51 protein-coding genes (1 of these 51 running past the window's edge) are annotated in these 57,256 nt (G+C 63.3%); 31 read left to right on the top strand and 20 right to left on the bottom strand.

All coding sequences use genetic code 11. From position 1 onward, the window contains the following. Positions 1-58 carry the final stretch of a hypothetical protein gene (locus EKO19_RS07805; RefSeq protein ID WP_129775766.1) on the top strand. The gene continues 536 nt to the left of window position 1, outside the view, so 58 of the gene's 594 nt are visible here — the last part of the coding sequence; its start codon lies off the left edge, out of view; its stop codon occupies positions 56-58. A gap of 8 nt (positions 59-66) precedes the next feature. Continuing rightward, positions 67-651 (top strand): HEAT repeat domain-containing protein, encoded by a 585-nt coding sequence (locus EKO19_RS07810; RefSeq protein WP_129775767.1) that lies wholly within the window; start codon positions 67-69, stop codon positions 649-651. Positions 652-751: 100 nt separating this feature from the next. Here EKO19_RS07810 and EKO19_RS07815 read toward each other — a convergent pair whose 3' ends face one another. The 4 genes from EKO19_RS07815 to EKO19_RS07830 all read right to left on the bottom strand — a co-directional run bounded on the left by EKO19_RS07815 (position 752) and on the right by EKO19_RS07830 (position 7,094). Beyond that, positions 752-2,806, bottom strand: coding sequence for a TonB-dependent receptor (locus EKO19_RS07815; RefSeq protein WP_217705172.1), 2,055 nt, complete (start codon positions 2,804-2,806; stop codon positions 752-754). Positions 2,807-2,834: 28 nt separating this feature from the next. Continuing rightward, on the bottom strand, positions 2,835-3,785 hold the full coding sequence (locus EKO19_RS07820) for a HupE/UreJ family protein (RefSeq protein WP_129776042.1): 951 nt from the start codon (positions 3,783-3,785) through the stop codon (positions 2,835-2,837). Beyond that, positions 3,785-4,651 (bottom strand): peptidyl-prolyl cis-trans isomerase, encoded by an 867-nt coding sequence (locus tag EKO19_RS07825; RefSeq protein WP_129775768.1) that lies wholly within the window; start codon positions 4,649-4,651, stop codon positions 3,785-3,787. Before EKO19_RS07825 ends, EKO19_RS07820 begins: the two co-directional genes overlap by 1 nt. A 190-nt stretch (positions 4,652-4,841) precedes the next feature. Next, positions 4,842-7,094 carry a hypothetical protein gene (locus EKO19_RS07830; RefSeq protein WP_129775769.1) on the bottom strand — a complete coding sequence of 751 codons (2,253 nt, stop codon included), beginning with the start codon at positions 7,092-7,094 and terminating at the stop codon, positions 4,842-4,844. Between the two features lie 208 nt (positions 7,095-7,302). On the opposite strand from EKO19_RS07830, the gene EKO19_RS07835 reads away from it, so the two are divergent. The 4 genes from EKO19_RS07835 to EKO19_RS07850 all read left to right on the top strand — a co-directional run bounded on the left by EKO19_RS07835 (position 7,303) and on the right by EKO19_RS07850 (position 12,515). Then, positions 7,303-7,935 carry a putative 2OG-Fe(II) oxygenase gene (locus EKO19_RS07835; protein WP_129775770.1) on the top strand — a complete coding sequence of 211 codons (633 nt, stop codon included), beginning with the start codon at positions 7,303-7,305 and terminating at the stop codon, positions 7,933-7,935. A 123-nt stretch (positions 7,936-8,058) separates the two neighbouring features. Continuing rightward, the gene (locus EKO19_RS07840; RefSeq protein WP_217705173.1) at positions 8,059-10,770 is read left to right on the top strand and encodes a fused MFS/spermidine synthase; all 2,712 of its coding nucleotides are present in this window, start codon (positions 8,059-8,061) and stop codon (positions 10,768-10,770) included. A 109-nt stretch (positions 10,771-10,879) separates the two neighbouring features. After that, positions 10,880-11,410, top strand: a complete 531-nt coding sequence (locus EKO19_RS07845) for a DUF4166 domain-containing protein (protein WP_129775771.1) — start codon at positions 10,880-10,882, stop codon at positions 11,408-11,410. Then, complete coding sequence (locus EKO19_RS07850) at positions 11,403-12,515, top strand: saccharopine dehydrogenase family protein (RefSeq protein ID WP_129775772.1); 1,113 nt, start codon at positions 11,403-11,405, stop codon at positions 12,513-12,515. The genes EKO19_RS07845 and EKO19_RS07850 overlap by 8 nt, the downstream gene beginning before the upstream one ends. A 4-nt stretch (positions 12,516-12,519) precedes the next feature. Here EKO19_RS07850 and EKO19_RS07855 read toward each other — a convergent pair whose 3' ends face one another. After that, a complete protein-coding gene (locus EKO19_RS07855) occupies positions 12,520-13,509 on the bottom strand; it encodes a S41 family peptidase (RefSeq protein ID WP_129775773.1) in 990 nt (329 codons plus the stop codon). A gap of 52 nt (positions 13,510-13,561) precedes the next feature. Between EKO19_RS07855 and EKO19_RS07860 the strand changes: the two genes are divergently transcribed. Then, positions 13,562-13,963 carry a VOC family protein gene (locus EKO19_RS07860; protein ID WP_129775774.1) on the top strand — a complete coding sequence of 134 codons (402 nt, stop codon included), beginning with the start codon at positions 13,562-13,564 and terminating at the stop codon, positions 13,961-13,963. A gap of 67 nt (positions 13,964-14,030) precedes the next feature. Here the strand turns inward: EKO19_RS07860 and EKO19_RS07865 are convergent, their stop codons facing one another. From EKO19_RS07865 to EKO19_RS07875, 3 genes are all read right to left on the bottom strand, one after another. Then, positions 14,031-14,597, bottom strand: coding sequence for a VPLPA-CTERM sorting domain-containing protein (locus EKO19_RS07865; RefSeq protein ID WP_129775775.1), 567 nt, complete (start codon positions 14,595-14,597; stop codon positions 14,031-14,033). 11 nt (positions 14,598-14,608) lie between these two features. Further along, positions 14,609-16,003 carry an alkaline phosphatase PhoX gene (locus EKO19_RS07870; RefSeq protein WP_217705174.1) on the bottom strand — a complete coding sequence of 465 codons (1,395 nt, stop codon included), beginning with the start codon at positions 16,001-16,003 and terminating at the stop codon, positions 14,609-14,611. A gap of 310 nt (positions 16,004-16,313) precedes the next feature. Then, positions 16,314-16,922: a rhomboid family intramembrane serine protease gene (locus EKO19_RS07875; RefSeq protein WP_129775777.1), complete on the bottom strand. Its 609-nt coding sequence runs from the start codon at positions 16,920-16,922 to the stop codon at positions 16,314-16,316. 158 nt (positions 16,923-17,080) lie between these two features. Between EKO19_RS07875 and EKO19_RS07880 the strand changes: the two genes are divergently transcribed. Next, a complete protein-coding gene (locus EKO19_RS07880) occupies positions 17,081-18,955 on the top strand; it encodes an MFS transporter (protein WP_129775778.1) in 1,875 nt (624 codons plus the stop codon). 111 nt (positions 18,956-19,066) lie between these two features. Here the strand turns inward: EKO19_RS07880 and ald are convergent, their stop codons facing one another. Continuing rightward, a complete protein-coding gene (ald, locus tag EKO19_RS07885) occupies positions 19,067-20,179 on the bottom strand; it encodes an alanine dehydrogenase (RefSeq protein ID WP_129775779.1) in 1,113 nt (370 codons plus the stop codon). A gap of 135 nt (positions 20,180-20,314) precedes the next feature. On the opposite strand from ald, the gene EKO19_RS07890 reads away from it, so the two are divergent. From EKO19_RS07890 to EKO19_RS07900, 3 genes are all read left to right on the top strand, one after another. After that, positions 20,315-20,776: an Lrp/AsnC family transcriptional regulator gene (locus tag EKO19_RS07890; RefSeq protein WP_129775780.1), complete on the top strand. Its 462-nt coding sequence runs from the start codon at positions 20,315-20,317 to the stop codon at positions 20,774-20,776. Positions 20,777-20,913: 137 nt separating this feature from the next. After that, positions 20,914-21,984, top strand: coding sequence for a phytase (locus tag EKO19_RS07895; RefSeq protein WP_129775781.1), 1,071 nt, complete (start codon positions 20,914-20,916; stop codon positions 21,982-21,984). A gap of 171 nt (positions 21,985-22,155) precedes the next feature. Beyond that, positions 22,156-24,201 (top strand): TonB-dependent receptor plug domain-containing protein, encoded by a 2,046-nt coding sequence (locus tag EKO19_RS07900; protein WP_129775782.1) that lies wholly within the window; start codon positions 22,156-22,158, stop codon positions 24,199-24,201. 18 nt (positions 24,202-24,219) lie between these two features. Here the strand turns inward: EKO19_RS07900 and EKO19_RS07905 are convergent, their stop codons facing one another. Continuing rightward, the gene (locus EKO19_RS07905) at positions 24,220-24,645 is read right to left on the bottom strand and encodes a winged helix-turn-helix domain-containing protein (RefSeq protein WP_129775783.1); all 426 of its coding nucleotides are present in this window, start codon (positions 24,643-24,645) and stop codon (positions 24,220-24,222) included. A gap of 80 nt (positions 24,646-24,725) precedes the next feature. Between EKO19_RS07905 and modA the strand changes: the two genes are divergently transcribed. After that, positions 24,726-25,982: a molybdate ABC transporter substrate-binding protein gene (gene modA, locus EKO19_RS07910; protein ID WP_129775784.1), complete on the top strand. Its 1,257-nt coding sequence runs from the start codon at positions 24,726-24,728 to the stop codon at positions 25,980-25,982. On the opposite strand, the gene modC is transcribed toward modA, so the two are convergent. Further along, positions 25,969-27,114: a molybdenum ABC transporter ATP-binding protein gene (gene modC / locus EKO19_RS07915; RefSeq protein ID WP_129775785.1), complete on the bottom strand. Its 1,146-nt coding sequence runs from the start codon at positions 27,112-27,114 to the stop codon at positions 25,969-25,971. The genes modA and modC overlap by 14 nt on opposite strands. A gap of 8 nt (positions 27,115-27,122) precedes the next feature. After that, the gene (modB, locus tag EKO19_RS07920) at positions 27,123-27,812 is read right to left on the bottom strand and encodes a molybdate ABC transporter permease subunit (protein ID WP_129775786.1); all 690 of its coding nucleotides are present in this window, start codon (positions 27,810-27,812) and stop codon (positions 27,123-27,125) included. A 102-nt stretch (positions 27,813-27,914) separates the two neighbouring features. Between modB and EKO19_RS07925 the strand changes: the two genes are divergently transcribed. From EKO19_RS07925 to EKO19_RS07955, 7 genes are all read left to right on the top strand, one after another. Further along, positions 27,915-28,286, top strand: a complete 372-nt coding sequence (locus EKO19_RS07925; protein ID WP_129775787.1) for a hypothetical protein — start codon at positions 27,915-27,917, stop codon at positions 28,284-28,286. A 261-nt stretch (positions 28,287-28,547) separates the two neighbouring features. Beyond that, the gene (locus EKO19_RS07930; RefSeq protein ID WP_129775788.1) at positions 28,548-28,898 is read left to right on the top strand and encodes a hypothetical protein; all 351 of its coding nucleotides are present in this window, start codon (positions 28,548-28,550) and stop codon (positions 28,896-28,898) included. Between the two features lie 534 nt (positions 28,899-29,432). Continuing rightward, positions 29,433-30,644, top strand: a complete 1,212-nt coding sequence (locus EKO19_RS07935; RefSeq protein ID WP_129775789.1) for a molybdopterin molybdotransferase MoeA — start codon at positions 29,433-29,435, stop codon at positions 30,642-30,644. Positions 30,645-30,648: 4 nt separating this feature from the next. Then, positions 30,649-31,698: a GTP 3',8-cyclase MoaA gene (moaA, locus tag EKO19_RS07940; RefSeq protein ID WP_129775790.1), complete on the top strand. Its 1,050-nt coding sequence runs from the start codon at positions 30,649-30,651 to the stop codon at positions 31,696-31,698. A gap of 4 nt (positions 31,699-31,702) precedes the next feature. After that, positions 31,703-32,170: a cyclic pyranopterin monophosphate synthase MoaC gene (gene moaC, locus EKO19_RS07945; RefSeq protein ID WP_129775791.1), complete on the top strand. Its 468-nt coding sequence runs from the start codon at positions 31,703-31,705 to the stop codon at positions 32,168-32,170. Then, on the top strand, positions 32,160-33,347 hold the full coding sequence (locus EKO19_RS38825; RefSeq protein WP_157995163.1) for an NTP transferase domain-containing protein: 1,188 nt from the start codon (positions 32,160-32,162) through the stop codon (positions 33,345-33,347). The genes moaC and EKO19_RS38825 overlap by 11 nt, the downstream gene beginning before the upstream one ends. Then, positions 33,344-33,823, top strand: coding sequence for a molybdenum cofactor biosynthesis protein MoaE (locus EKO19_RS07955; RefSeq protein WP_129775792.1), 480 nt, complete (start codon positions 33,344-33,346; stop codon positions 33,821-33,823). The genes EKO19_RS38825 and EKO19_RS07955 overlap by 4 nt, the downstream gene beginning before the upstream one ends. Positions 33,824-34,004: 181 nt before the next feature. Here EKO19_RS07955 and EKO19_RS07960 read toward each other — a convergent pair whose 3' ends face one another. Together EKO19_RS07960 and EKO19_RS07965 are read right to left on the bottom strand one after the other, a co-directional pair. Continuing rightward, on the bottom strand, positions 34,005-35,462 hold the full coding sequence (locus tag EKO19_RS07960; RefSeq protein ID WP_129775793.1) for an OmpA family protein: 1,458 nt from the start codon (positions 35,460-35,462) through the stop codon (positions 34,005-34,007). 44 nt (positions 35,463-35,506) lie between these two features. Then, positions 35,507-36,796 (bottom strand): glutamate-5-semialdehyde dehydrogenase, encoded by a 1,290-nt coding sequence (locus EKO19_RS07965; protein ID WP_129775794.1) that lies wholly within the window; start codon positions 36,794-36,796, stop codon positions 35,507-35,509. A gap of 179 nt (positions 36,797-36,975) precedes the next feature. Between EKO19_RS07965 and EKO19_RS07970 the strand changes: the two genes are divergently transcribed. Further along, on the top strand, positions 36,976-38,358 hold the full coding sequence (locus EKO19_RS07970) for a spinster family MFS transporter (protein WP_157995164.1): 1,383 nt from the start codon (positions 36,976-36,978) through the stop codon (positions 38,356-38,358). Here the strand turns inward: EKO19_RS07970 and EKO19_RS07975 are convergent. After that, entirely contained in the window at positions 38,355-38,918 is a 564-nt protein-coding gene (locus tag EKO19_RS07975) for a DUF924 family protein (RefSeq protein ID WP_129775796.1), read from the bottom strand. The two genes, EKO19_RS07970 and EKO19_RS07975, sit on opposite strands and share 4 nt — an antisense overlap. Before the next feature lie 145 nt (positions 38,919-39,063). Between EKO19_RS07975 and EKO19_RS07980 the strand changes: the two genes are divergently transcribed. Next, positions 39,064-40,647 (top strand): alpha/beta hydrolase family protein, encoded by a 1,584-nt coding sequence (locus EKO19_RS07980; RefSeq protein WP_129775797.1) that lies wholly within the window; start codon positions 39,064-39,066, stop codon positions 40,645-40,647. Here the strand turns inward: EKO19_RS07980 and EKO19_RS07985 are convergent. Continuing rightward, the gene (locus tag EKO19_RS07985; protein ID WP_129775798.1) at positions 40,644-42,197 is read right to left on the bottom strand and encodes a class I adenylate-forming enzyme family protein; all 1,554 of its coding nucleotides are present in this window, start codon (positions 42,195-42,197) and stop codon (positions 40,644-40,646) included. The two genes, EKO19_RS07980 and EKO19_RS07985, sit on opposite strands and share 4 nt — an antisense overlap. Before the next feature lie 184 nt (positions 42,198-42,381). On the opposite strand from EKO19_RS07985, the gene EKO19_RS07990 reads away from it, so the two are divergent. Both EKO19_RS07990 and EKO19_RS07995 read left to right on the top strand, forming a co-directional pair. Then, positions 42,382-43,194, top strand: a complete 813-nt coding sequence (locus tag EKO19_RS07990) for an SDR family NAD(P)-dependent oxidoreductase (protein ID WP_129775799.1) — start codon at positions 42,382-42,384, stop codon at positions 43,192-43,194. Positions 43,195-43,248: 54 nt separating this feature from the next. Further along, positions 43,249-43,563 carry a hypothetical protein gene (locus tag EKO19_RS07995; RefSeq protein ID WP_129775800.1) on the top strand — a complete coding sequence of 105 codons (315 nt, stop codon included), beginning with the start codon at positions 43,249-43,251 and terminating at the stop codon, positions 43,561-43,563. 48 nt (positions 43,564-43,611) lie between these two features. Here EKO19_RS07995 and EKO19_RS08000 read toward each other — a convergent pair whose 3' ends face one another. The 3 genes from EKO19_RS08000 to proB all read right to left on the bottom strand — a co-directional run bounded on the left by EKO19_RS08000 (position 43,612) and on the right by proB (position 47,039). Beyond that, positions 43,612-44,082 (bottom strand): response regulator, encoded by a 471-nt coding sequence (locus EKO19_RS08000; RefSeq protein WP_129775801.1) that lies wholly within the window; start codon positions 44,080-44,082, stop codon positions 43,612-43,614. A 25-nt stretch (positions 44,083-44,107) separates the two neighbouring features. Next, complete coding sequence (locus tag EKO19_RS08005) at positions 44,108-45,517, bottom strand: sensor histidine kinase (protein ID WP_129775802.1); 1,410 nt, start codon at positions 45,515-45,517, stop codon at positions 44,108-44,110. Between the two features lie 376 nt (positions 45,518-45,893). Then, a complete protein-coding gene (gene proB / locus EKO19_RS08010) occupies positions 45,894-47,039 on the bottom strand; it encodes a glutamate 5-kinase (RefSeq protein ID WP_129775803.1) in 1,146 nt (381 codons plus the stop codon). 197 nt (positions 47,040-47,236) lie between these two features. Between proB and EKO19_RS38205 the strand changes: the two genes are divergently transcribed. The 8 genes from EKO19_RS38205 (at position 47,237) to EKO19_RS08050 (ending at position 55,779) form a co-directional block, all read left to right on the top strand. Beyond that, complete coding sequence (locus EKO19_RS38205) at positions 47,237-47,581, top strand: DUF6763 family protein (RefSeq protein WP_157995165.1); 345 nt, start codon at positions 47,237-47,239, stop codon at positions 47,579-47,581. 107 nt (positions 47,582-47,688) lie between these two features. After that, a complete protein-coding gene (locus EKO19_RS08020; RefSeq protein ID WP_129775804.1) occupies positions 47,689-49,146 on the top strand; it encodes a cryptochrome/photolyase family protein in 1,458 nt (485 codons plus the stop codon). Positions 49,147-49,209: 63 nt separating this feature from the next. Continuing rightward, entirely contained in the window at positions 49,210-50,175 is a 966-nt protein-coding gene (locus EKO19_RS08025; protein ID WP_129775805.1) for an acyl-CoA desaturase, read from the top strand. Between the two features lie 36 nt (positions 50,176-50,211). Further along, positions 50,212-51,501, top strand: coding sequence for an NAD(P)/FAD-dependent oxidoreductase (locus EKO19_RS08030; protein ID WP_129775806.1), 1,290 nt, complete (start codon positions 50,212-50,214; stop codon positions 51,499-51,501). A gap of 28 nt (positions 51,502-51,529) precedes the next feature. Further along, positions 51,530-52,327, top strand: coding sequence for a DUF1365 domain-containing protein (locus EKO19_RS08035; RefSeq protein WP_129775807.1), 798 nt, complete (start codon positions 51,530-51,532; stop codon positions 52,325-52,327). Further along, complete coding sequence (locus tag EKO19_RS08040; protein ID WP_129775808.1) at positions 52,324-53,583, top strand: SAM-dependent methyltransferase; 1,260 nt, start codon at positions 52,324-52,326, stop codon at positions 53,581-53,583. Before EKO19_RS08035 ends, EKO19_RS08040 begins: the two co-directional genes overlap by 4 nt. A gap of 12 nt (positions 53,584-53,595) precedes the next feature. Continuing rightward, positions 53,596-54,036, top strand: a complete 441-nt coding sequence (locus EKO19_RS08045; protein ID WP_129775809.1) for a hypothetical protein — start codon at positions 53,596-53,598, stop codon at positions 54,034-54,036. Positions 54,037-55,089: 1,053 nt separating this feature from the next. Further along, on the top strand, positions 55,090-55,779 hold the full coding sequence (locus EKO19_RS08050) for a hypothetical protein (RefSeq protein ID WP_129775810.1): 690 nt from the start codon (positions 55,090-55,092) through the stop codon (positions 55,777-55,779). 11 nt (positions 55,780-55,790) lie between these two features. Here EKO19_RS08050 and EKO19_RS08055 read toward each other — a convergent pair whose 3' ends face one another. Beyond that, positions 55,791-57,221, bottom strand: a complete 1,431-nt coding sequence (locus tag EKO19_RS08055; RefSeq protein WP_129775811.1) for an aldehyde dehydrogenase family protein — start codon at positions 57,219-57,221, stop codon at positions 55,791-55,793. Positions 57,222-57,256 lie beyond the last annotated feature (35 nt).

The following is a 57,256-nucleotide window of genomic DNA, read 5'->3' on the forward strand; positions in this document are numbered from 1 at the left end:
TGCGTTCGTGCAAGCGTTGCCGTGGAATACACTGGGCACGAACCCGGGCATTCACTGAGATTCCAGATGCGTCCTGCTGTCATCGTCGCAGCGCTGGGCATGGCCGCCGTCCTCGGCGGGCTGGTTTATCTCCAGTCGGCTCGACAGTCGTCCAATGCGGCTGCATCGGCCGCGCAGACGTCTCGAGAGAGCTCAGCGGCTGCGGCCGAAACACCCACGTCCAGCGCAGCAGCGGCGTCAACGAACAATATCGCCGCCATCGAAGCCGCAACGGCCGCGCAGAACGGTGGCGACGCAATCGCCGCGAGCAAAGCATCGAGACCCGACACCGTCGAGCAATGGATCAAGGACACGCGAGACAGCGATCCGAAGATCCGAGCCGCGGCGATCACCAAGCTCGCCAACGCACCGAAGGCGCAAGCGTTACCGGCGTTGAAGAACGTGCTCGAAACCGGCGAACCGGACGTCGATCGTCACATCGCGCTCAATTCACTGCACACCCTCGCTTTGCGCGATGGCGACAAGAACGGCCAGGTGCGCGACGTCATGCGCAGCGCGATTTATCACAGCGATAACGACGGGGTCATGCAGACCGCGCAGTCGCTGCTCGACGATGTCGAAGCAGCGCTGTCGGAACCGCCACCGAAATAAGAAGGTCGCCGCCAGCGCCCGACGCATCGTATCCGACGCGATCTGCTGAGACATTGGCAGCTCGCAGCAGGTGTCCGCCGCACCGAGTGCGGCTGGATCGTCAAAATCTGGCGGTCAACGTCACGCGCACCGTGCGCGGCTCCACCGGGTGAAAGTGGATGTCTTCCACCGGCGCACTTTCGTTGGCGAGCTGCGACTCGTAGAAATAAGTGATGTCGTTGTCCTTGCTGTCCAACACGTTGTAGACAGCCGCGCTGACCTTGTAGCGTTTCCAGAACCGATAACCCGCCTCCAGATTCACGAGCGTCGTCGAATCCGACCGCACGCGATCGTCTTCGATCAGCGGCGCGGAGCCAAAGTGACGGAAGCGCGCCCCACCGAACCAGCCGCTCGGATGATCGATCGCAAGCCCCACTGACGCGACATTCTCCACCGCACCCGGAATGCGATCGCCCGCGGGATCGTAATCGGTGAACCGCGCTCGCGACCACGCCAGATCCGCATCGACGATCAACCAGCTCAGCGGATTCCAGATCACCGCCGCCTCGACACCGCGACGTTCGCTCGCTCGACTCGCTTCTGTCGTGCCCGCATCACCAACGAACAGCAACTCCGAATCGAGCTTCAGACTCCACAGTGACACGCTGAACTGCGTGTTCGGCACCAGCGCTGTACGCATGCCGACATCCAGCCCCGTCGCACCGACGAGCGCATCGACCTTATCCGCCGGCGTCACGCCATCGCTCGGATCGACCTTGATCGTCGTGCCGCGTGCGTCGTTGCTGTGAAAACCCCGGCCGGCGTTGAAGAAGAACTCCGTCTTGCTCCACGGACCGAGCACCAGCGAGAACTTCGGACTGGCGATGGAATCGCTCGCCGTTCCCGAATTCTCGGCGAGCCCTGCATCCACATCGAACTCGAACCGATCGGCGCGCAATCCGACCGTCGTGCGCATGCGATCGTTCCAACGCGTATCCAGGCTGCCGTACACGCCGTAGCTGGTTTGCCGAACGGCATCTTCGCGAGTCGTCTCGAAGCGTCGACCGGCGATCGTGCGATACAACCCAACCTTCTCGATATCGTCGTGCCGGACCTGCACGCCGGTCTGCACCTTCTGCGACAGACCGAATGCATCGAAGCCCTTGGTCCACGACCAATCGCCACCGTAGACGCGACGCTGATCGACCTGTTCGAACTGATCGCCGTTCTCGGGATCGGTGAAGTAGGAGAAATTCGAGATCAGATCCAGGTCGTAATCGACCGCATACACCAATGCCTTGGACTGCCCACCCGCGAGTGCCGTCGTCCAATCCGCCGCCAGGCTGTAACGATGCGAATCGCCGCGATCCGTCGGATCCACCGCACCGAAGCGATCGATCAATCCGGCTTCCACCGCGCGCAACGGAATCTGATCCGTCGAACGCCACTCGCCTTCATACCCTTGCGCGGTGATGCTGAAAGAGCCCGCCTCGGTATCGTGGCTGTAGCGAACCAAACCGTTGCGCTTGCGATAGTTCTCTTCGAGCTGCCACGGGCCATCGATCAGCGCGTAGTCCAATCCGACCAGCAACTCACCGCCGCCCACGCCCGTGGAACCAGCGATCAAACCGCGCGTGTAATTGTCCTGCCCCGCTTCGAGCACGACCATCGGCGCCTCGAGCGAGCGGCGATAACGCATGTCCACGGCGCCAGCGGCCGAGAAGTTGCCCGTCTCCGCGTAGTAGGTTCCTTTGCGATACTCGATCGACTGCATCAGCTCCGGGATGACGAAGTTGATGTCCGTGTAGCCCTGGCCGTGACCATGCGTGGGCATGTTGACCGGCACCCCGTCCACGCTGGTCGCAAGATCGGTGCCGTGATCCAGATTGAACCCGCGCAGGAAATATTGATTCGCCTTACCGTCGCCGCTGTGCTGAGTCACGATCAACCCAGGCACGACCTCGAGCAGCTCGCCCGCGCGCAACACCGGCCTCATGGCGAGCTGCTCGGCACCGACGACGCCCTGGCTCGCCGATACAGGCGTGCCCTGCAAGCGATCCAGGCCGCCGGTGACGACGACCTCTTCGAGCACCGTCGTCGGCACACCGCCGGCCCACGCCGAGCTCATCGCGATAAAAGAGGCGGCGCACAGGGCGCCGCCGGTCTGGCGAATCATGCTGATCATCCCCAACTGATGCAATGACTCAGGCTGTCACGATGCCGACGATACGATCGATCGACCAATAAGCCGCGATACCACCAATCGCGTAGAGCGCCGGCGTGCGCGCCATGACGAACTGCGGCTTCGATGCCAGGAGGCGGTACACCCCATAGCAGAGACCGACCACCAGCAGCTGACCGACCTCCACGCCCACATTGAATGTGAGCAAGGCGACGAACATGTTGTTCTTCGGCAGGCCGATGTCCGCCAGCGCCCCCGCGAAGCCCAGGCCGTGCACCAGGCCGAACAGGAACGCGACCAGTGCCGGCCAGCGCCGCGACAATGTCTGTTCCTTATGCAGCGCCTCACCGGCCACCAGCATGATGGACAGCGCGATGGTCGCTTCCACCGGCGGCGGACGCAACGTCAGCAAGCCGAGCGAGCTCAGCGCCAGGGTCAAGCTGTGCGCGAGCGTGAACGCGCTGATGGTGAACACCAGTCGTTTGTTGAATCCGACCAGGAACAGCAGCGACAGCACGAACAGCAGATGATCGAATCCGCTCAGGATGTGCTCGACGCCCAGAGTCACATAGGCCCACGCGATCTCACCCGAGCCACGCTTGTCTTCGGCCGAACCGTACAAATTCACTTCGGGCTGACGCGTGGTGATCGTAAACACCTGCTTCTGGCCGTCGAGCCAGTAGATCTTCACGATGGCGGCCGAATAAGCATCGCCCACGCCGTTGACGCGGAGCTTGCCGAACAGGCCTTTCTCGCCGCAACGGAGCATGTTCATCTCCGCCGTACATGCCTCGGGCCACACGGGCGCGAGCACTACGGAAGGCGCCTTGTCGCTGCTGGCGGTCCATTGCCACAGGAATTCGCCCGGCGACGTCTCGCGCACTTCCATCTCCGCCATGCTCAGCTCATGGGCGAAGACGGCGCTCGACACCAGCGCCAGGAACGCGAGGAGCAACAGATGCAGCTTGCGCATCACTGCTTCACTCCATCGATCACGATGGTGTACTTCTTGGCCAGAGCAGCGACGGCGGCGCTACGCTGCTCGGACATCACAGCGTCGGTCCAATCGCCAGTGACCACGCCACGCAGCTTCTCGAAGTCGGCGGGCTGCAGAGGGACGACGGATTCGAGCCGCATCGCTCGCCAGCCGCTCTTGGTCTGCAACGCGCGCCACTCACCCGGCCGCGAGCTTTCCAGCGCCGTGGCGAACTCCTCGCCATAGCTCTTGACGATATTGTCGTGCGGACGATCTTTGAAGACGCGCAGCCCGGCCTGCACCTCCGGCGTGGCGCCGGTATTCAGTGCATTCACGAACGAACGGATGGTGGCTTCGGAGGACGAGCCTGCGATCACGGCTTCCTCGAAATTGAAGCGCTGGGGAATGTCATAGCGGGCGCGGTTCTTCTCGAACCACTCGCGCAGCACCTGGTCGTCGAAGTCGGGACGTTTGGTATTGCTGTCCACCATGCTCAGTGCCTTGAAGATCACGCGCTCGCGAATGGTCTTGTCGCCCCTGTCCAGGCCCAGCGCCAGACCCTCGCGATACAACACCTCGTTGTCGAGCCACACCTGGCGCAGCGCCCGGAGCTCATCGGCATCGGGCTTGTGACCCCGCGCGGACTCGAATACCTGCTGTGCTTCGGCATCGACTTCGGCATCGAGCACGATGAGGTTCGGATCGTCGGCCTGACCGGCGATCAGCGAATCGACGCCGAACAGCACGGCGCCGATCAGAATGAAATGCAGCAGCGGTTCTCTCAACCACTGTACGCGCCGAGCCTGGTCCTTGGATGCAGCGGCAGTCGAAGAGATCTCTGAGCTCGACAAGACGGATGACATATGTAATCGCTCTTTGTCCAAAAACAGCCGATCGGACTCCTGTCGCGACGGCTGTGCTACGAGAAAAAAAGCGTGGTTTTTTTCTCTCCGCTCGCCACCTGCGGCGGCGAGGTACATCCCTGTACCTTCAAACAAATGAACGCCGCGCGTTGCCGCGCGGCGTTCGGATGGCTCCTCGATAACGGAAGGGTTACTTCACGTTAGCGACGATCGTGCCGTTCTTCACTTCGATGAAGATCGGGTTGCTGTAGAACCACAGATCCGACCAGGCGGCCACGTCATAGCTGACGTACTGCTGGCCGGTGACGGCCGGGAAGCGCGCCAGGTGAGCCGGGCAGCCGTCGATGCTGGTGCCGGTGTAGACCGTGTTGGCCGGAATCTGCGTGGTCATCTGCGTCGTGCAGGGGATGCGCAACTTCGACGCATCGCTCGCATTCGTGTAGATGTCCGCCAGCGGGTTGCCGTCCGCATCGGTCTCGTAAGGCACGGAGGCCGGCAGGTTGGAGCCGCGCAGACGCAGGTACTGCGTGGCCTTCACGCCGGAGAGACGGAAGGAAGCCACCTTGTAATCGCCATCCGTCGTCCAGGTGCCGTTGCCGAACGTCTTGACCACGCCGGCCGAGGTGTTCTTCGCACCCGCGGGCACCGTGTTCATGTCCGGATTGTCGACCCAGTTGTCCGGCCACTGACCCGAGTAGTTCGCCAGGCTCGGCTTGATCATGCCGGTCACCAGGCCGCTGATCACGTCGAAGTGATCGAGCTCGGGCTTGTTGAGCGGCTGAGTCTTGCTGATCTGGAGCAGCGAGGGGTTCGGGAAGGTGTACGGCGAGTAGTTGGTGCCGGACGGATCGCGAACCACGACGGTCACGAGCACGTCGTCGTTGTTGTTGATCTTGAGCTTCTCGCCCATGACCGCGCAGTTGGCATTGATGTTCACTTCAGTGCCGTTCTTCGCCGCCTGCAGAGCGATCGCTTCCAGCTCGGCCGCGCCTGCGTCGCCCTTGAAGCGATTGTCGGAGCAGGCCACGAACGCCAGACGATCGATCAGCTGACCGGACGCCGCGAAGCTGTTGCCGCTGCGCAGACCGTCCACGATCTCCTGCGGATTCGCCGGGCCGCCCTTGTCGCGGCTGGTCTTGCGGACCATCACGTAATCGCGCTGATATTCGCCGGGATAGAAGTCCTGAGTCGAACGGCGATCGTCGGCAGAGAAGCTGCCGCGGTTGTGCCAGTCGGAGCTGGCGAAGAACCACCAGTTGCGACCTTCACCCAGCAGCGCGTCCCACACGCCGCCGACCTGGCCGGCATACACGCCGGTGCCGCCCCACGTCGTGCCGCCGACGCTGTCGACGCGCACGCCACCGATGCTGTTACGGTCCGGGCTGTACTCGCCACGGTTGTCGGAAGCGCCGTGACCCGGCTGGCTCTCGAAACCGAACGCAACCTTCGGCGCCGCGTTGTTGAAGTTACGCAGGTGCTCGATGTTGAAGCCGTTGTTGCCGTCCGGGTTGAACGGTCCAGCGCGCTCGAGATGCGCCGGGACGTAGTAGCTGGTGTACGGGTGGTAGCTGGCCATCCACTTCAGCGCGTCGACCGTCTTGTTGTGGCCGCGCACGCCGCTGCCCACGCCGCCGGCGGGGAACAGCTTGGCAGCATTCGCCTTCCAATCCGGGTTGGTGGAATAGTCGATGCCGGGCACCGAGCAATCCCAGTTGTTGGCGCCACCGCGGCTGTTGTCGGTGTCACCGCGATCGAAGCAGTACGACCACTGAGCGAGCGCGTTGGCATCGCCGACCGGCACGTAGCTGCCCGGGCCCACGACGCCGTTCTTGCCGACCACCTGGCCGCTGACGACGGACATCGAGGTGTGCTCGTGACCGGCGACGACCGATTCCATGCCGACGAACACCGGCAGGCCCTTCTGACCGCTCAGGTACTCGGCGACCGGGTACTGCAGTTCCTGCAGCGACTGCCAACGCCACATGCTCGGGCTGGCCTGCGAAGACAGTGGAGTGCTCGAGCTGCCGTCGGAAGAGCCGGTGTTGCCCTTCACGGCGGCGGCGCCGATGCTGTTCGCCCAAGTGGTGGTCGGGCCGCGACCTTCGACGAACGGATACGGCTCGCTGCTCAGCGACGCATCTTCGACGAGCGTGCAATTGCGATTGCCGTTGCCGCCGTGACCGGCCTGCACGAACCAATCCAGACCCCACGGGGTGTCCTGGGTGTCCGTCACCTTCTTGATCAGCTTCTGCATCGAGATGGAGCCGTCGGAGCAGGTGGTGTGATTGTGGAAGTCGCCGGTGGCGTACACGCCTTCGGCACGCGGGCCGACTTCAACCGCGGGTTTGCCGGAGTCCTTGGCTAACGCTGGGGCCATCGTGGCCGCACTGAGTACCGCCGCGACCGCTGTCGCGATCTGGGTCCGGGTGATTGCAACTCTCATTTGTTTCGCAGCTCCCTTCAAGCTATCGGGTGTGTTGTGAGAAGGACCCGCAGCGTAGAAGGGCGATATGACTACATTGTGAACGCTAGATGATGCTTGGACCCGAGCCGAGAACTGCGTCTTCGCGACTGTCACGATGCCGTAGCAATCGGGCTCCTACAATAGAAGGTTGCGCAGTCGCGCGAGTTCACCGAAGCAGTCTGTGGAAATGGCCGGTACGCCCGAAGTTTTCAGTCTTTTTCCCACGCCGGTCATGAAGATACCGGGCGCGCTGCCACGTCAGCTGGTCGATGGACTGGTCGCTCACTTCAGCGCGCACGCCCGCACTCTAAATAATTCTTCAGCCAATCTTTCGCACACCTCGATGCTGAAGCCCTCCGACAGCCCGCTGCTGATTACCGCGGCCACGGTGATAACGCCGCTGCTCGCCGAGTTTGGTGCGCTGCTATTCGGCGAGCGCCTGCCGTGGTCGCTGAAAGAGATGTGGGTGAACCTGCTCGACACCGGCGGCCGGCAGTCGATGCACAACCACGCCAACTCGTTTATCTCCGGCGTCGCCTACCTGACGCCGACCCATCCGGATTCCCGCACCGTGTTCATGAAGTCGCCGGGCGGCACGGAGTTCTCCTTCAAGAACGATCATGAAGGCGTGGTCACCGGCCCGTTCAACGCCGAGAAATGGATCAGTCCTCAGCCGGACCCGGGCGACATCGTGCTGTTTCCCAGCTACATCATGCACGCCGTGCCCCCCAACCCGGGCGAGCGCCGGATCACGCTGGCGTTCAACGCGATTCCGGCCCAGCTGGATTCGTGGGGATACAAGATCGGGTTCAGCGGCTGAGCCGACCCGATTCCAGCAACTATCGAATTCGACACGTTGCCATGTCACGAGCCGTCGCCGGATATCGCGAGATGACCATGGCCAGTAGTGAACCCAGTAGCGGTATCGAGTGGCGAGATGGCCATGGCCCTTAGCGAACAACTATTGGGGCCGTCGAGCGGCGCGGCCGAGGCGCGCGGCCTGGAGTGCGGTCGGTCGCGTCACATCGCGCTGGCTTGTCTGTTGATGGTCGCGTCCGGCTTCGCCGGGCTCGCTTATCAAATCGTCTGGACCCAACAGAGCACGTCCTGGCTCGGCCACGAGTCGGCGGCCGTGCTCGCGGTCGTGGCGGCGTTCTTCGGCGGATTGGCGCTGGGTGCCCTGACGCTCGGCTCTCGCATCGATCGGAGTGCGCGACCGGCGCGTTGGTACGCGGGCTGTGAGGTTGTCATCGGCGTCTGGAGCCTGACGCTCGCGACGTTGCTCGAGCCGGCGTCGAGTGCGTTGCTTGGCTTGATTGGCCCGCAACCGTCGGCGTCGTGGCATTGGTTCGTCGCCTTCTTCGGCACGGCGGTACTGCTGCTTCCTGCGACGGTGGCAATGGGAGCGACGCTGCCGGCGATGGAACGCGTGTTCGCGGCGACCTCCGTTAGGAATATCTCGATCAGCGCGCTGTATGCGGCGAATACGGCCGGCGCCGTCGTCGGCGTGATCGCGGCTGCGTTCTGGCTCGTGCCGCAGCTCGGATTGGCTCATTCCGCCCTGGCGTGTGCGGTGCTGAACTTCGCCTGCGCGGCCGTGGCGCTGAGTTTGCAAACGAAGGGCTCGAACCGTGAGCGCGAGCGAGGGATCGAAACCGCGCGCCGTCCGTCGCACATTCTCTTATTACTCGGCGCGACGGGCTTGCTCGGCATCGGCTACGAAGTGCTGGTCGTTCGCGCGCTCAGTCAGGTCGCCGAGAACACGGTCTATACGTTTGCGCTGCTGCTCGCGGTCTACCTGATCGGCACCGCGCTCGGCGCGGCGATCTATGGCCGCTGGCTGGCTCGCAAGGCCCCGCCAGGCGACGCTACATCAACCGCCGCGAACTCAGTAGCAAGCTCGCGCGCAGCGCCGAGCGGCGCGGCCACCGACAACCTACTCACCGCTCTGATTCAAACCCTCGCCGCCACCTGCCTCCTCGGCTCCCTCCTCCTCACCGGCGCCGACGACATCAAGAACTCGCTGATCGCCCTGCTCGGCCCGAGCGTAACCGCTGCGCTCGCCGGCGAAGTGGCGATAGCCATCCTCGCATTCCTGCTGCCCACAATCGTAATGGGCGCCCTCTTCAGCCACCTGAGCACCAGCGCCCGTGACGGCGGCATCAGCTTCGGCCACGCCATCGGTGTGAACACGCTCGGCGCAGCCATCGCTCCGCTCTTATTCGGCGTCGTGCTCCTGCCCATGCTGGGATTGAAAACAGCATTGCTCCTGATCTCCGCGGGCTACTTGTTACTAGCCGCGAGACAGACCTGGTCGCGCCCCGTGCAATGGGCACTGATCGCCGCCACCGCCGCAGGCATCATCTGGGGCCCGTCGCTCCACAATACTCACATTCCCGAGGGCGGCCGGCTGGTGAGTTATTTCGAAGGCGTGATGGCCAGCGTCAGCGTGATCGAAGACGAGTCCGGCATCGCGACCCTTCATATCAACAACCGGCAACAGGAAGGCAGCAGCGCCACGCTGCTCGCGGACGCACGGCAGGCACTCCTGCCCGTCCTGCTCCACCCGAACCCGAAACACGCGTTGTTTCTTGGCCTGGGCACCGGCCTGACCTCGTCCTCGGCGACGCTGCAACCCAATCTGCAAGTCGACGTTGTCGAACTGGTCCCGGAGGTCATCGACGCCGCCGCTCACTTCGAAAGCGCCTACTCGAGCAACGCCGACCGCTCCCGCATGCACACGATGAGCGCCGACGCACGACGCTTCATCCGCACCAGCGAGCAACGCTACGATGTGATCGTCGCCGACAACTTCCACCCCGCCCGCAGCGGCTCGGCTTCTTTATATACAGTCGAGCACTTCGAAGCCGTCCGCCAACGGCTGTCGGACGGCGGCGTGTTCTGCCAGTGGTTGCCGCTGCATCAGCTCGATCTCGACACCCTGCGCAGCATCGTTCGCTCGTTCATGGCCGTGTATCCGCACGGCGCGGCAGTACTCGCAACGCTCAGCTTGGACACACCCACCGTCGGCTTGATCGCTCACCGCGATGGCGAGCTCTTCAGCCGCGACGAAGTGCGCACTCAACTCTCCGCAGCACGCGCCTACAACGTGCAAGGCTTCGGCCTTACGGACGACCTCGCCCTGCTCGGCAATTTCTTCGCCGGCCCTCAGGCACTGCAAACATTTGCCGGCACCGCGCCACTCAACACCGACGACCGTCCGATCGTCGCGTACCGCGCACCGAATATCACTTACTCGCCCACATCGACACCGCGTGAACGATTGCTGCAATTGCTGGGCGCCGTGACCGTCAGCCCGGAAGAAATCCTGAGCGGCGGGCAACACTCAGACTGGGATCGCCGGCTCGCGGCTTATTGGAGCGCTCGCAATCGTTTCATCGCCGCCGGTCGCGCTGTGCGGCCCACCTCCGACGTTCGCGACATGCTGGCGCAAGTGCGCGACCCGCTGCTCGAAGTGCTGCACCTCAGTCCGGATTTTCGCCCCGCTTACGATCCACTGGTCCGCATGGCGGCCGCGCTGGCCGGCGTGGATGGTGCCGCCGCGCGCTCCTTGCTGAGCGAATTGCAGCAGGCACAGCCCGATCGGCCGGAAGCCGCGCGATTGTTGAGCGAGATCGACTCACAGGCGCAATGAGCCGGCGTCGACGCCGCCGAAACATTCGACGCCACTGAAATCCGCGCCCGACGTCGCTGGCGGGATCGACACCCCCTATAATCGGCACACGCCGATCAACCAGTGGCTCATGTCAGCACCGTCCTTGTATTCGAGGCTTCTCGGCCCGGCTTTCGAAGCTCTGCCGCCCGCTCTCAAGAGCATTCACGACGCCCGCCGCTCCAAACGGTACGTCGGCCGATGTGACATTCGCGGCGGCGGTCCGATCGCCAGAACTATTGCCCGCCTCGCAGGCCTGCCCATCGCCCGGACCGACGCCCCCATCGAAGTCATCGTCAATGTCACGGCGAGCAGCGAGGACTGGATACGAAAGTTCGGCAAGCAACGCATGCAATCGCGACTGAACTATCGCCGGCAACGAATGGAAGAGCGGCTCGGACCGATCGTGCTGGCCTTCGACCTGTCTGCACAGCAGGATCGTATCGTTTGGTCCTTGTACAGCGCGCGTCTGGCATTGTTTCCTGTGCCGCTGACCTGGCTGCTGAAATGCGGAGCGACCGAATCCCTCGACGACGGGCGCTACGCCTTCGATGTGAGCGCGCACGTGCGCGGTATCGGTCTCGTCATTCATTACAAAGGATGGTTGGTCGAACATGAGTGACCGGGCGATGAAGTCCGTCGTCGTCCTCGGTGGCTATGGCAACTTCGGCCGCCGCATCGTCGGCGCGCTGGCCCGTGAGCCAGGCGCTCGCGTATTTGTTTCCGGGCGTGATTTGCAGCAGGCCGCGGCCGTCGCGCAGGAGATCGGCGGCTCGGCGGAGCCGCTTCGTCTCGATGCTAGCGCGGGAGACTTCACCGCTGAACTGCGCAAGGTGGGCGCGTCGATCGTCGTTCATACCGCCGGGCCTTTCCAAGGACAGGACTATGCCGTACCCCGCGCTTGCATCGCCGCCCATGCTCACTACCTCGATCTCGCCGACGGGCGCGGATTCGTATGCGGCATCAGGGCTCTCGATGAAGAAGCGAAGCTCAATGACACGCTCGTCGTCAGCGGCGCGAGTTCCGTGCCTGCACTTTCATCCGCCGTCGTCGACGCCCTCGGCGCGCAGTTCTCATCGATCGAGAGCATCGATCACGGCATCACCTCCGGCGCGCGGCCGCCGGGCAAAGCGACGATGGATGGTGTGCTCGCCTACGCGGGCAAGCCCTTCAAACAATGGCGCGACGGCCAGTGGCAGCAAGTGCGCGGCTGGCAGGATCTGACGCATCGTTTGTATCCCACCCCGATCCAGGGACGCTGGATCGCGAACTGCGATGTTCCCGACCTGGATTTGTTTCCTGAACGATATCGACCGGTGCAGACCGTGCAGTTCCGCGCCGGCGTCGGCCCGGCATCGAGCATGATTGGGCTGTGGTTTGCTTCCTGGCTGGTGCGAGTCGGATTGCTCACCTCATTGCGCAGTTGGGTGCCCGCACTCCATCGCACCGCCAGCACCCTCGCCCCTTTCGGCTCGAAGCGCAGCGCCATGCATGTGACGATTCGCGGCACCGCTTTGAACGGCGAGCCCGCGGTACGCAACTGGTTTCTCTTGGCCGATCAGGATCACGGCCCGTTCATTCCCTGCTTCCCTGCCATCGCGCTGGCCCGCAAACTGATTCGCGATGAAGTCGCCGCACGCGGCGCCATGCCATGCATGGGCCTGCTCACCGTGGACGACATCATCTCCATCGGCGATGGTCTCGACCTGCGCGTCGTCGTGGGCTGAGTCATTATTTCGCCGGCCGGTCCTGCTTCTGCTCGGCGATCAATTCGAGTGCCTTGTCCAAGGCCTGCGCCTGGTCGATAACCACTTCGGGCTGCACCCCCACACCTTGCCAATTGCCGCCAGTGATGGGATTCAGCGACTTCTCCACGACTGACCACAGCACGAAGTGCGGATGAATGCGCTTGTATGTAAATGGATGCGCGCCCCCGCCCGATGGTTCGCCCACGATGGTCGCGCGCTTCAGCGCCTGCAGATCGTAGGCCAACGCTTCCGCGGCCGAGAACGTTCGCTTCGATGTCAGCACGTACACGGGCTTGGTCCCACCGAACTTCGCACCCGGAACGTAGGGCAGTGTGAAATTCTGCGTGGTCTTGCCGGTCGGGCGGTTGTAAGTACCGCTGAGCGGTTGCTGCGTATCGAAGAGATAGCTGGCAACCAACGCGACTGTATCCATGCCACCGCCGTTCCGACGCAAATCGATGATGAGCGCGTCCGTGTGAGCAATGACCTGCATTGCCGCGGCGACCGTATCGCCTCCCATGCTGGACGGAGGGAACACCGCTAAGTCGAGCAGGCCGACGTTGTTTGCGAGACGCTCCGCTTTACGCACGCCGAAGTTGACGTGCGCGCCGTAGTAGCGCTCCATCTCCTGCTCGTTGAACTCCGCATCCGCGGCGGCCTGATCAGAAGGCAGCTCCTTCTCGGAATATTCGACATTGAGATGACCGTCGCCCGTCTCGGCCCGCAACTTATCTCTCAGTGCCTCCGCAACCGCCGTGCCGTCGCCGGCATTCTCCAGCAACGCTCGAACCGACCTGTCGCGCAGTCGTTTGGCGGCACGCTTGCCTACCACTGGATCGATGTACTCTGTTTCCAAGTGCGCAATGACGGCATCGAGCACTCGCTTACGATCGGTGTCGGTAATCGGCGCGCCATAGGCGGCCGTGATGAAGAGTGACGCAACGATTGCGACTGCCGACTTGATCCCCGCCATATGTTTCCTTCAAATTCCAGACTGGCTCGCCTTCAATAATAGAGACCGCGCCATGTTCAGTCATGTCCATCTCGGAACTCGGGATCTGCCACGCGCGGAGGCGTTCTACGACGCCATACTTCTTCCCATCGGATTGCAACGCCGACAAGTCATTCCCGATGGCGGGCCCGACTGCGCGTGCTGGATCGCACCCGATCGTGCTCTGCCCCGCTTCTACATCACGATGCCGTTCAACAAAAAGGCAGCGTCGGCGGGCAACGGCACGATGGTCGCCTTCCTGGCCCCCAATCCCGCCGCCGTCGATCAGGCCTATCATGCCGGCATCGCCGCCGGCGGCTCCGACGAAGGCCCACCCGGCGAACGCCTCCACTACGGCAAAGGCTACTACGGCGCCTATCTTCGCGATCCCGACGGCAACAAAGTTCACATCGTCCATCGCGGCGACATGGCATGAACAACGAAGGCCGCACCCACGAGCGGCGCGGCCTTCAAGTCAGGAATCCGTTCCGGTCAACTATTCCTCAAGCAGTGCGACGGCGACGGACGACGCCCATGCCGGCGAGCGCCGAGCCGAGCAGCCAGAACGCGGCCGGCAGCGGCACCGGGGTGATGCTCACGTCCATGGAGTAGGCGAAGATGCCTTCCAGCGGGAAGCCCGACTCGCCGCCGACGGCGATCGTGTACACGCCGCTCGCAGGCAATACCAGGTTCAGCAGGCTGGTGCCGATCGCGCCAGTCACGGGATTGGTGCCGGCGACAAAAAGGTTGTCACCGAAATCGCCGTAGTTGCTGAAGCCCGGAATGAACAGCTCCATCTGTTCGACCACGCCCTGATACACACTCACGCCGAACTCGATCGCCGAGGACTGCACCACGATGGACAGCACATCGCCCGCGTTCGCGCTGAACGACCAGAAGTTGACCTGGTCGCCATCGATTGCGTTCGACTCGATCCAGGCGCTGGAGCTGGTGACGCTGCTCTCGACCGTGCCGCCGCCGGTGAGATCGCCGCTCAGCACTTGAGCGAACGACGACACCGGCAACAACAGCACGGCCCACAGCCATACCGCACGAATGATGTTTCTCATTGCGACACTCCTTACAGCGCGCCGTTGTCCCAGGGACCCGTGATCGCCAGCGTGATGCCCGGCGTCTGCAGGTTCACGAACATCCACTTCTCGAAGAAGGTCGCGCCACACCACTCGGTGTTGGTGTAGTTGCCCGGCGGGATGAGCGCGGTGATGTTGCCACCTGCATTCAACGCCGCATCGGCCTGCTGCAGCTGAGCGGCGGTGAAGTTCATGCGGTTTTCCGCGAAGATGAACGTGCCGCCACTCTGAGTCAGACCACGCAGACGCTGGATGCTGTTGCCACCGTCTTCGCACAGCACGATGCCGCCGCGCGGGCTGACAGCGATGTTGTCCGGCATGTTGACCATGTTGTTGCCGATACCGGCACCGGCCGAGTTGAACACCATCGTCAAGGTCTCACGACGCGGGTCGTAGCAGAACACCTGCCCCTGGCGAGCGACGCCGCCGCTGGTGCTGACGAAATAGATCTTTCCGCTGTCGTAGTAAGCGCCTTCCAAGCGTGCGAAGCCCGCGCGCCCCGGAGCGGAGTTGTAGACGCGACCGTTGATCGCTTCGACGTCCGTCACTTGCACCCACTCGGTGCTCCAGGTGGTGCCGACCGGGAAGTCGACGTACACACCGCCGATGCCACTGAAGTTGAAGTTGTCGGTGCCGACCACTTTCATCGCCCACAGCGTGCCGCCCATGTGCAGCTTGCCGTACTGATTCGGCACGAACTTGTAGAACGCGCTCGGCGTAACGTCTTCCGTCTGATACACGATGCCAGTGGCCGGATCGACAGCAACAGCTTCCCACTCCGACTTGCCCATCGCGCGCAGCGGCTGACCGGTCGCCGCGCCGTAGCCCGGTACTTCGAAGATCCAGCCGTGACGCACGCCGGCCGGAGAAACATCGCCCGCTTCTTCGCAGCTCAGCCACGAACCCCAAGGCGTACGGCCGCCGGCGCAGTTACGCACCGTGCCCGTCAGCGACGCATACGAGCTCACGAACTTACCCGTCGCAGTATCGAACAACACGTTGGTCGTGCCGCCGCGGGCATAGGTCGGGTCGTAAGCCGCAGGCGCGTTGAACGCGACACCGCCGGTGCCCTGTTCATGATTGCGAACCATCACGATCTGGCTGCCCTTCGCCGCGACGACGGCCATGCCGTCATGCAGGCTCGGCGTGCGCTGGCCGTCAGCCATCGGCTGACCGGTCCAGCCGTAGCTGCGATACGTGAAGCCGGCAGGCAACGCGATCAGCGGCAGGCCGGTGGTGAGATCGTTGACCGGAGCGACCGGACCATAATCGTCCGAGTACGGCAGCTCGGCCGCACTGACTTCGCGACGCGCGAGCATCGCGGCGAAAGAAATCGATGCGGCACCCACCACACCGTTACGAATGAATTCACGACGATTGGCCACCGGAACGACTTCTTCGGCCGAAAGCGGCCGAGGCCCTTTCGGCACGCTCGCCAAAAGGCGCGACTTTTGGCGAGCTTCGTCGTCCGCGCTCGGCTCACGAGTTTGATCGGTCATTGCTGAACCCCTCACAGTTCTTGGAAATGAAATGTGCCGGGCAGCAGAGAACGAAGCCGTGGCTTGCGACTGCTGGCGCGGCGCGAGGATTGTTCAGCGAAGGTGTTTAATGAAGATGGCGTGGGCGCGAACGCTCAATGACCAAGCGCGCATGAGCTCGCGCCCCTGTCATACGTAAACTGACAGCGACGTCAGATTAGCGTTGTCGACGTCGTTGCGCCTGCCAGTAACGAATGATCACGAAGCCGGTGGCCATGCCGCCCAGATGCGCGAAGTGCGCGATGCCCGACGCGGTCTGAGTCACGCCCATCACCAGTTCGAAGATGCCGTACAGCGTGACGAACAACCACGCCGGCATCGGAATCGGAGGAAATATCAGCATCAGCATGCGACGAGGAAACGCCATGCCGTAGGCGAGCAGCAAACCGAACACGCCGCCCGACGCGCCGATCACCGGTCCCGACATTCCACCCGTGGCCGTCGTGACGATCAGATGCATGGCCGCCGCGCCGATCACACACATCAAGTAGTAGAAGAGATAACGCCGCGAGCCGAACAGCCGCTCGATGTCCGAACCGAACATGAACAGCGCGAACATGTTGAAGAACAGATGCGCCACGCCGCCATGCAGGAACCCGTACGTCAACAGCTGCCAGACATGGAAGGCCGGGTAGCCGTACTGCTCGCCCTGTGGTGGCCACAACGCGAACAGCACGTCGATCAGCCCGCCCAGCAGATACTGCAGGCCGAACATCACGACATTGATCAGGATCAGTGCTTTGTTGAGCGGGGTAATGCTGGGCATCGAAACTCTATGCGGGCGGGCCGTGGCGATTAAAGCGGGCCCGAAACAAAAGCCCACCATGCGGTGGGCTCATAGGGGGATCGAGGTTACAGCAAGGGGTCGCGGATTTCGACCGTGGTCGGGCGCAGCAGTTCCCCGAAAGTGTAGGATGCGGCTCAATGGCCGAACAATCACAATTCAAACTGCTGGTCCAACGCCGTTTCCTGCCGTTCTTCGGCGCCCAGGCGCTCGGCGCGTTCAACGACAATGTCTACAAGAACACGCTCGTTATCCTCGCAACCTACCAGGCAGCGAGCTACACCCGGCTGGAACCGTCGCTGCTGACCAACATCGCCGCCGGCCTGTTCATCCTGCCGTTCGTGCTGTTCTCGGGCATGGCCGGGCAGCTGGCGGATCGCTACGACAAGGCGCGGGTGCTGAAGTTCGTCAAGGCGGCCGAGATCGCCATCATGGGCGTCGCGGGCTTCGGCTTCGCCACCCACGATATAGAAGTGTTGCTCGCTGCCCTGTTCCTGATGGGCATGCACTCCACCTTCTTCGCCCCCGCCAAGTACGGCTTGTTGCCGGAAGTCCTGCGCGACTCGGAACTGGTCGGCGGCAATGCCATGGTGGAGATGGGCACGTTCGTCGCGATTGTGCTCGGCACACTCATCGCCGGCCTGCTCGCGGCCCATGGCGGCACCGCGTTGATCGTGACGACGCTCGTGGCCATTGCATTGTTGGGCTTTCTGAGCAGTCTGGCGATTCCGAAACTGCAGCCCGCGGCGCCGACGCTGAAGATCGATTGGCGCCCGTGGACCTCGACCTGGGAAAACCTGCGCGCTGCCGGCGAGTCGCGCACGGTCTTTCTATCCATCCTCGGCATCTCGTGGTTCTGGTTCTACGGCGCGCTGGTGCTCGCGCAACTGCCGCTCTACACCAAGGACGTGCTCGGCGGCAGCGAAGAAGTCGTGACGGTGCTGCTGGTGATGTTCTCCGCCGGCGTGGGCATCGGCTCTTTGCTCTGCGAGCGCTTGTCCGGTCGCCAGGTCGAAATCGGCCTGGTGCCGTTCGGCTCGATCGGCCTCACGGTGTTCGCAGTCGATCTGTATCTCGCGACGCCTGCGATGGCGGGCACCAACCTGTCGGCGCGCGACTTCATCCACGCGCCGGGCTCCTGGCGTGTACTGATGGATATGGCGCTGATCGGTCTGTTCGGCGGTTTGTTCATCGTGCCGCTGTACGCGATGGTTCAACAACGCACGCGTCGCGAAGTCATGTCGCGCGTCATCGGTGCGAACAGCATTCTCAACGCGGTGTTCATGGTCGTCGCCGCCGGCGTCGCGGCCCTCGCGCTGCATTTCGGGCTGACGATTCCCCAACTGTTACTGCTGACCGGCGTGCTGAACGCGTTCGTCGCCATTTATATCTACAGTCTGGTGCCCGAGTTCCTGTTGCGCTTCGTCGCGTGGCTGCTGATCCACTTCGTGTATCGGCTCGAGCGTCGTGGCATCGAGAACATTCCCGAGCACGGCCCGGCGCTGTTGATCTGCAATCACGTGGGCTTCGCCGATGCCATCGTGATCTCGGCCGCGTGCCCGCGCCCCATCCGTTTCATCATGGAAAGCAGCATCTTCAAGATTCCGGTATTGAGCACCCTCTTCCGCGGCATGAAAGCGATCCCGGTGGCGCCTCAGAAGGAAGACCCGGAAGTGTACGAGCGCGCCTTCCAACTGGTTGCGGCCGAGCTGCGCGATGGCAATCTGGTTTGTATTTTTCCCGAAGGCCGACTCACACCCGATGGCGAGATCGGCGAGTTCCGCGCCGGCATGATGCGCATCCTGAAAGAAACACCGGTGCCGGTCGTACCGCTCTCGCTGTCCGGACTCTGGGACTCGATGCTCTCGCGCAAATACAAACAAGTGTGGAAACGCTTGCCGCGCCGGTTCCTGGCCAAGATCACGCTGCAAGCGGGCGAGCCGGTTCCGCCGGAGCAGGCTGAGGTGCATGACTTGCGACGACGCGTCGTCGCGCTGCGCGGGGCCGCTCAGTAGGCCAAAAAAAGCCCGCACCAGGCGGGCTCAACAGGGGGATCGGGTCAAAATGCGACGGTGGTCATGAAACCATCTTTGGGTCGCAGTGACACTTGTTCAAAAGTACTGTCATCAAGCCGCGACGCGATACGGGCGATACGCCAGTTTCAAATCGCGAGCCACTGCCTCACAGGTGATGGCGCCGGCATGAACATTCAAGCCCGCCGCCAGATGCGGATCGGCTGCCAGTGCTTTCTCCGCGCCGAGATCCGCCAGTTGTTTCACGTAGGGCAACGTTGCATTGGTCAACGCAAACGTCGACGTACGCGGCACGGCGCCCGGCATGTTGGTCACGCAGTAATGAATGACGCCATCGACGACGTACGTCGGGTCGGCATGCGTCGTCGGCCGGCTGGTCTCGAAGCAGCCGCCCTGGTCGATGGAAATATCCACCATCACCGCGCCCTTCTTCATCTTGCTCACCATCTCGCGCGTCACCAGCTTCGGCGCGGCGGCGCCTACCACCAGCACGGCGCCGATGACGACATCGGCCTGAGTCACCAACGATTCGATCGCCTCGGCGGTCGAGGCCATGGTCTTCAAACGACCGGCGAACAACGCATCGAGCTCGCGCAAACGCTTCAGCGAGCGATCGACAACCGTCACATCGGCGCGCATGCCCACTGCAATCTCCGCCGCCGCCGTACCCGACACACCGCCACCGAGCACCACGACTTTCGCGGGCGCCGTGCCCGGCACGCCACCGAGCAACACTCCCAATCCACCATTCGCTTTCTGCAACGTGGTGGCACCGACTTGCACCGACATGCGACCCGCCACTTCACTCATCGGCGTCAGCAGGGGCAATGAACCATTCGGCGCAGTGACTGTTTCATAAGCGATGGCCGTCGCACCGGACGCCATCAACGCATTGGCCTGCGCGGCATCGGCCGCGAGATGCAAGTAGGTGAACAGCACCTGACCCGGACGCAACATCTGGCACTCGACCAGTTGCGGCTCCTTGACCTTCACCACCATCTCAGCCCCTTCGAAGATCTCCTTCGCGGTCGCCACGATCCTGGCGCCCGCCGCGACGTACGCCGCGTCGTCAACCCCGATACCCGCACCGGCCGTACTCTGGATCAGTACCTGGTGGCCGGACGCCACCAGCTCGCGGACTCCCGCGGGCACCAGACCGACGCGATATTCGTGATTCTTGATCTCTTTCGGGACGCCGATACGCATAACACCTCGCTGAGCCGACGATGCGAAAAATTTAGGCTTCGGCCGGCGCACGAAACTGCCGCAATCAGGCGCTTTCCAACGACTTTGTGGCAGAATCTGCGGCACTCGCCCTGAGTCTCGACGGATTCTTGCGCCATGAAATTCGACCGCTTCGACCGCGCCGTGCTCCAGGCGCTCCAGCACGAAGGCCGCATTCCGAACAGCGCCCTCGCCGAGCGCGTGAATCTGTCGGAGTCCGCCTGCCTGCGACGCATCCGCCAGCTCGAGGAATCCGGCGTGATCGAGGGCTACACGGCGCTCATCAGCCAGCAGAAAGTCGGTTGCCCGGTGAACGTATTCGTCAACATCACCCTCGACCGGCAGGACGAGACCGATCTGCGCAAGTTCGAAGAGGCGGTGCGCAAGATTCCCGAGGTCATGGAGTGCTACCTGATGACCGGCGACTATGACTATGTCGTGCGCGTCGTCGTCGCCGACACCGCCGACTTCGAACGCCTCCACAGCAAGCACCTCACCCGCCTGCCCGGCGTCGCCCGCGTCCACTCCAGCTTTGCGCTGCGTACGGTGCAGAAGGCGCGCGAGCTGCCGATCAGATGACAGCTTCGTTACAAGACTGATCCGTGGCTGACGCGCACTGACGGGCATCCGTCAGCCGGCGGTCTATACAGTGGCCCGGCAGCGAAAAACATTAACGTTGACTGCCTAAGATGTTCATTTTTGGCCGGAGTGATTGAATGCGACGTCTGATTCCTTGCCTGCTCTCGTTGGCCATTCTCAGCGGCTGCGGCCTCACCCGAGGCGGTGAGTTGCCGTCGAAGTCGGCAAAGCCGGTGTTCGCTTCGGTCGAAACCGAGCCTGTGGCCAGCGCTAACGACGCCGCGGACGACCCGGCGATCTGGATCCACCCGACCGATCCGTCGCGCAGCCTGATCATCGGCACCGACAAGAAGAACGGCCTCGATGTCTACGACCTCGCCGGCAAGCGCGTGCAGACGCTGTCCGATGGCCGCTTGAACAACGTCGATCTTCGCTATGGATTTGCGCTGGGCGGCCAGGAAATCGCCATCGTCGCGGCGACCAATCGCACCGATCAAACATTGGCGCTGTATGCCGTCGATGCCAACGGCCGGCTGAGCAATGTCGCCGACGGCAAGGTCGCCACTGGCATGGCGGATCCTTATGGCCTGTGTATGTATCGCAGCGCCGCCGGTGAGTACTTCGTGTTCGCCAACGACGGCGACACCGGCCACTTCAAACAATGGCAACTCGAGGCACGCGGCGCGCGCGTTGGCGCTCGGCTGGTTCGTGAGTTCGCCGTTGGCTCGCAGGCGGAAGGTTGCGCGGCGGATGATGGGACGGCGGCGCTGTATGTTGCCGAAGAGGATGTGGGGCTCTGGCGCTATTCCGCCGCGCCCAATGGCGGCGATGCCCGTACGTCGGTCGACACTGTCGCCAAGGGCAACCTGACCGATGATGCCGAGGGTGTGACGATCTATTACGGCCCCGGGTCCACGGGTTACTTGATCGTGTCCAGCCAGGGTTCCAACGACTACAACGTTTATCGGCGTGATGGCGATAACGAGTTCATCGGGAAGTTCGCCATCGTTCCGCGCCCGGCCGGCATCGACGGCACCAGCGACACCGATGGCATCGATGTCACGAGCACTTCGCTCGGCTCCGCGTTCCCGCACGGCGTGTTTGTCGCGCAGGATGGGAAGAATACGAATCCCTCCGCGCCGCAGAATTTCAAGCTGGTGCCGTGGGAGCGGATTGCGGAGGCGCTGAAGCTGCCTCGCGCGAACTAAAAGCACTTGCGAAAGGCCGGGTTCTGGACGTTGCCGCAGCGACGTCTGGGACAATTTGCCCACCGATATGCAGGATCGGACATAGCGCTGGTCCGCCCCTCGTTATATCCTCACGGATATCGCGCACCCGCTTGCCGGCGGTCGGCGCACCGAAAATAAGGGAGCACCGGCTTGGCCAAGAACACTTTCAGCACACTGACACTCGCGATCGGCGCAATCTGTGTGACCAGCGCGGCCCGCGCTGACGACAGCAACGTCTTCACGCTCGGTCAGATCACCGTCACCGCGCCTCGCATCGACACCGTCCTGGGTGACGCCACCGTCAGCCAGGAAGAAGTGTGGAACTTCAACCTGAACACGCTGGACGAGGCCGTGAAACTCGTGCCAGGCGTCACCAGCAACTTCGACTCCAACGGTCGCCGCAACGAGCACGACATCTTCGTGCGCGGCTACGGCCGCTGGCAGGTGCCGCTGTCGATCGATGGCATTCGGGTCTATCTGCCCGCCGACAATCGTCTCGACTACAATCGTTTCCTCACGCAGGACCTCGCCGAGATTCAGATCCGCAAAGGTTACGCGTCCGTGCTCGACGGCCCCGGCGGGCTCGGCGGCGCGATCAACCTGGTGACTCGCAAGCCCACCAGGGCGTTCGAGTCGTCGTTCCAGAGCGAAGCCATGTTCGGCAATGAGGGTTACGAAGGCTGGAGCAGCACGCTCAGCCTCGGCACACGGCAAGACAACTACTACGCACAGGCCAGCGGCAGCTATCTCGATCGGGATCATTGGTCGCTGTCCAATGATTTTCGGCCGACCGCGATGGAAAACGGCGGCGAGCGCGACGGCTCCGCGACCAAGGATTGGCGCGTCAACGTCAAGGTCGGGTTCACACCGAACGAGACCGATGAATACAGCCTCAGCTACACCAGGCAGGAAGGCGAGAAAGGCGCGCCGCTGCAGGTGTTCAACAACCCGCCGAATCCGCCCAACAGCTATTGGACCTGGCCGTGGTGGGACACCGACAGCATTTATTTCCTGTCGCACACCCAACTCAGCGACAGCAGCTATCTGAAGACGCGCCTGTTCTACAACACGTTCGACAACGCGCTCTGGGCCTATGACGACGCGACTTACACGACGCAATCGTTGAATGGCCGCTTCCGCAGCAGCTACGACGACAACGGTTACGGTGGCAGTGTCGAAGCAGGCATGTCGCTCAGCGAGAGCAACATCCTCAAGGGCTCGATCCACTATCGCGTCGACGAGCACCGCGAGCGGGACCTCAACCGCCCGACGAGCCCGGCGTTCGCCGCCATGGAGCCGTGGACCGGCAGGAAGGAGCACACCTGGTCCGTTGCGCTGGAAGACACGATGCAGTTCACGTCACAACTCAGCGCCGTGTTCGGCGTGAGCTATGACAAGAACGAGTTGAAAGAAGCCACCGACTACACGGTCGCGCGCGGCGTCTTCAGCTACTCGACCGGCGACAGCGACGCCGTCAACGGCCAGGCCGCCGTGTACTGGCGTTACAACGATGCCGCTCAGCTGCACGCGTCGATCTCGTCACGCTCTCGTTTCCCCACCAACTTCGAGCGCTTCAGCACCCGCTTCGGCAACGCCGTGCCCAATCCGGATCTGGAGTCGGAACGCGGCGTGAATTACGAGATCGGTTGGGAAAGCGGCACGCAGTGGCAGACCACGACGCTGGCCGCGACCGTGTTTTACAACGACATCAGCGACATGATCCAGACGGTGATCGTGCAAGTCTCGCCACAGCTGACCCAGACTCAAAACGTCGGCGACGGCGAAGCGTACGGCGTCGAACTGAGCGCCGACACGCAACTCACCGATCAGCTGCGCATCGGCGCGAACTACACCTACCTGCATCGCGAGGTCACCGACGCCTTGCAGCCAGGTCTGCGCCCGGCCGGCACACCGACGCATCAGGGCCTGGTGTTCGTGAGCTATCAGCCCATTCCGCAGCTGACGATCATGCCGAACCTGGAACTGGCGGACGATCGCTGGAGCGACAACGGCACCGGCCGCTTCGTCGAGGTCGGCCAGTACAAGCTCGCGAATCTACAGGTTCAGTATCGCGCCAACGAGGCGTGGGAACTGGCTGTCGGTGCCCGCAACCTGCTGGATGAGAACTATCAGCTCGCGTTCGGCTATCCCGAACAGGGCCGCACCTACTACGCGAAGTTCAAACTGGACTTTTGATTGGAGAGCGCAGCTCCATCACCGGGACGTTGCTCGCCTGGCCGCCGCGGTGGCCGGCGAGCGCTGCGTGCGGGTGATGGAGCGACGCGTCCCCTCGCGCTGGGTGCTCACGGTCTTGAGCATGGGCCCGAAGTATTTCTCGGCGCGGGAGTTGGTTTCTTTTTCGAACTGGCGATACGCGGTCACGATGGCTTCACCGAACTCGGTGAGCGTCGTACCGCCGCCGCCACTGCCGCCGGTCGCAGTCAGCACCAGCGGCTCACGAAAGGTCTGATTGAGGCTGGCCAGCAACTGCCAGGCGCGGCGATAGCTCATATCCAGGTCGCGAGCCGCCTGCGACAGCGAGCCGGAGTCGCGCATCTTTTCGAGCAATGCCACCTTGCCCGGCCCGATGGCATGGTCGGAATCGAAGTCCACACGCAACGTAATCTTGAGCCTGCTCATCGCTTCTCTCCGCGGGCGAAACACCAAAGTAACGCAGCCCCGGCTACGATCCAAGAGCCGGCCGCAAACGAGGTATCAGCATGATCCTGTCCCTGGCGCGCAGCTTTGCGCATCTTCTCATCGCAGCCCTGCTGCTGACCCGAACCGCCGCGGCGGCCGAGGCGCAGCGCGAGCCCTTGCTCGTATTCGCGGCGGCGTCGCTGACCGACGTGTTGCAGCAGGCCGGGCCGCTGTACACCAGGCAGTCCAACGTCGAGGTGAAGTTCTCGTTCGCCGCGAGCTCCGCGCTGGCCAAGCAGATCGAGTCCGGCGCCAGGGCCGACGCGTTCCTGTCCGCCGACCAGGACTGGATGAACTACCTGCAGGAACGCAAGCTGATCAAGACCGACACGCGCAGCGACCTGCTCGGCAATCGGCTGGTGCTGATCGCGCCGAAGGACAGCAAGGTCACGCTGAAGATCCAGAAAGGCGCGCCGTTGCTGGAGGCGCTCGGCCCGAACGGCCGGCTCTCGACCGGCGATCCGGACTCGGTGCCGGTCGGCAAGTACGCCAGGACCGCGCTCGGCAATCTCGATTTGTGGGCCGCGATCGAACCCCGCCTGGTGCGAGCGGACAACGTTCGCGTCGCGTTGATGTATGTGGCTCGTGGCGAAGCGCCGCTCGGCATCGTGTACGCGACCGACGCCGCAGCCGAGCCGCAAGTTCGCGTTGTGGATCTGTTCCCCGAATCCGCACACGCCCCGATCACTTATCCTATGGCGGCAACCACCAGCGCCTCGCCTGAGACTGCGTCATTCCTGAAGTTCCTGCGCAGCGACGCGGCTCGCGCCATCTTCACCAAGGCCGGCTTTACCATCCTGAGTGGCGGCGCCAAGACCGCTGACGGCGCTGCAGCTTGCAGCGGCTTCCAGTTCGACGTGAGCAAGGAACTGAAGGTGTTCGAGAGCAAGCCGCGCGAAGTAGCCGCCACGACCGCCGCGAATTCGGCTGCTGCGATCGATGTGAATCAGCTGTACTCCGTGAAGCTGACGGATCAAAGCAAGGTGTCGTTCGCCACGACGCCCGGCAAGTCGACAGTCGCCGATGGCTCGTACGCCGGCCTGCTCAAGATCACCTCGCCTCGCTCACAAACCATTCGTGTCACGGCGACGGAACATGCGTGGCTGGACGTCGTCAGCGGCGGCAAACTGGTCGAGTCGGCCCGTCACACCGGCAGCGCCAACTGCAAAGTGTTACGCAAGGTCGTGGAGTTCAAGATCGCGCCGGATCAGCCGGTGATGATTCAGGTGAGCGGCAGCACCGAGCAGCAGATCAAGCTCGCGGTCACGACGACTTGACCGGCGGCCCTTCGACAAACGCGTGACCGCGGATCGAGACTGACTTCACCAGCGCCCACACCTGCAGACCGGGGCGCAGACTCAGCGCATCCGACGCGGCGCGCGTGACGCGCGAGAGAATCGACGCGCCACCGATGTCGACATAGACCAGCTCGGTATCCTCAACATCCGGAACGATCCGCGCGATCGTTCCGGTCATGATGTTTCGAACACTGAGGTTCTCGGGCCGGCTGGTTGCGAGAATGATGTCTCGCGCCAGCAATTGGGTGCGGACGTGAGCGCCGGCTTTCGCCTCCCGCAAGCCAATCCGCAGTACGTTCGTGCCGACCCGGATGTTTGCCAGGCCGGTGCCACCATCCACCGACTCCACGACGCCATGGATGACGGCGCCCACCGCATCCGGCCCGACGATGGCGCGCAACTCCGGATGCAGGCTCAGCTCATCCAGCGGCCCCTGCGACAGCACTCTGCCTTGATCCATCAGCACGACGTGGGTTGCGAGCCGCAGCACTTCCTCGAACTGATGGCTCACATAAATCATGGGAATCGCCAGCTCATCGCGCAGCTTCTCCAGATACGGCAGCACTTCTTCGCGACGCGCGGCATCGAGCGACGCCAACGGCTCATCCAGAACCAACACGCGCGGACCCGACAGCAACGCGCGCCCCAACGCGACGCGCTGACGTTCGCCACCCGACAGTTGATGAACCCGCCGTGACAACAACGGCTCGAGCCCAAGCAACGGCGCGACCACGTCGAGCGTGATGCGCGGCAGATCCCGGCGCGGATTCACCCGCAGGCCCTGCAAATCCGGAACGAATCGATTGGCGCGCTGCTCGCCGTAGCGCAGATTCCCCATCACATCGAGGTGAGGAAACAATCGCGCATCCTGGAACACGTAACCGATGCGTCGATGCTCGGCCCGCAACGATTTGCCGCTCTGTTCGAGCGCAACGCCGTCGATCACGATGCGCGCTTCGTCGGCCGGCAGCAGTCCCGCGACGATGTTTGCCAGCGTCGTCTTGCCGCAGCCGGAGCGGCCGAACAGCGCGATCACGCCGGGAGAGGAGACCTCGATCTCCACATCGAGCACAAAGCTCTCGCGGCGCTTCTTGGCGCGGATGCTGAACATGCGGCGCGCTACCGTCCCAACATCCGGCGCACGCGACGCGCGATGTACTCGGCTGCGATCAATCCCAGCAACCCGAGCGTGAACGAAATCGTCGCCAGTCTCGCGGCGACGGCATCGCCCCCCGGGGTCTGCAACGCGGTGTAGAGCGCAAGGGGCAAGGTGCGCGTTTCGCCGGGAATGTTAGAAACGAAAGTGATGACGGCGCCAAACTCGCCGAGCCCCGCCGAGAATGCGGTGACGGCGCCGGCCAGAATGCCGGGCAGCATCAGCGGCAACATCACCGTGAAGAAACGATCCCACGGCCCCGCGCCGAGCGTGCGTGCCGCGTCTTCCAACCCCGAGTCGACGCCCTCCAGCGAGATGCGAATGGCTCGCACCATCAACGGAAAACTCATGACCGCGGTGGCCAGCGCCGCGCCCGCGCTGGTGAACACGAGCTGGATGCCGAAGTGCTCATATAGCCAGCCGCCGATGGGCCCGCGCATTCCAAACAACAGCAACAGCAGGTAGCCGACGACGACCGGCGGCAACACCAGCGGCAAATGCACCAAGGCATCGAGCAGCAAGCGTCCGTGCAACTTGCGCCGGGTCAGCAGCCAGGCCACGAGGATCGCCAGCGGCAGGCTGAACAGCACGCTGCGCAGGGCGATCGACAGGCTCAGGCGGACCGCGTCCACCTCGGCGGCGGTGAGCATCATGAGCGGCAGTATAGAGCAGCGCCGAAGGTAAACATTTTGAGCATAGCCAAGCAGCGCGCACGCGCCTTAAGATTGCCCGGTAACGCCGCTAGAGGATTCGTCATGATCAAAACCATTATTACCGGAACGCTGCTGGCCTGCCTCGCGGCCGCCACCGCAAGCGCCGACTGCTCGTATCCCAAGGCTCCGACCGGCTTGCCCGACGGTGCCACCGCGACCCAGGACGAAATGGTCGGCGGCATGAAAGCCATCAAGGAATACAACAACCAGGTCACCACCTATCTGAACTGCCTGGAAAGCGAAATGAACACCCGCATCGAGGCCGCCGGCCCCGACGCGCCGGCCGATCAGGTCGAGCAGATCAAGGCCATCCACACCAAGCGTCACAACGCCGCCGTGGAGGAGCTGGAATCGACCGCCGCCCGCTTCAACGAGCAGGTGAAAGTATTCAAGGCACGCGAGAAAAAGAGCTGATTTTTTCCGGGCGGGGCGCGCGCTTATGTGAAGCCGCGCGCCCCGCCGTCCAAGCCCCGAGCGTCCGCCTCGGGCTTTGCATGAGCGCCGTCCGGCGACTCATTTCACGTATTCCAGCGATCCCGCCGAAAGCAGTGCGACCGCCGTCGCAGTTGTACGAGGTACCGACAGATCGACCCTTAAGCGCGCGCTCGTAGGGCCGATGCCCGCTGTGTCCGCCGTAACAACGGCTCATGCTCACGGATCAGCTGGAGAGAAGTAATGAATCGCAAGTTGCTCACCATCGGCGCTGCCTTCGCCCTCGCCTTTGGCGTGGCTACCGCCCAGGCCGAATGCGCCTTCCCCAAGGCCCCCGCTTCCATCCCCGACGGCAAGACGGCTTCGGAGCCGGAAATGGTCGCCGCCATGCAGGCCTTCAAGGCCTACAACGAGGAAGTGAATGCGTTCGGCGCCTGCCTGGAAGAAGAGACCAAGAGCAAGGCCGCCGGCACTGCGCAGCTGATGCAGCTGAAGACCATGCAGACCAAGAAGCACAACGCCGCCATCGACGAGCTGCAGGCCAAGGCCAAGCTGTTCAACGAGCAGGTGCGTGTGTTCAAGGCACGCGGCTAAGACAGGTTTGATTGAATCGGCCCGCCTCGAGCGGGCCGATTGCTAACGGCCAGGCACATCTGGGCAGGACGCCCGCAACGATTTCGACGACGCCTTAGGCGCCTGTGGCGCCGCTGGATTGATGTGCCATCGGCGAGGCAGGCCAAAGGCCAGGGAATGGAGCGAATCAGCCGCTCCATGGGGAGGCTACGGATCAGTTTCCCTGCTTACGCGCGGATGTGGATCCAAGGACCGGATGCCGCTTCGCGTGTCTTTATGAACCAGCTTGGTCATCTCAAGCAGCCGTCCCTGGAGCCTCGACCAGCCGGTACTTCCATGTACCGTCGTTCGCTCGGTTCGAGGCGACGTTAAGTCGCCTCGAAGAGGCATCCTCGCTCACCCCTGCTTACGCGCGGATGTGGATCCAGGGAGTCAGGCCGCCCATCCCGCGTCTTTCGGTCAGTTCCAGGTTCGGGACTGGCCAGAATTTGCCCATTCCTGCGCTCTTTCTGCTCCGATATAGCGCCCTCCCGTGGCTCGTGACACACTTTCGCGGTGTCCAGCCGACTCCTGTCACCCACTGAAGCCGAAGCCGCGATTCGCCAGCATGCGACGCCGCTGCCGGCCGTCGCTTTGCCCCTGATTGAGCTGTCGGGCGCGGTGCTGCGCGAATCCATCACCTCGACGCGCGATCAGCCGCCGTTCGACCGGGTCACGATGGACGGCATCGCCTTCTCGTTCGCGGCCTGGCAAGGCGGCCGGAACAGCTTCCGGATCAACGGCACCCAAGCGGCCGGCGCCGCGCCGCTGACCTTGCGCGAGCCCACCGACTGCATCGAAGTGATGACCGGCGCGATGCTGCCCATCGGCTGCGATTGCGTGGTGCCGGTCGAGAACATCGAAACCGGCGATGGCATCGCTCAACTGCGCGACGACGCCCCCGCGCCGGTGCGCAATCTCAACATCCACAACCGCGGGATCGATTCGCGTCGTGGCGATCTGTTGTTACCGTCGGGCGCCCGGCTCGGCCCCGCCGAAGTGGCGGTGATCGCCTCGAACGGGCAAACGCACGCGCTGGTCTCGAGGCCGCCGCGCATCGTCGTGATTTCCACGGGCGACGAACTGGTCGAGCCCGGCCAGCCACTCCAGGATTGGCAGATCTCGCGCTCCAACGTTTACGCCGTGCTCGCCTCGCTACGACAGCATGGCTATGCCGCGCTCTCGCACGATCACGTGCCCGACGACCTGCCGAAACTGCGCGAGCGCCTGAGCGCTCACCTCGCCGCCAACGACGTGATGATCCTCAGTGGCGGCGTGTCGATGGGCCGGTTCGATTACGTGCCGCAGGTCCTGCAGGAACTGGGCGTGCGCAGGATCTTCCACAAAGTCGCGCAGCGTCCGGGCAAACCGCTGTGGTTCGGCGTAGGCAGCGGCGGACAGACGGTGTACGCGTTGCCCGGCAATCCGGTATCGACGCTGGTTTGCCTGACGCGCTATGTGCTCCCTGGACTGCAGGCATCGCAAGGCGCCTCGCCCGCGCCCGTTGAAACCGTCTCACTTGCCCAAAGCTACGACGTGAAGCCACCGCTCGCGGTGTTCCTGCCCGTGGCGATCATTCAGGATGTCGCGGGACCATGCGCCTTGCCGCAGCCGACACGGGGTTCCGGCGATTTCACCTCGCTGGTCGGCACCGTAGGCTTCGTGGAACTGCCGCCGGGCCCGCGAGTCGTTATGGAAGACGCGACGTTGCCTCTTTATCGTTGGTAGCCGAATGCCATCCACCGTCACTCCCCTGCCCGTGAAGCACCGCCCGCACGATACGCTGGGCCGGCCGCTGCACGACCTGCGGATTTCGGTGATGGATCGCTGCAACTTCCGCTGTCCGTACTGCATGCCGAAGGAAACGTTCCATGAGAACTACCGTTTCCTGAAATCGAACGAGCGCCTGTCGTTCGAAGAAATCACTCGATTGACCCGCCTGTTCGTCGACATGGGCGTGCGCAAAGTGCGGCTCACCGGCGGCGAGCCGCTGCTGCGTTCGAACCTCGCCGATCTGGTCGGCGATCTCACCGCCATCGAAGGGGTGCAGGACGTGGCTTTGACGACCAATGGAGTGCTGCTCGCTCAGCATGCGGTCGAATTGAAAGCCAACGGCCTGAATCGAATCACCGTCAGCCTGGACACCACCGATGCCGCGATCTTCAAGCAGATGAGCGGCGGCATGGGCGAGCTGGATCGCGTGCTCGACGGCATTCGCGCCGCGCGGGAAGCGGGGCTCGCGCCGATCAAGATCAACTCGGTGATCGAGCGCGGCCTGAACGATCATACGGCGCTCGATTTGATCGAGCGCTTCCGGGGTACCGGCGTGATCGTGCGCTTCATCGAATATATGGATGTGGGCAATCGCAATCACTGGAGCCTGGAGCGCGTCGTGCCTTCGCGCGAACTGGTGGATCGGATCGGCCAGCGTTGGCCGCTGCATCCGGTCGATCCGAATTACCGCGGCGAAGTGGCTGAACGTTACGCGTTCGATGACGGGCTCGGCGAGGTCGGGTTCATTTCTTCGATCACCAATCCGTTCTGCGGTGACTGCACGCGGGCGCGGCTGTCGTCGGAAGGCGTCTTTTATACCTGCCTGTTCGCGCGTTCCGGCATCGATCTGCGCGCACCGATGCGTGGAGGCGCGACCGATGCGGAGCTGAGCCAGCTGATCTCGAACACCTGGCTGAAACGCGGCGACCGTTACAGCGAGGCCCGCTCCTCGCTCAAGAACGGCGAGCAGCCGTTGCGCAAGATTGAGATGTATTACATCGGTGGCTGATCGGATGGCGACGTTTACTCATGTCGACTCGAGCTCGCGACCGACCATGGTCGACGTGAGCGACAAAGTCGTCACCAAGCGCACGGCGACGGCGCAGACTCGCGTGCGGTTTCCCTCTGAGGTGGCCGAGGCATTGCGCTCTCGGCAGTTCAATACGCCGAAGGGGCCTGTGTTTCAGACGGCGATCATCGCGGGCACGATGGCGGCGAAGCGGACGCACGATCTGATTCCGTTCTGTCATCCGCTGGGCATCGAGAAGTGCTCTGTATCGATTGAGATGTCCGGTGATGAGGCGGTGGTGCTTTGCACGGTGTCGGTTCATCACAAGACCGGCGTCGAGATGGAAGCGCTGACGGGCGCGAGCGTGGCTGCGCTCACGATTTACGACATGTGCAAGGCGCTGTCGCACGACATCGTGATTGCGGAGACGCGGTTGGTTGAGAAGCGTGGAGGCAAGAGCGATGTCGGCTGACGCACCTTTGTTCGGCCTGGTGCTGGCCGGCGGCGCCAGCACTCGCATGCAGCGGGACAAGGCGGCGATCGAGTATCACGGCCAGTCGCAGCTGCATTGGACGTTTCAATTGTTGTCGCACGTGTGTGCGGCGACGTTTGTTTCGGTGCGACCGGATCAGCGCGAGGAGCCTACGCGGGCGGGACTGCCCCAGATCGTCGATCGCCAGCCTGGCATCGGACCGATCGCCGGCATCTCGGCGGCTCTCCATGCTCATCCCAAGGCCGCGTGGCTGGTCGTTGCCTGCGACCTGCCCTTCTTGAATGAGCCAACGCTGCGGTATCTCATCGAGCATCGCGATCCTCGCCGGCTCGCTACTGCCTTCAAGAGCAGTCACGACGGCTTGCCTGAGCCTTTGTGCGCGATCTGGGAGCCGGCGTCGCGCGAGCCCTTGCTCGCGTTCCTTGCTGCCGGAAAGCAATGCCCGCGGAAGTTTCTGATCAACGCGGACACGTTGCTGCTCGATCTGCCCGATGCGCGCGCGCTGGATAATGTGAATACGTCGGATGAGTATCGATCGGCCGCTGCCGCCTTCGGCGGCCCGTTGTTGCCCACCCACCCGCCCTCTTCGAACCAGAACGGCGCTGACCGCGCCCCTTCTCCGAACCAAGCCGGCGGCGTCACACACCTCGCCTATTCTCCCGACCAGCCCGGCGGCGATACACGCCTCACCTCACCTGCTCATTCTGGCAGCGGCGCAAGCCGCGCCCCTTCTCCGAGCCAGCACGGCGGCGTCACAGCCCTCGCCTCTTCTCCGAGCCAGCACGGCGGCGCCACACCCCTCGCCTCTTCTCCGAGCCAGGCCGGCGGCGCCACACCCCTCGCCTCTTCTCCGAGCCAGGCCGGCGAGGTTCAAAAAGACAATGTTGCTGCGTCGGGAGCCAAGGCCGACAAGCCTCGCACCTTGCGCGTTCAGTACTACGCCATCCTCCGCGAACAAGCCGGCCGCAGCGAAGAAACATTGGACACCACGGCAACAACCCCGGCCGAGCTCTACGACGAGCTCCGCCGGCGCCACCCGTTCCAATTGAACGCAGCCCAACTGAAAGTCGCCCTGAACAACGACTTCAGCGACTGGCAAACCCCGCTCCGTCACGGCGACACAGTCGTCTTCATCCCCCCGGTGGCCGGCGGATGAAACCCTTCTCCTTCAGCACCGCCCCCCTGACCCTCGATGACTATCGAAGGGAACTGGCCGATGACGCCGCCGGTGGCTATGCCTCGTTCGAAGGCTGGGTACGCAATCACAACGAAGGCCACGCCGTCACCAGACTCGAATACGAAGCGTTCGAGGCCTTGGCGAACAAGGAAGGCGAACGCATCGTCAACGAAGCCATCCAGCGTTTCGGGGTGTTGAAAGCCGCCTGCGTCCATCGCGTCGGCTCACTGGCGATCGGCGACGTCGCCGTATGGGTGGGTGTCAGCTCAAAGCACAGAGCCGAGGCCTTCGCCGCGTGCCGTTACATCATCGATGAAGTGAAACATCGAGTGCCCATCTGGAAGAAGGAGTACTACGTCAACGGCGACTCAGGCTGGGTGAATTGCGAGCGCTGCGCCGTTCCCGGTCATGACCATACGCATGAGCATCCTCATGCGCACGATCACAACCACTGAGCCGACTCAGCCGCAGGACCACGATTCCAATCGGGCTCCCTCTCCGACTCAGCCGCGATACCACAATTCCACTCGGGTCCCCTCTTCGACTCAGCCGCGAGACAAATTCAAATTTGTCCCCTTTGGGTTGGAGCTGAGAGGGCGCGGGACAAATTGAAATCTGTCCCCTTTGGGTTGGAGCTCAGCCGCTGCCAGCGACATGAATCACCAGGTCGATGCGCCGATTGCGCGCACGACCCACAGCCGTCTCGTTGGTCGCGACCGGCCGTGCCTCGCCGTAGCCGATCGAGCTGACCTTCTCTGCGTTCGCACCGAGCTGACTCACGAGGTACTGTTTCACGGCGTCCGCGCGATCCTGCGACAGGATCAGATTCGCCGAGTCGCTGCCGTTCGCATCGGTATGCCCTTCAACCACAATGGTGGCATCCGGGAATCGAGCCAGCGCCGACTGCACCTTCTTCATCAGCGCCGCGCTGCTGGCATCGATGGTGCTCTTCCCCGACGGGAAATTGATACCCAACAATGACACGACGACATCTTCGCCCTGCCGATACACCCGCGCCTCTTCAGCCGTGAACGACGCTTCGATCGCCGCGATATTCGCCCGCAGCTGCGCCTGTGCATCGACCTGACGCTGAAGCGCGATTCGTTCCTGCGACTCCCCGCCCAATCGAGACTCGACGCGCTTGATCTGATTGTTCAGCGCCGCGATCTGCTCCTCGCGATCCTGCAATTCCTGTTTCAACCGCCGCACTTCCTGCGTCTGCTGCTGAGCGTACTCACCCAGCTCCTTCATCGGCGCCTGATGGCCTTCGTCGAACCGGATGTCCAGCTCCATGTCGTCGGCGATGCGCTGGAGCGGCTCCTCCCACGACAGAATCAGCGCTTCGACACCGGACTGATCCTCCTTCTCCTGCTGCAGGACTTTCTGGACCTGCTGAGCCAGATACGTCGCGTGCTTCGCGTCGTAGCGAGCCTGTCCAGCGAGCTTGCGGGGCTGAGTCACGTCGTAGCGATTGCGCTGAATCTCCTGCTCCGCCTCGGCGAGATGACGTTTCGCCGACTGCAGCGTGCGGGGCGCGTACCGTTCCACCTTGGCCGCATCGGCCTGCGCGATCAGGTTGCGGGCCTCGTTGAGAATGCCGCCCTTGATGCCGGTCAGCTCGACATCGCGCAACAGGACCTCGGCCTCGGCGGCGCGCTTCTGCGCATTCGCCAGATCGCCGCCCTCGTTCTCGCGCATGGCTTGCACGAAACGATCGTTTGCCTTGGTCCAGGCCTCGCCCGCGAACTTCGGCGCCTCGGCAACCAGTGCATCTTCGCGAGTCTTGATCACGCCAGGTAACGTTTGCCGGGCGCTCGCCGCGACCGTACGCGCCTTCTCCAGCGCCGCCTCGCCTTCCTGCACGCGAGCTGCAATTTTTTCAGTACCGCGGCCTCGTTCAGCTTCCTTGGCGGCGTTCTGGCTGGCCTGCACGGCCGCCGCGAAGGACTTGGGCGCGAGCACGTCGAGCTGGTCGGCGCGGCCCTTTTCAACGGCGGCGGCCAGGGCCGCGGCGTCGACATTGCCGGCAGCCGACGCCGGCGGAGCGCCGAAACTGAGACACACGACCACGATCAGCGCGAGTAGCTGCAACATACGAAACCGGCCCGAAACAAAACTTGAGCGAAAGTATATATGCGTCAGGGCCGGATCTGGCCCGAGCCGCGCACCACATACTTGTAACTGGTGAGCTGTTCGACGCCCACCGGGCCACGCGCATGGAATTTATCGGTCGAGATGCCGATTTCGGCGCCCATGCCGAATTCGCCGCCGTCGGCGAACTGGGTCGATGCGTTATGCAAAACGATGGCGCTGTCGACGCCACCGAGGAAACGCTCGGCCGTGGCTTGATTGGCCGTGACGATGGACTCCGTATGCGCCGACCCATACTTCGCAATGTGCGCGATAGCGGCGTCGACGCCGTCGACCACCTTCGCGGCGATGATGGGTTCGAGATATTCGGTGCTCCAGTCCGCCTCGACCGCCGGCCGGATGCGCGAATCGAGGCGCTGTAACGTTTCATCGCCTCGCACTTCGCAGCCCGCATCGAGCAACGACTTCAGCACGGTCGCAGCGGCGGCGCCGGCGCGATCGAACAACACCGTCTCCGCCGCCCCGCAGACGCCGGTGCGACGAAGCTTCGCGTTGAGCACGACTGCGCGGGCCATGTCGAGATTGGCATCGCGATCCACATACACGTGACAGTTGCCATCGAGATGACCGATGACCGGCACGCGCGCTTCCTTCTGCACCCGTTCCACCAGACTGCGCCCGCCACGAGGCACGACGACATTGATGAACTCGGTCATGCTCGACAGCATGTAACCGACCGCCGCGCGATCGGTGGTCGGCACGACTTGAATGGCCGCTTCGGGCAAGCCGGCGGCGCGCAGACCGGCGGCCAGACATTCGTGAATCGCTTTGATCGAGCGATTGCTCTCGCTGCCACCGCGCAGGATCACCGCGTTGCCCGACTTCAAACACAGCGCGCCGGCATCGGCGGTGACATTGGGCCGGCTCTCATAAATGATGCCGACCACGCCCAGCGGCACGCGCACCCGTTCGATCTTCAAACCGTTCGGCCGGGTCCAGCTGGTGATCACGCTGCCGATGGGATCCGGCAAAGCGATGATGTCCTCGATGCCACGGGCCATGGCTTCGATCCGTTGTTCGTTCAATACGAGGCGGTCCAGCAGCGATGAAGAAATGCCTCGCTGCCTGGCCTGCTCGACATCGGCGCGATTGGCGGCCAGCAGGTCGGCGCGGCGCTCGCGAATCGCGGCGGCCGCGGCCTGCAGCGCGGTGTTCTTGGCGTCAGTGGATGCCTGAGCCAGCGCCTTGGCGGCGCTCTTGGCCGCGCGGCCCAGGGCCTGCATCGATTCGGCGACCGCGGCGACATCGCCTTCGATCTTCAAAATGGGAGCGTTCATGACTTCATTCTAGCGGCACCCCGCCCGGGTAAAGAAGGGTTCATCGGCCCGCGGGGTTCTACATCGCGAAACTGGCGGCCCGCGCGGGCCAGTCTTGGTCAATTCTTGACCCGCTTGCGCACAGTCAAACGTCTCAGGCGATGACACAATGAGCCGCTACGAGACCCAGGGGGATGACGATGGCAGTAGAGGCACGATCGGTCGGCGACCGAGCCGCCGGCGCGAACGACACCGGCGCATTCACTGCCAGCAACGCCTATCGCAACTACGTCGTCTGGCTGCTGTTCGTCATCTACGTGTTCAACTACGTCGACCGGCAGATCCTGTCCATCGTGCTCGAGCCCATCAAGCAGGAGTTCGACCTGCACGACTGGCAGCTCGGCATGCTCAGCGGCCTGGCGTTCGCCGCGTTCTATTCGACGCTGGGCATTCCCATCGCGCGCATGGCCGACACGCGCAATCGGGTCAACATCATCACCGCGTCCATCGTGATCTGGAGCGCGTTCACGGTTTTCTGCGGCCTGGCCCGAAACTTCTGGCATCTGCTGTTCGCGCGCATCGGTGTCGGCATCGGCGAGGCGGGTTGCAGTCCATCGGCGTATTCGATCATCAGCGACTACGTCGAGCCGAAGAAGCGCGCCACCGCGCTGTCGATTTATTCCATGGGTGTGTACGGCGGCAGCGCGCTCGGCTTCCTGGTCGGCGGACTGGTCGCTCATGAATATGGCTGGCGTGCCGCGTTCTATACGGTCGGCCTGCCGGGTCTGATCGTCGCGCTGATTCTGAAGTTCACCGTCAGAGAGCCCCCGCGCGGCTTCTCCGAACCGACGCCGGTCGCCATCGCCGAGCCGCCGCCGTTCAAGCGAGTGATGGGCGATCTCTGGGCGAAGAAATCGTTTCGTCATTTGTCCGTCGCCGCCGGTCTGCATGCGTTTGTCAGCTATGGATTGAGCTCGTTCTATTCGCCCTTCTTCATGCGCACTCACGGCATGACGCTCGGCGATGTCGGCGCGTGGCTCGCCATCGTTGTAGCACTGGGCGGACTGTCTGGAACGTATCTCGGCGGTCTGTGGTGCGATCGTTACTACGCCCGCACCCAGGATCCGCGCTGGTATGTCTGGATTCCGGCGATCACGCTGATCATCGTCGTGCCGTTCGGCCAGGTCGTGTACGCGCTGGATAACACCATCGCGGCGTTGCTGTTGCTCACGCTGTACATCGCGTTGGCGGCCGCGTATCTCGGTCCCAGCATCGCCTCGACGCATCGGCTGGTCGGACTACGGGAACGCGCGCTCGCCTCGGCCTTCCTGCTGCTGATCCTCAACTTCATCGGCCTTGGACTCGGGCCGATGTTCACGGGCGCGTTGAGCGACGCCTTCAAGGGATACTTCGTCTCGCAGGGAATTGCAGAGAAAGTGGCGCTCGCCGACGGACTGCGCTGGTCGATCCGCGTGACGCTGATGATGAATCTGTGGTCGGCGCTCCACTATTACCTCGCCGCTAAAACGCTGCGCGAGGACATCGAGACGGGCAATCAGGCCCGTGCCGCCGCCGGCCTCTAGACCAAAGGCGGCTCGGTCTTCAGGAACTCCAGCTCCTCGGGCGTCGAGCGCCGTCCGAGGATGACGTTGCGATGAGGGAAACGCCCGAAGCGCTCGACGATGTCGTGGTGATGGCGTGCGTACTTCACACCGTCGGCGATGCCCAGCTCGTTGAACAAACGCACCGATTCCGCCTGCGCCTGCAAGTCCTCGCTGTGCATGAACGGCAGATATAGAAAGTGCCGCTGCCTCGCCGGCAACGACTGGTCCTTGCCGCTCGCCACCGCGTATCGCGCCAACGCCAGTGCGTCGGCATCGGTGGCGTAGGCTTCCGGGGCCTGACGAAACATGTTGCGTGGAAATTGATCGAGCACGAGGACGGCGGCGAGCAACGTACGCGCATCGGCGCTGGCGGTCGCCAGCGGTTCAGCCTTCAACGCGTCGTAGGTGCCGCCGAATCGCGACCGGCACTTGTCATCCACTTGCGTGCTGCTTCTGAACCAGTCCTGCTCGCTCAGCTCCTCGAACCAGAAATGCAAGACCTCGTCGACCCAACCCGCGGGTAATTTTTTCGAGGACATCGACGGCGCTCGCTTACCAAACCGGAACCTTATCAAAGTCACAAACCGTCGGAAGGTTCCCGACGTGCAAAATTCTGGGTAGTCGAGCGATCCACTTCGCACTCTCACGCATTAGTCCCTACGCCAGCGTAAGGATCAATCAGACATGTCGACCGCGTTCAGACTGAAAGCCCTAGCAGTACTCGGCAGCGCATTCATGCTTGCCGCATGCAGCAATAACGACGACAACAATGACGCCCCCGGCAGCGGGCAGGCAGAAACCCCGCCGCCGGCAGCCACGCCGACCGCCGGCACGCTGATCGAAACTCCGCCGACGCGCCTCGGCACGTTCGCGATCGCCGATCTGCTCAACCTGGTGAACTTGAACTCCACGGCCGAACGCATCGTGGACTTCATCGTCGACCCGGAATGCGGCGTCGACGTTTATCAGATTCGTTACAACACGCTGGATCCGGCTCAGCAGCCGACCACCGCGTCGGGCGCACTGATGGTTCCGACCGGCACGAACGCCGCATGCCAGGGCTCGCGCCCCATAGTCGTGTATGCGCACGGCACGCAGGCCGAGAAATCCTTCAACATCGCCGATCTCTCCAATGCCGATAACGGCGAAGGCTTGTTGATCGCGGTCGCCTTCGCCGCGCAGGGTTACATCGTCGTGGCGCCGAACTACGCCGGCTACGACACTTCATCGCTGCCATATCACCCGTATCTGCACGCCGATCAGCAGGCGAAAGACACCTACGATGCACTGAGCGCGGCACGCAGTGCGCTGCCCACGAGCTCCGCGCCGACGGTGACCGACAGCGGCCGGCTCTTCATCACCGGCTATTCGCAAGGCGGGTTCGTGGCCATGGCCACGCATCGACTGCTGCAAACAAATGGCGTTCCGGTGACCGCTTCGGCGCCGATGTCGGGGCCTTACGCTCTCGGGGCATTTGGCGACGCTGTGTTTCAAGGCCAGGTCATTCAGAGCGCCCCCGCATTGGTGGGTTGGCTCATGACCGCGTATCAGCGCATCTACGGCAACATCTATTCAGCGCCGACGGCTGCGTTCGAGGCGCAATATGCGCCCACGATCGACACGCTGTTCCCGACGACGACCACGCGCTCGCAGGTCTACGCTCAAGGACTGCTGCCTCAAGATCAGCTATTCAGCAGCACGCCTCCTGATCCGGCGTACGCGGCCTATACACCTGCGACATCGCCGTCGGATCTGGCGCCTGTGTTCGCCCGAGGCTTTGGCACCGGCAACTTGATCACGAATTCATTCCGCGGGAGTTATCTGCAGGACTCGCTCGCCCATCCCGACGGCGGCTTCCCGGCCATTACGGATGGTTTGCCGGCAGCCGCGCCCGCCAATCCGCTACGCATCGCGTTCAAAGCAAACGATCTGCGCAACTGGAGTCCGACCTCACCGGTGTTGTTGTGTGGCGGCCATGACGATCCGACGGTTCTTTACATGAACACGGATCTGATGCGGCGTTACTGGACGGCCGCTGGCGTGACGACACCGATTCAGGTGCTCGATGTGGATGAAGATCCGTCCATCGGCGGTGACGACACGACCCTGAAGCTCGGCTTCAACGCCGCGAAGGAAGCCGTCATCGCTTCGGCGATTGCCGGCGGCGCGACGGATGGTGGCGCACTGGCAGTGGCTGATGTCTATCACGCCACGCTGGTGCCACCGTTCTGTCTCGCGAAGGTACAGTCGTTCTTCGATGGCTTCTAAGCGGCCGGGTACCGATCGCGCAGCTCGCGCTTCAGCACCTTGCCGATGGCATTTCGGGGCAACTCGGCCGCCAGCCGCACGGCGGCCAGGCGCTGCGTCTTGCCGAGGCGCTCATTGGTCCATTGTTTGATTTCATCGGCGCTGGCCGTCGCGTCCGGACGTAACACGACGAACGCGACCGGCGTCTCGCCCCACTCCTTCGACGGCACGCCGACGACGGCACCATCGCGCACGGCCGGGTGTTGCAACAGCACGGCCTCCAGATCGCTCGGATAGATATTGAAGCCGCCGGAAATGATCATGTCCTTGCGGCGATCCATCAGGGTGAGAAAGCCCTCGGCGTCGAAGCGACCGACATCGCCGGTGCGGATGAAACGATTGCCGGCGGCGTCGTACCACTCGGCCTCCGCGGTCTTGCCGGGCTGATTGAAATAGCCAGTCATCATGGCGCTGGAGCGGCCAACCACCTCGCCGATCTGACCCGGCGGCAGTTCCCGGCCCTGCTCGTCGATCAAGCGAATGTCATGCCCCGGCACCGGCTGGCCGACCGTGTGCAACTTGTCCGGAAACAGATGCGCCATGAGCATGCACGTGCCGCCGCCCTCGGTCATACCGTAATACTCGATCAAACCACCCGGCCAGCGACGCAGGATGTCGGCCTTCAGCGCCGCCGAGAACGGCGCGCTGGTACAGAACTTCATGCGATAGCTGCTCAGATCGAATCGATCGAAGTCGGCTCGGTCCAGCAGCCGCTGGTACTGAACCGGCACCAGCATCGCGTGCGTCACTTTGTGCCGTTGTGACAGCTCGAGGAACTTGCCCGCCTCGAACCTGGCCATGAGCACGGACGCGCCGCCGCCGGCGATGGCGGGCAAGAAAGAAACCAGCGTCGTATTCGAATACAGCGGCGTGGAGCAGATCGTCACCGCGTCACGGTCGTAACCGAAACTGCTGGCACGCCGGACATGGGCCCAGCGCATGCCGTGAGATTGCACGATGCCCTTCGGCGTGCCGGTCGTGCCCGACGAATAGATGATGTTGAACGGCGCGTCCGGCTCGATTGTTACAGGCACGGGCACACCCGCCGGCGCCAGCCAGGTGTCGAGAGATCTGACACCTGGCGCTCGATCCAGACGAACCAACTGCAGTCCGGACGGCAGTTTCACGGTCGCCAGGACGGTCGCGACGCTCTCATCCAGAAACAGGATCTTCGCGCCGCTGTCGGTGAGCATCGTCACCAGCGATTCCGGTGTGGCAGACGGCGATAACGGCGCGATCGCCACGCCCACCCGCACAGCGCCGAGAAAGACCACGGCATAGTCGACACTGGACGCGGCACAGATCGCCACCGCCTCGCCACTGGCCACGCGCTCACGTTGCAAAGCAACGGCGACCCGATCCAGCAACTGGTCCAGCTCGCCATAACTGACGCTGCGCTGTTCATCGATCAGCGCCGGCTGCAGCGGCCGCTCTACGGCATGGGCGTGGATCAGGTCGGCGATCAGACCGAAGTCCTGCTCGAACAATGTTTCAGGCGGGCTCACGTGCATCGCGAATCATCCCTTGAGCGGGCCGGCACAATGCCACAGCGTCATACACGGCGACAGCGGCAGCGGGGCGCCATTGCATTAATTCATACTCACGGACACACTCGACGCCGACTCAGCAGACGACAAAACGTTCCGCAGTCAGTTCCGATCTGCGAAAAAACGCGTCACTACCGGTGCAGGTCCCATGCAAATTCCCGATCCCGCGGTCGAAGGTCAGCTCAAAGGCAAAGTCGCACTGGTCACCGGTGCCGCGAGCGGCATCGGCCGGGCCAGTGCCATCGTGTTCGCGCAGGCGGGTGCCGCGGTGGTCGCCTTGGATCGCGCGGCTGAAGTGGAAGACACAGTAGCCACAATCCGCAAAGAGAACGGGCGCGCAACCGCGATCGTCAGCGATTCGTCGCAGGAATCGAATATTTCGGAGGCCATCGACGCGGCGGTCCGGGAGTATGGCGCGCTCGATGTTTGTTTCGCGAACGCCGGCATCAGCGGCGGCCTGGTGCCGCTCAACGAACAGACTCCGGAACATTGGCTGCAAGTGCTGACCATCAACCTGGTCGGCACGTTCCTCGCCGTCAAACATGCGGCCCGGGTGATGACACCGCGCAAGCGGGGCTCGATCATCTGCACCGCCTCGGTGGCCGGCCTCCGCTCGGGCGCGGGCGGGTCGCCATACAGCGCCAGCAAAGCGGGCGTCATCAGCCTGGTGCAAACGACGGCGTATCAGCTGTCCGGCAGCGGCGTACGTATCAATGCCATTTGCCCCGGCCTGATCGAGACCGGCATGACCAAACCCATCTTCGAACAGGCCCGGGCACGCGGCACCGACAACAAGATCGGCCAGCTCAACCCGTTGCGGCGCGCCGGCGCACCCATCGAAATCGCGCGCATGGCGCTGTTCCTGGCGTCGGACGCGGCGTCATACGTCAACGGTCAGGCCTTCCCGGTGGACGGCGGCCTGTCCAGCTCGCACCCCATCGTCCCGCCCCGAGTGCCCTGACGGAACCCCGCCCGCGGGCAGAGCGTCTGGCTAAGACACTAACGGAGAACGCTCATGCGCGACTACGAGCGCTATCGCGATGACGACGACGATCTCGATGACGATGATTGGATTTCCGATGCTGGCCGTTCGCGGCGACGCTCGGCGGCATTCGACGCGGCCGAGTCCATCCTGCTGCTAGGCGCGCTGGCCTTGATCGCGATGCCGGCCATCAAGGGCATCGCGCGGCGTTACCGGGTCCGCAATCCGATCGCCGCCGATGAGGCGATGGTCGATGAGTCGCTCAAGGAGACCTTCCCCGCCAGCGACGCACCGGCCTCGCGTTACGTCGACATCCCGGTCAACCGACGCGATTCGACGACGCACTGACGATCCCGCGGGATTTCCCCGGCTGTGCTCGATTGCACAGCCTTCGGGTCAGGGCTTGAGCCGCATCAGCTGCGCGATCAGCACGTTCGGCAGCACCGGCTTCGCCAGGCGCGGCGCGCTGCGAACGGCCTGCGGGAACAGCCGATCATCGTCGGCGTACGCCGTCGCGAACAGAAACGGCACATCCTTCGCGCGCAGTTCGTCGGCCAGCGGAAACACATGCTCGCCGTTGAGGTTCACGTCCAGCACGGCGACGGTCGGCTGCTCCTTCGCGAGCAATGTCTTCGCCTCGGCAAGACTGTGCGCTGGCCCCAGCACGCGCGCGCCCTGCTCCTCGAGCATCATCTGCATGTCATACGCGACGATGAAATCGTCCTCGACCACCAGCACCGTCATGCCCGACATCGGGCCCTTGGTCGCGCCTTGCGCGCCAGTGCCGTCGCCGCCTTCACGATGCGGCGCGCGCCGGACGGGAAACAGCAGGATGCGCGGATCGCGCATCCCCGCCGGACGCGTCATCGGCGAGCTGCCGGTGCGAACGACTTCAGGAAGCGGGCATGACCTGGAGCTTGGTGAGATTGACCCGGATCCGCGTGCCCGGCCGTCGTCCCGGCTCAGCAGCGCTCTCGTGAAATCGAGCAGTGCGCTCCGGGCGACCGCCGAACTGCCGCGCGACCATGTCGATGATCTTGGCGCCGAGACCGCCTGTTTCTTGTACCTGTTTGTCATGCCAGCCCACTCCATCATCCGATACTTCTAATATTGCAACCCGGTCCTCGCCATGCTCGAGCACCACGTTGACCTCGCCCGCCTCACCGGGCGCGAACGCGTGCTTGACCGCGTTCATCACCAGCTCGCTGGTCAGCACGCCGAGCGACACTGCATCGCGCGCGTTGATCTCCAGCGGTTCGACCTGACACTGGATCCGGATCAAATCTCCCGGCGGCAGTCCGGCGCTGATGTCTTCGAGCACCGCGCCGAGCACCTCATTGACCTTGACCGTGGCGAAGTCCGCCCCGAGACGCAGCTTGCGATGCGCCGACGCGATGGCCTGCACCCGCATGCGAGCGGCGCTCAAGGCACGAGCCGCATCGGGGTTCTTCACCGCTCTCTGCTGCATCGTCAGGAACGATGACACCAGCGCCAGGTTGTTGCCGACGCGATGATTGACATCGGTCAACAGCGACTCGGCTCTGGCACGCTCGCGATTGGCTTCTTCGGCGACCCTCGCCAGGTCTTCCGTGCGCGTCTGCACCCGCTGTTCCAGCTCAGTATTGTGGGTCGCGACCCGCAACCCATTTTCGCGAACGGCTTCCACATACCGACGCACGCTGACCAATGCGAACAGCGCGAGCATGCCGCATGCGAGCAGCATCACTACGACCGCGCTGGTGAAACGATCTCGCAGAGTGGCGGCCGCTTGTTGCCGCTCGGTGAGCAATCTCTGTTCGAATCCCGTGGCCGCTTCGATGCGCGAGCGCACGTCGTTCAATGTCGGCAGGCCGATGCGTTGAAGCGCGGCGACGGCATCGGCACGGCGCCCCTCACGATAAGCGGCCACGGCCCCGTCGATGGCAGCCAGTCGCTTCTCGATCAGCGGCGTGATCGCCTCGACATTGGCGAGTTGCGGGGGATTGTCCGCGACCAGTTCGCGCAACGTCGCCATCTGCGCGGGCAACCGTTCGCCCGCTTCTTGATGAGGTTTGAGAAACGCTTCGTCACCGGTCAGCAGGAACCCACGCAGCCCCGACTCGGCGCCGCCCAGCGTGAGCAGCGTCGTATTGAGTGCTCGCTGCACTTCCATGGTGTGCACGACCAGCTCGTCGGCCTTGACGCCTTGTCGCGACACATGAAACGTCAGCCCAGCCGAACACAACAGCAACAGAAAGCTGAGCGCAATAGTCGCGGTCAGTGCGCGGTTCCGGCGCAAGGAAAGTTGTTGTAAGACTTGCATATCCGCTGATGGACGGGAGTCCAAGCGGTCGATACTAGCAAACTCGCACACGGCGTCAGCCGGGCGAAACCCGCGTAAGGGCCTGCGAACACTCAGTTCATGGGCTGCGTTGCGCCTCCAATCGCCTGCAGCAAGGCGCAAAGCGCAGCCCTCGCGTAGCGAGGGCAAGCTTTGTAACGCAGCGGCAGGCCCATGTTTTCATGAGAATCGGGAGACGCAACCCGTTCAATGAATAAATATGCTTAGATGGGACGAGCTATGGCGGTTCAGGCCGTCGTTGCTCCTCCCTTATGTACGGAGAGTACACGGCGGTCGTCCCGCCTAGCCCTGAACCGCCATAGCTCGTCGCAGCCCATGAACTGAGTGTTCGCAGGCCCTAGCTGGTAAGCACCAGATCGTCGCGATGGATCATTTCATCGCGCCCGTGAAATCCAAGCAGCGCCGGGATCTCACTGGATTTGCGTCCGAGCAATCGCTCGGCGTCGGCACTTGAATAGGCAACCAGGCCACGCGCGATCTCCTTGCCGGCAGCGTCACGCACGATGAGCGCGTCGCCTCGCTGAAAGTGACCGACGATGCGAGTCATGCCCGCGGGCAGCAGACTTTTGCCGCGCCTGAGGGCCGCCGCCGCGCCGTCGTCCACATAGATCTCGCCAGCCGGCTGCAGCGTGCCCGCGATCCATTGCTTGCGCATGGTCGACGGACTCGCGGACGGATAGAACCAGCTACAACGCACGCCTTCTTCAATCCGTTTTACTGGATGCAACTCGCGGCCGAGCGCCACGCACATATGACAACCTGCACCGACGGCAATTTTCGCCGCGGTGATCTTCGTCGCCATGCCGCCGGTGCCGACCGCGGACGAGGAGCCGCCCGCCATGGCTTGGATTTCGGGCGTGATCTCGCGTACTTCCGGAATGAATTGCGCGTTGGGATCGCGCGTGGGATCGGCCGTGTACAGACCGTCGACGTCGGACAACAGAATCAGGCAATCCGCGCTGATCATCTGCGCGACGCGCGCGGCCAGCCGGTCATTGTCACCATAACGTATTTCGGCAGTAGCAACCGTGTCGTTCTCGTTGATGACCGGCACCGAGCCGAGCTTCAACAACATGCGCAGCGTGTTGCGCGCATTCAGGTACCGACGCCGCTGCTCGGTATCGCCGGGAGTGAGCAGAATCTGCGCGACGCTCAGTTCGTGGCGCTCGAGCACTTCGGTCCAGGCATGCGCCAGACGGATCTGGCCGACAGCCGCCGCCGCCTGCTTCTCTTCCAGCTTCAGCTTGCCTGGCGCGAGTCCGAGCTGCCGGCGGCCCAACGCGACGGCGCCGGAGGACACGATCAGCACCTCCTGACCGCGCCGGCGCAAGACACCGATATCGGCGGCGAGCGTCTCCAGCCAGTCGCGTTTGACCGAGCCATTGGCGGGATCGGCCAGCAGGGCCGAACCGACCTTGATGACGATACGCCGTGCCTGCAACAGCGGCTGGGCGGACGTCGGTACTCGTGACGGCGTCGTCATGGCATGGATAAAGAGTAGTGGGCGTCTTGGCATGAAGGGTGTAAGGGCGCGGGAGTGTAGGCAGCAGCCCAACCCTCGTCCATCCGCCCCGTCGGAAACCGCGCCAGGCTTGTTTCACTCACTTGGCAGTCTTTGAGAATGCCCCTAATATTCCGCCGCCGGTGAATACACCGGTTCTCGTCGTTTGAGGTGTGTGCGTGGCCAGAGATTACGACCCGGTCCAGGGAAAATGGTATGAGGATCTCGAAGAAAACGAGGTCTTCAAGGTCCTGTCCGTGGATCCCGACCAGGAGTTGGTCGAAGTCCAGTATGAGAACGGCGATATCGAGGAAATCGACCTCGATACCTGGCACGAGCTAGACCTGGAACAGGCCGAGGAGCCGGAAGGCTGGGCCTCGGACGATGAGGAAGAAGACGACGAAGAGGAAGAAGAGGAAGAAGACGAGGACGATTGGGACGAGGACGACGACGATTGGGATGACGACGAGGATGAAGACCTCGACGACGACGATGACGATTACAACGATCGGGACGACGCCTGAGCGTCCCTCGCGCGCCCTTCCCACGGTCACTTTCTCGACCGCGCCCGGTCTAACGCGGCGCGGTCATCCCCAAACCCCTTCCATCGCACAGCGGTAATCGCGGCCTCGTGAACGCTCGCCGCCGAACGGCTTCCGCCCAGACCGCCCTCGTCTGGTTCAGGCGCGACCTGCGCCTCACCGACAATCCCGCGCTACTGCATGCTCTCGAACACGCCGAGCGCGTGGTGCCTGTGTTCGTTTATTCGCCCGACGAGGATGCTTCCTGGGCACCGGGCGCGGCCAGTCGCTGGTGGCTGCATCACAGCCTGGTCGCACTGGACGCAGGACTGCGCAAAATCGGCAGCCAGCTCATCGTGCTGAAAGCTGCTGATTCACTGTCGGCGCTACGCGATGGCCTCCGGAAAACGGGCGCGACGCTCGTCTGTTGGAACAAGCTTTACGAACCGGCGGCATTGAAGCGCGACGCCAGGGTCGCCGCGGCGCTGGACGATGACGGGGTGTCAGTCGAGCAAAGCAACGGAGCGCTGTTGTTCGAGCCGGGCACGGTGTTGAACCAGCAAAGCCTGCCGTATCGAGTATTCACCCCTTTCTGGCGCACCGTGGAAAAGCTGTTGCCGACCTTGCCGCCTCCGAGCAAGGCGCCGCGCAAATTGCCGCCCGTCCCGCGCGGCCTCGCGCATGTCGCCATCGATGACCTCGAACTCCTGCCCAAGAACCCCTGGGACGAAGGCCTGGCGGCAAGTTGGACGCCGGGTGAAATCGGTGCCGCCAGACAACTCAAGCAATTCGGCAAACACGTCGCGAGCTACCCGACCGGCCGGGATCGACCCGACCGCGTCGAGACCTCGCGCCTCTCGCCCCACTTGCACTTCGGCGAAATCGGGCCGCGACAGATTGTCGCCATGCTCCGACATTCCGGGCACGGCGCGTCGCAAGCCAAAGGAACCGACAGCTATCTGCGCCAGATCGGTTGGCGTGAGTTCGCGCATCACCTGCTGTTCCATTTTCCGGACACGACCGACGCGCCCCTGGACAAACGCTTCGCCAAACAGAAATGGCGGCGCAGCGCTGCCGACCTGCGAGCCTGGCAGCGCGGTGCCACCGGCATCCCCCTGGTGGACGCCGGCATGCGCGAGCTGTGGCGCACCGGCTGGATGCACAACCGCATCCGAATGATCACCGCCTCCGTACTAACCAAGAACCTGCAGATTCACTGGCTGCAGGGCGCTCGTTGGTTCTGGGAGACGCTGGTCGATGCGGATCTGGCGAACAATACGTTGGGCTGGCAATGGGTCGCGGGCTGCGGCGCCGACGCGGCGCCCTATTACCGCATCTTCAATCCTGTCTTGCAGGCCAAGCGCTTCGATCCCTTGCGCGGCTACATCCGCCATTGGGTCCCGGAGCTCGCGCGCTTGCCGGATCGATGGATTCATCAACCCTGGGCCGCGCCGGCAGCGGTTTTGCAGCGGGCCGGCGTCGAACTGGACAAAACCTACCCCCGCCCCGTGCTCGACCTGGGGGAATCCCGCAAACGCGCGCTTCAGGTTTATTCCCAGCTGCGTTAATGAATTAGCGATTGAATCCACCGCTCGTCGCTCATGCGAAATCCGTCACAAGGACGCATGACCATGAGCACCAACCCTGAAAGCGCACCGCCCCGCACGCTGTGGACCAGCCTGACCAGCTGGTTGGATGTGCGCGCGGGCCTGGCCAATTACGACGCCTCCAAAATCGACAACGTCGACTGGATGCGCGTGATTCCTTTCATCGGCATGCACCTCGCCTGTGTGGCGGTGCTGTTCGTCGGCGTCAGTCCGATCGCCGCCGGCATGGCCATCGGCATGTATGTGATCCGCATGTTCGCGATCACCGGCTTCTACCACCGCTACTTCTCGCATCGTTCGTTCAAGACTTCGCGCGCCGGCCAGTTCGTGTTCGCTCTGCTCGGCGCTTCAGCCGTGCAGCGCGGCCCGATCTGGTGGGCTGCGCACCACCGTCATCACCACGCGTTCTCGGACACCGAGCACGACGTTCACTCGCCGGTCCAGCGCAGTTTTCTCTGGAGCCACATGGGCTGGTTCCTGTCGCGCCGTCATTTCCAACCCGACCTGTCCCGCGTCCGCGACTTGCTGAAGTTTCCCGAGCTGAAGCTGCTGGACCGTTTCGACATCCTGGTGCCGATCGTCCTCGCGGTCGGCTTGTTCGGCCTCGGCGCGCTGCTCGAACACGCCGCGCCGAACCTGCACACGGATCGATGGCAGATGCTGGTGTGGGGCTTCTTCGTTTCGACGGTCGTGACTTATCACGCCACCTACACCATCAATTCACTGTGCCATCGCTTCGGCAAGCGCCGTTACGAGACCAGCGACGACAGCCGCAACAACCTGTGGCTGGCACTGCTGACGTTCGGCGAAGGCTGGCACAACAACCATCATCACTATCCGGTGTCGACGCGACAGGGATTCTATTGGTGGGAGATCGACCTGACTTACTACGGACTGCGCGTGCTGGCGCTGTTCGGGATCGTCTGGGATCTCAAGCCGGTGCCTCGCGAGGTGCGCGACGCGCGCACCCGCAGATCGCCAGCTCACTAAAACAAGCATCCACAACGTTACGGGCAGGACATCATCATGCGCATCGGAGTCATCGGCGCGGGGATCGCAGGACTTTATGCCGCCTGGCGGCTGAGCCGGCAGCACGACGTCACCGTATTCGAAGCGGGCGATTACCCCGGCGGCCACACCAACACCGTCGACGTCGACTGGCAAGGCAAACACTACGCCGTCGACACCGGCTTCATCGTTTTCAACGACTGGACCTATCCCAACTTCATCGCGATGTTGCGCGAGCTGGGCGTGCAGTGGCAACCGTCGAACATGAGCTTCAGCCTGCGCTGTGAGCGCACCGGCCTGGAGTACAACGGCACGTCGTTGAATGCGCTGTTCGCACAGCGCTCGAACCTCGTGAGCCCGTCGTTTCTGCGCATGATCTACGACATCCTGCGCTTCAATCGTGAGTCCCGCGCGCTGCTGAAGACCCAGGACGACAAATTGACGTTGAGCGAGTATCTGCGCGCCAACGGTTACTCCAAATCGTTCGCCGAGCGCTACATCCTGCCGATGGGCCGCGCGATCTGGTCCGCCGAGGCCGATGCGATGCTGTCGTTCCCGGCGCGCTTCTTCGTGGACTTCTTCGAGCGCCACGGCTTCTTGAACATCGACAACCGCCCGCAGTGGCAGGCGGTCAAAGGCGGCTCGCGTGAATATGTGCGCAAGCTGATGGCGTCGATGAAGGCCGACGTTCGGTTGTCGACGCCCATCGAAGGCGTTCGGCGTCGGGCCAATGAGGTCGAGGTCTGTACGCGCAACGGCGAGGTGCATCGCTTCGACCACGTCTTCATCGCGTGCCACAGCGATCAAGCGCTCGAGATGTTGACCGACCCGTCGCCTGCGGAACAGGAAGTGCTGAAGGCATTTCCGTACGCCGCGAACGAAGCGATCCTGCACACGGATACTTCTCTGCTGCCGCGCCGTCCGTTGGCGCGCGCGGCCTGGAACTATCACGCGCTGAAGAATCCTCAGCAGCCGGTCGCGCTGACCTACGACATGAACACCCTGCAGACGCTGGATGCGCCGACCAAATTCCTGGTCACGCTGAACCACGCGGACGCGATCAACCCAAGCAAGATCATCCAGCGCATCGCGTATCACCACCCGGTTTATTTGCCTCAGGGCGTCGCCGCGCAAGCACGCCATCGTGAAGTGAACGGCGCCCGGCGCACTTACTACTGTGGCGCCTACTGGCGCTACGGCTTTCACGAAGATGGGGTCGTGACCGCGATGCGCGCGCTGGAACACTTCCAGTGGGATCTCACGTCGCGCGGCGAAACCACTCCGCCGGTTACGGCAAGCGTCGCCTGACATCCGGCCGAATCATCCCGAGCTGCCCATGGAAAGTTGTATCTATAACGGCTGGGTCCGTCACCGCCGGCACGAACCGGCCGGCCATCAGTTCCGCTACGAACTGTTCATGATGTATCTGGACCTGGCCGAGCTGCCGCAGCTGTTCGACCGCCACTGGTGCTGGTCCACTCGTCGCCCGGCGCTGGCGCGTTTCAACCGTTCCGACTATCACCACACCCTCAACGACGGCGACGATGAGCACGGCGAACTGAGCCTCGACGAAGCCGTTCGCCGCACCGTCACCGCGCAAACCGGCCGCCGCCCGGACGGCCCGATCCGCATGCTCTCGCACCTGCGCTACTTCGGTTACATCTTCAACCCCGTGTCGTTCTACTACTGCTTCGACAGCACCGGCACGAAGGTCCAGACCATCCTCGCCGAAATCACCAACACGCCCTGGAAGGAACGCCACGCGTACGTGCTGCCCGTTTCCTCGGCGACGCGCAACGACAGCGTGATGCGCTTCGAGTTCGGCAAGGAATTTCATGTCTCGCCGTTCTGGCCCATGGACATGAGCTACGACTGGCGCCTGAGCGCGCCGGGCGAACAGCTGCGAATTCACATGGATAACCTGCAGCAAAAAGACGGGCACACCCGCCGCGTGTTCGACGCCACGCTCACGCTGCAACGAGAGGAAATCTGCAGCGCCTCGCTCGCCCGGGCGCTGTATCGATATCCGCTCATGACCGCCAAAGTTTCCGGTGCGATTTACTGGCAGGCCCTGCGCCTGTGGTTCCGACGCACGCCGTTCTTCACTCACCCGAACCGGACCGTGACGCCATGACAACAGCAAGACCGTCGATCCTCCCGAACGCGCCCGCCCTGGTCGCCAGCGACTCCTGGCTGCAACGGACCGGACGCAACGCGCTGCTCGGTCAATTGAAACATCTGAAGCACGGCGAGATCGCCGTCGTCGAAGGCGGAGAGGTGCATCGCTTCGGCAAGCCCACGCCGGAATGCTCGCTGTCCGCGACAGTCGAAGTCGTCCATCCCCAGTTCTGGGCCGACGCTGCGTTCGGCGGCACGACCGGCGCGGGCGAGGCTTACATTCACGGCCACTGGCGCAGCGACGACCTCACGGCGCTGGTTCGTATCATGGTGTTGAACCGGGAGATCATGCAGACCATGGAAGGCGGCCTCGCCTTCTTGACGTCGCCGCTGCGACGGATCTTCCATTGGATGAACCGCAACTCCAAGGATGGCAGCCGCAAGAACATCGCGGCCCACTACGACCTGGGCAACGATTTCTTCCAACTGTTCCTCGACGACACGATGGCTTACTCGTGCGGCATCTTCGAAGCGCCGGAAGCGACGTTGAAGGAAGCTTCACTGGCGAAGTTCGAGGCGGTGTGCCGGAAGCTGCAATTGAAACCGTCCGATCATCTGGTCGAGATCGGCACAGGCTGGGGTGGGTTGGCCATTTACGCGGCGAAGAAGTACGGCTGCCGTGTTACGACGACCACGATCTCCAAAGAGCAGTATGCGCTGGCCAAGGAGCGTGTAGCTGCTGAAGGCTTGAACGATCGGATCGATCTGCGGCTGGATGATTACCGCGATCTGGCGGGGCAGTACGACAAGCTGGTGTCGATCGAGATGATCGAGGCCGTGGGGCATCAGTTCCTGGATACTTACATTGCCAAGTGCGCCTCACTGTTGAAACCGAACGGCGCGATGTTGATCCAGGCCATCACCATCCAGGACCAGATTTATAACGATGCCCTGAAGAGCGTGGACTTCATCCAGCGCTTCGTGTTCCCGGGCAGCTTCATTCCGTGCGTCACGGCGATTACAGACGCGGTGACGCGATCGACGGACATGAAGGTCTATCACCTCGAAGACATCGGCCCGCACTACGCCACGACATTGCGCATGTGGCGCGAGAACTTCTTCGCCAACATCGGCAAGGTCCGCGCACTCGGCTATCCCGAAGAGTTCATCCGCCTGTGGGACTACTACCTCTGCTACTGCGAAGGCGGCTTCGCCGAGCGGCAACTCGGTGACGTACACATGTTGATGGTGAAGCCCGGCTGGCGCGGGTAAAGTTCGCGGCACATGCTGCCGCTACGCCTCGCCATCTTCGCCGGAGTCTTCGGCATCGCTCTGTCCGGGCTGTTCTGGCTGCTCGGCAATTTGGGCGAGCCTGAGCTGCTGCGTTCGAAGAAGGCGGTCGTGGTGAAGGGCTGCGATCCCATCGAAGACGAGACCGCGGCCCGGATTTGTCCGCAGCTGTTTTGTCAGAAGCATCTGCTCGATACGCGCGTGTTCGAGCTGCGCTATCGATTCGATGTGACGCTGGACCGGCGCTCTGGGGCGGAGCATTTGATCGGCGGTACGGCTAAACCGTTTGTGGCTAAACCTGGCGATGGGCCGGGGATGGAACGGAGTTTTCTTTGCGTGCTTCAGGGCTCGCAGGTTGTTGAGAGCCGCGCGATGTCTGCTGCGGAGCTGGGTGAGATTGCGGCCTCGTCGGAGTCGGAGTCGGAGTCGGATTAAGAGGCGTCGGTGGTCCACGTCGCCGCGGTCTGTCTACTTTCGGAGTTGCTGTCGGAGGCGTCGGTGGTCCGAGTCACCCCGGTCTGTCTACTTTCGGCGTTGCTGCCGGAGGCGTGGGTGGTCCGCGTCGCCGGGAGTGACCTACCTCGTCCCGGCACCGGGCGCCGCCCGTCGCGCAATGCGCTCCTTGGCGCACGTCCATGGTGAGCCCTGCTGTTGCGGCCCCGTCCCTGTGCCGCAAAGCTGCCGGGACGAGGTAGGTCACTCCCGCCGCCGCCGCGATGTCACAGCGCATTCGCGCGTGACTCTTCTCCGACCCTGCGACCCTTGGTGCGTGCCTTAGCGTCTGCTCGTTGTCGAGCCGGCGTTGCGGCCGCGTTGGGGCGCGGCCGCTCTTCCGGGGTTAGCTTGTGAATTAAGGCTCGATCGATGTAGCAGCGACCGAGGTTAGCTGTTGAGTTGAGCTCGATCGATGTAGCAGTGACCGAGGTTAGCTGCTGAATTGAGCTCGATCGTTATAGCAGCGACAGCGGCGGCTGCGCTCAAGCGCGGCCGCAACGCCAGCTCTACAACGCGCATGCTCAAATTCACAACTGACGGTCGCACGGTCGGAAGAGCGTCACGCGCAACGCGCAGGTGACGTTGAGGGCGGCGGCAGGGTGGGGGATCTCCTCCCCGGCAATTGGATCCGCCAGGGATGGCGGTCCTATAGCAGCCACAGGGGCTCGGCGGGGCCTTTCGGCGAAGCACGGCTTCGCTCCGCCGAGCGGGTGTACATGGATGTGCACCCTGGGCTTGCCCGGAGCAGGACTGCGCAGGGCAATGTGCAGCAGGGCGCCCGCGACAGCGGGAGCGAAGCGTGCGCAGGCGTGTGTCGCGGTGCCGGGGAGGAGATCCCCCACCCTGGCGACGCCGGACCACCGACGCCTCCGAATCCGAATCCGACTCCGGCTCCGAGTCCGGTTCCGAGGGAACGCGGTTGCCCCAACAAGGGTCAATCTTTAAGCTGACCCAACAGCGGCCCAATTCATCTTCCATAACGCCCGAGTCCCCGTGTCAATCCGATCTCTCTGCGCACTCGTGCTGTGCTCGTGGTCCGTGCTGGCGTTGGCGGATTACGCGGCCGCTCCCAAGAAACCCATTGACCTCACGGGTTTCTGGATCTTGAATACCTCGGCCAGCGACGATCCCGAGGCTTTGCTGACAGCGAAGCAGGCCAAGGAGTGGGAGCGATTCGATCGCATGCGGCGCCGGGAAGAAGAGTCCTGGCCCGCCAATGTGCCTCCCCCCATCGACGCCGACGCCCCGCCCCCCGATGAAAACGGCAATCGTCGTCGCGGGCCGCGGCCCTGGCAGAAGCAGCAGGAGGAGAATCTCCGGCGGATGCTCGGTGTCAGTCCCACGCTGGAAATCAAACAAGTCGAGCCAGGCCGCTTCGATGTGCTTTCCGCCGTCGACTCACGGCGGGTGCAGGCGGGCAGTCATACGCAGGTGTCGATGCCGGAGGGGCAGCTCGCCGATTCCTGGGTCGGTTGGGAAGGCGAGTGGTTTGTCATCGAGCGCCGCGTTCGCAGCGGGCCGCGGGCGCTGGAGAAGTTTCGGCTGACCAAGAGCGGCCAGCTCGAATATCTGATGAACTGGAGCGGTGACAGCGAGCTGTCGGGCATCAAAGTGCGGCGCCTGTACGATCGCCGCACCGGGCCCGTGCCGGAAGCCAATCCGGATCACGGACCCTTGCAGTAAACGGCGGGCCGTCAGGTCGCCGAGTAACCCATCATTGCCTTGACCTCGAGGAATTCCTTGAGGCCTTCCTTGCCCCACTCGCGGCCGTTGCCCGATTGTTTATAACCGCCGAACGGCGCGTTCACATCGGTCGAGGCGCCATTCAAGTGAACCATGCCGGTGCGCAGGCGGCGCCCGACTTTGCGGGCGTGCTCGATGTCGCCGGAATAAACATAGCCCGACAACCCGTAGACCGTGTCATTGGCGATGCGCACCGCTTCTTCCTCGGTCTCGTACGGAATCATCACCAGTACCGGGCCGAAGATCTCTTCGCGTGCGATGGTCATCGTGTTGTTGACGTTCGCGAACACCGTCGGCTTGATGAAATAGCCCTTGTCGATGCCATCCGGGCGGCCCGGGCCGCCGATCACCGCGGTGGCGCCTTCGTCGATGCCGGTTTGCAACAGGCGCTGGATCTTTTCGAACTGGGTCTTGTTGGCCACCGGGCCCATGGTGACGCCCTCTTTCTTCGGATCGCCGACGACCGGCTTGGACGCGACGCTCTTGGCGATATTCACCGCTTCTTCGTACAGCTTCTTCGGCACCAGCATGCGCGACGGTGCGTTACACGACTGACCCGTGTTCGACATCATCGACAACACGCCGCTCTTCACCGCCGCGTTCAGATCGGCATCTTCCAGAATGATGTTGGCCGATTTGCCACCGAGTTCCTGCGACACACGCTTCACCGTGTCCGCCGCCGCCTTCGCGACTTGCACGCCCGCGCGCGTCGAGCCGGTGAAGGACATCATGTCGATGTCCGGATGACGCGACAACGCCTCGCCCACGGTCGGGCCGTCGCCGTCGATCATGTTGAACACGCCTTTCGGAACGCCGGCTTCGTGCATGACCTCGGCAAAGATGTGCGCGCTGAGCGGCGCGACTTCGCTGGGCTTGAGCACCATCGTGCAGCCGGCGGCCAAGGCGGGAGCGACTTTGCAGCCGATTTGATTGAGCGGCCAGTTCCACGGGGTGATCAGGCCGCACACGCCGACCGGTTCGCGACGAATCATGGTCGTGCCCAATGTCTCCTCGAACTCGAATTCCTTGAGCGCGGCGAGCGTCGACATGAAATGGCCGAGGCCGCTGCCGGCCTGTGCGTTCAGCGCGAACTTCATCGGTGCGCCCATCTCATCGGAGATCGCCTGCGCGATGTCCTGCATGCGGGCCTTGTAACCCTTGATGATGCGCTCGAGCAGTTCGATGCGCTCTTCACGTGTCGTTTGCGAATACGTTTCGAAAGCCGCGCGCGCGGCTTTCACGGCGACGTTCACGTCCTCGGCCGTGCCGAGCATGATCTTGCCGACTTCCTGTTCAGTGGCCGGATTGATGACCGCCAGCTCGCGACGGCCCGGCGGGGTCACCCAGGCGCCATCGATATAAAACCGCTTGAACTCGTACATGTGTCCTCCGCCAGATGGGCGCGATCCGCACACCA

Source organism: Peristeroidobacter soli, from assembly GCF_004138485.1.
Taxonomy (GTDB): Bacteria; Pseudomonadota; Gammaproteobacteria; order Steroidobacterales; family Steroidobacteraceae; genus Steroidobacter; species Steroidobacter soli.

Excerpts from the sequence above, each read along its gene's own strand:
- EKO19_RS07810 (WP_129775767.1), top strand. The coding sequence starts at position 67 with ATGCGTCCTGCTGTCATCGTCGCAGCGCTGGGCATGGCCGCCGTCCTC.
- EKO19_RS07815 (WP_217705172.1), bottom strand. The coding sequence starts at position 2,806 with ATGATTCGCCAGACCGGCGGCGCCCTGTGCGCCGCCTCTTTTATCGCG.
- EKO19_RS07820 (WP_129776042.1), bottom strand. The coding sequence starts at position 3,785 with ATGCGCAAGCTGCATCTGTTGCTCCTCGCGTTCCTGGCGCTGGTGTCG.
- EKO19_RS07825 (WP_129775768.1), bottom strand. The coding sequence starts at position 4,651 with ATGTCATCCGTCTTGTCGAGCTCAGAGATCTCTTCGACTGCCGCTGCA.
- EKO19_RS07830 (WP_129775769.1), bottom strand. The coding sequence starts at position 7,094 with ATGAGAGTTGCAATCACCCGGACCCAGATCGCGACAGCGGTCGCGGCG.
- EKO19_RS07835 (WP_129775770.1), top strand. The coding sequence starts at position 7,303 with ATGGCCGGTACGCCCGAAGTTTTCAGTCTTTTTCCCACGCCGGTCATG.
- EKO19_RS07840 (WP_217705173.1), top strand. The coding sequence starts at position 8,059 with ATGGCCCTTAGCGAACAACTATTGGGGCCGTCGAGCGGCGCGGCCGAG.
- EKO19_RS07845 (WP_129775771.1), top strand. The coding sequence starts at position 10,880 with ATGTCAGCACCGTCCTTGTATTCGAGGCTTCTCGGCCCGGCTTTCGAA.
- EKO19_RS07850 (WP_129775772.1), top strand. The coding sequence starts at position 11,403 with ATGAGTGACCGGGCGATGAAGTCCGTCGTCGTCCTCGGTGGCTATGGC.
- EKO19_RS07855 (WP_129775773.1), bottom strand. The coding sequence starts at position 13,509 with ATGGCGGGGATCAAGTCGGCAGTCGCAATCGTTGCGTCACTCTTCATC.
- EKO19_RS07860 (WP_129775774.1), top strand. The coding sequence starts at position 13,562 with ATGTTCAGTCATGTCCATCTCGGAACTCGGGATCTGCCACGCGCGGAG.
- EKO19_RS07865 (WP_129775775.1), bottom strand. The coding sequence starts at position 14,597 with ATGAGAAACATCATTCGTGCGGTATGGCTGTGGGCCGTGCTGTTGTTG.
- EKO19_RS07875 (WP_129775777.1), bottom strand. The coding sequence starts at position 16,922 with ATGCCCAGCATTACCCCGCTCAACAAAGCACTGATCCTGATCAATGTC.
- EKO19_RS07880 (WP_129775778.1), top strand. The coding sequence starts at position 17,081 with ATGGCCGAACAATCACAATTCAAACTGCTGGTCCAACGCCGTTTCCTG.
- ald (WP_129775779.1), bottom strand. The coding sequence starts at position 20,179 with ATGCGTATCGGCGTCCCGAAAGAGATCAAGAATCACGAATATCGCGTC.
- EKO19_RS07890 (WP_129775780.1), top strand. The coding sequence starts at position 20,315 with ATGAAATTCGACCGCTTCGACCGCGCCGTGCTCCAGGCGCTCCAGCAC.
- EKO19_RS07895 (WP_129775781.1), top strand. The coding sequence starts at position 20,914 with ATGCGACGTCTGATTCCTTGCCTGCTCTCGTTGGCCATTCTCAGCGGC.
- EKO19_RS07905 (WP_129775783.1), bottom strand. The coding sequence starts at position 24,645 with ATGAGCAGGCTCAAGATTACGTTGCGTGTGGACTTCGATTCCGACCAT.
- modA (WP_129775784.1), top strand. The coding sequence starts at position 24,726 with ATGATCCTGTCCCTGGCGCGCAGCTTTGCGCATCTTCTCATCGCAGCC.
- modC (WP_129775785.1), bottom strand. The coding sequence starts at position 27,114 with ATGTTCAGCATCCGCGCCAAGAAGCGCCGCGAGAGCTTTGTGCTCGAT.
- modB (WP_129775786.1), bottom strand. The coding sequence starts at position 27,812 with ATGATGCTCACCGCCGCCGAGGTGGACGCGGTCCGCCTGAGCCTGTCG.
- EKO19_RS07925 (WP_129775787.1), top strand. The coding sequence starts at position 27,915 with ATGATCAAAACCATTATTACCGGAACGCTGCTGGCCTGCCTCGCGGCC.
- EKO19_RS07930 (WP_129775788.1), top strand. The coding sequence starts at position 28,548 with ATGAATCGCAAGTTGCTCACCATCGGCGCTGCCTTCGCCCTCGCCTTT.
- moaA (WP_129775790.1), top strand. The coding sequence starts at position 30,649 with ATGCCATCCACCGTCACTCCCCTGCCCGTGAAGCACCGCCCGCACGAT.
- moaC (WP_129775791.1), top strand. The coding sequence starts at position 31,703 with ATGGCGACGTTTACTCATGTCGACTCGAGCTCGCGACCGACCATGGTC.
- EKO19_RS38825 (WP_157995163.1), top strand. The coding sequence starts at position 32,160 with ATGTCGGCTGACGCACCTTTGTTCGGCCTGGTGCTGGCCGGCGGCGCC.
- EKO19_RS07955 (WP_129775792.1), top strand. The coding sequence starts at position 33,344 with ATGAAACCCTTCTCCTTCAGCACCGCCCCCCTGACCCTCGATGACTAT.
- EKO19_RS07960 (WP_129775793.1), bottom strand. The coding sequence starts at position 35,462 with ATGTTGCAGCTACTCGCGCTGATCGTGGTCGTGTGTCTCAGTTTCGGC.
- EKO19_RS07965 (WP_129775794.1), bottom strand. The coding sequence starts at position 36,796 with ATGAACGCTCCCATTTTGAAGATCGAAGGCGATGTCGCCGCGGTCGCC.
- EKO19_RS07970 (WP_157995164.1), top strand. The coding sequence starts at position 36,976 with ATGGCAGTAGAGGCACGATCGGTCGGCGACCGAGCCGCCGGCGCGAAC.
- EKO19_RS07975 (WP_129775796.1), bottom strand. The coding sequence starts at position 38,918 with ATGTCCTCGAAAAAATTACCCGCGGGTTGGGTCGACGAGGTCTTGCAT.
- EKO19_RS07980 (WP_129775797.1), top strand. The coding sequence starts at position 39,064 with ATGTCGACCGCGTTCAGACTGAAAGCCCTAGCAGTACTCGGCAGCGCA.
- EKO19_RS07985 (WP_129775798.1), bottom strand. The coding sequence starts at position 42,197 with ATGCACGTGAGCCCGCCTGAAACATTGTTCGAGCAGGACTTCGGTCTG.
- EKO19_RS07990 (WP_129775799.1), top strand. The coding sequence starts at position 42,382 with ATGCAAATTCCCGATCCCGCGGTCGAAGGTCAGCTCAAAGGCAAAGTC.
- EKO19_RS07995 (WP_129775800.1), top strand. The coding sequence starts at position 43,249 with ATGCGCGACTACGAGCGCTATCGCGATGACGACGACGATCTCGATGAC.
- EKO19_RS08000 (WP_129775801.1), bottom strand. The coding sequence starts at position 44,082 with ATGACGCGTCCGGCGGGGATGCGCGATCCGCGCATCCTGCTGTTTCCC.
- EKO19_RS08005 (WP_129775802.1), bottom strand. The coding sequence starts at position 45,517 with ATGCAAGTCTTACAACAACTTTCCTTGCGCCGGAACCGCGCACTGACC.
- proB (WP_129775803.1), bottom strand. The coding sequence starts at position 47,039 with ATGACGACGCCGTCACGAGTACCGACGTCCGCCCAGCCGCTGTTGCAG.
- EKO19_RS08025 (WP_129775805.1), top strand. The coding sequence starts at position 49,210 with ATGAGCACCAACCCTGAAAGCGCACCGCCCCGCACGCTGTGGACCAGC.
- EKO19_RS08030 (WP_129775806.1), top strand. The coding sequence starts at position 50,212 with ATGCGCATCGGAGTCATCGGCGCGGGGATCGCAGGACTTTATGCCGCC.
- EKO19_RS08035 (WP_129775807.1), top strand. The coding sequence starts at position 51,530 with ATGGAAAGTTGTATCTATAACGGCTGGGTCCGTCACCGCCGGCACGAA.
- EKO19_RS08040 (WP_129775808.1), top strand. The coding sequence starts at position 52,324 with ATGACAACAGCAAGACCGTCGATCCTCCCGAACGCGCCCGCCCTGGTC.
- EKO19_RS08045 (WP_129775809.1), top strand. The coding sequence starts at position 53,596 with ATGCTGCCGCTACGCCTCGCCATCTTCGCCGGAGTCTTCGGCATCGCT.
- EKO19_RS08055 (WP_129775811.1), bottom strand. The coding sequence starts at position 57,221 with ATGTACGAGTTCAAGCGGTTTTATATCGATGGCGCCTGGGTGACCCCG.